The sequence below is a fragment of the Pedobacter sp. genome, assembly GCF_965227205.1.
Classification (GTDB): domain Bacteria; phylum Bacteroidota; class Bacteroidia; order Sphingobacteriales; family Sphingobacteriaceae; genus Pedobacter.
This window is the reverse complement of record NZ_OZ245727.1, coordinates 1,499,463-1,557,133: the sequence shown is the minus strand read 5'-3', so window position 1 is coordinate 1,557,133 and position 57,671 is coordinate 1,499,463. Positions and strand designations below refer to the sequence as shown.

Here is a 57,671-nt window from a genome sequence, read left to right as displayed (position 1 = left end):
ACAGATTTCGAATGGATGAAGTGGTTTCTAAAAGATAAAAACTGGCAACTTCTTAAAGCATTTATCTGCATTTTAATTGTTGCTTATTTTATTCATAGTGGTTATTTGGTGATTCCAGATTTAAATCAAGGTCTACTATCTGGAATTACAGTTATGCTAATTTTGTTTTTTGTTTTTGGGAATATTGTTCAATTAATTAAAAATCCGGCTCTTTTTAAAAGTAAAACACTGTTCCGATTATCAATGCTTTACCGCTCATTCAAGCTTTCCTTTTTTATATCTCTTGGGTCGATAGCCGTAATATTCCTACTAACAGTATTATTAGACATGGATTTTGATAAACTAGTTAATGTTGGCGGAATAATTTTATTGGTTTACAATGTTGTAATGGCTTTTAACGAGTATAAAATATTAAAAGCCTACGATTAATGATATTTTCTTAAAGCTCTTATTGCGATAAACAAACCAATTAAGGTTAAAAACGCACTAAGAATAAAAGGCGCACCCGGAAAATAAAAAGGTGTTCCACTTTGTATAAAATATACAAAAATGTGACTCGCTAAAAATGGGCCAATAATGGCTGCAAGGCTTTGCAAACTTGTAGTAATGCCTTGAATTTCTCCCTGTGCATTCTCTGGCACTTGATTGGAAATTATACTTTGCATTGCTGGACCGCCAATTCCTGCTAAGCAATATGGAACAATAAACAGCATCATCATTAATCCATTAGCTGCAAATGCAAAACAGATGAAGCCGATTACATATAACATTAAACCAAAGTAAATTGCTTTTCTATTCCCAATTTTCGGGATAATAATTCTGATAAGTCCACCCTGAACGATTGCAACCATAACCCCAACAACAGCCAAAGAATAACCAATCATGGTAGGTGTCCATTGAAACTTTTCAATAACATAATAAGACCAATTTGATTGTACAGAATGACTGGCAATATATAACAGGAGTAAAGTTGCTAACAAGCCTAAAATTGCGGGATATTTCGAAGCATTTATAAACGATCCGATTGGATTTGCACGTTTCCAAGAAAAATCTCTTCTCTTTGCTTTTGATAAAGATTCAGGCAATATAAAGTAACCGTACAACCAATTCAACAAAGACAAGCCAGCTGCAACCATAAAAGGTACACGCAATCCAAAATGACTTAACAAACCTCCGCCAACTGAGCCCAAAATAAACCCTAAGCCAAATGCTGCTCCAACTAAACCGAAATTCTGTGCTTTCTTTTCAGGTGTAGATATATCGGCTATATATGCCATACCAGTTGTAAAGCTGGCTCCTGTAACTCCTGCTATAATTCTTCCAATAAAAAACCAAAAAATGGATGGTGCGAATGAAAGAAAAAGATAATCTATTCCTAAACCAAATAATGAAAACAATAATATTGGCCGTCTACCATACTTATCACTTAAACCACCTAAAATTGGAGAAAATATAAATTGGGGTAAAGCAAACGCAACCATTAGATAACCGCCATAATCGGCAGCCACACTAGTATCTCCTCCTGTGAACTCCTTTATTAAATCTGGCAAAACAGGTATGATAATTCCAAATCCAGTACAATCAATTAACAACGTTATCATAATAAAAATCATTGCCGATTGTCTTTGCTTTGCCATTATTATATCTAGATTATATTGCAAAAATATAACTTTAATTAACTTTAAGATGTTTGAGATCAAATCAATAATATTTCATATTTGTTGCTGAGTTTTAGATCCAATAAACATTTTCAAAAAAAAGCTTGAATACATGTTTAAGGGCTTTAAAAAATACATACACCTAAAACCTTTTCCAAAGCCTTAAAACTTTTCCACAATGCCTTATTTCGGCATATTTTTGTTAAATTCGCAAGGTTATAACAATACCTTTTTGAAATATCGTTTTTGATAACGAGAATAATAATTTATGGCAGAAGATTTAGAAAATCAACAAAACGACAAAATCATCCAAATTAATATAGAGGAGCAGATGAAATCGGCCTACATTGACTATTCAATGTCGGTAATTGTATCAAGGGCTTTGCCTGATGTACGCGATGGATTGAAACCGGTACACCGCCGTGTTTTATATGGTATGCTCGATCTTGGTGTTACAAGTAATAAACCACATAAAAAATCTGCCCGTATTGTAGGGGAGGTTTTAGGTAAATATCACCCACATGGTGATGCATCTGTTTACTTTACTATGGTACGTATGGCTCAAGATTGGAGTTTACGTTACCCGATGGTAGATGGACAAGGAAACTTTGGTCACATTGATGGTGACTCTCCGGCAGCAATGCGTTATACTGAGGCACGTTTCTCTAAAATTGCAGAGGAAATGCTTGCTGATATCAATAAAGATACTGTAGATTTTCAGTTAAACTTTGATGATACTTTACAGGAGCCAACGGTTTTACCAGCTAAAATTCCTAACCTTTTAGTTAACGGATCTAGCGGTATTGCAGTAGGTATGGCGACTAATATGGCGCCCCACAATTTAACTGAGTGTATTGATGGTATCGTAAATTACATCGATAACAGAGATATTACCATTGAGGAATTAATGAAGTTTGTAAAAGCTCCGGATTTCCCTACAGGTGGTATTATTTATGGTTATACTGGTGTGAAAGAAGCTTTTGAAACTGGACGTGGACGTATTGTTATGCGTGCTAAAGCAGAAATTGAAAACCTTAAAGACCGCGAAGTTATCATTGTTACAGAAATTCCTTATCAGGTTAATAAAGCACAAATGATTGAGCGTACTGCTGAATTGGTTGGCGAGAAAAAACTTGAAGGTATTTCTAACATTAAAGATGAATCTAACAAGGATGGTATTCGTATCGTTTACGAAATTAAACGTGATGCCAATGCTTCAATCGTTTTAAACAACTTATATAAGTACACCGCTTTACAAACATCTTTCAGTGTAAATAATATTGCGCTGGTAAAAGGTCGTCCGCAAATGTTAAATCTAAAAGATTTAATTGTACATTTTGTAGATCACCGCCATGATGTTGTTATTCGTAGAACAAAATATGAATTAGCAGAAGCTGAAAAACGTGCACACATTTTAGAAGGTTATTTAATTGCTTTAGACCATTTAGATGAAGTAATTAAATTAATTCGTGCGTCAGAAACTCCGGAAGAAGCTCGCGTAGGTTTAATGGAAAAATTCGGCTTAAGCGATATTCAAGCCCGTGCTATCCTTGATATGACTTTACGTCGTTTAACAGGACTAGAACGCGATAAGATTAAAGAAGAATATGCTGAGTTAATGAAAACCATCGAATATTTGAAATCTATTTTAGCAGATGAAGGTTTGCGTATGCAGATTATCAAAGATGAGCTGGAAGAAATTAAACAGAAATTCGGCGATGATCGTAAAACAACCATTGTTCATTCTGCTGAAGATATGAGCATGGAAGATTTCATCGATGATGAAGAAGTTGTAATTACGATTTCTCACGAAGGTTATGTTAAACGTACACCAGCAACAGAATTTAGAGCGCAGGGTAGAGGTGGAAAAGGTTCTAAAGGCAGCACATCAAGAAATGAAGATTTTATTGAGCATATGCTTGTTGCAACCAACCACAATTACATGTTATTCTTTACCGAAGCCGGAAGATGTTTCTGGTTAAGGGTATATGAAATTCCGGAGGGCTCTCGTACAAGTAAAGGTAGAGCCATCCAAAACATCATCAATATTCCAAAAGAAGAAAAAATTAAGGCATATATTAAGGTTAAAAATCTTAAGGACCAAGAATACCTAGAGAACAACTTTATTATAATGTGTACTAAACAAGGTACAATTAAGAAAACTTCTTTAGAAGCATATTCTCGTCCGCGTGTTAACGGTATTAATGCAATTAATATTAATGAGGGTGATGTATTATTAGAAGCATGTTTAACTAACGGACAAAGCGAAATTGTAATGGCATTGCGTTCTGGTAGAGCTATTCGTTTCAATGAAAGTACCGTTCGTCCGATGGGTAGAACAGCTACTGGAGTACGTGGAGTTAGACTAGCGCATGATAAAGATGAGGTTGTTGGCATGATTGCTGTAAACAATCCAGACGTTACTGTGTTAGTAGTATCAGAAAAAGGATACGGAAAACGTACAGACATTGAAGATTACAGAGTTACAAACCGTGGCGGTAAAGGTGTAAAAACCATTAATGTTACAGAAAAAACCGGACAATTAGTTTCCATTAAAGACGTTACTGATAGCGAAGATTTAATGATTATCAATCGTTCTGGTATCGTAATTAGAATTCCGGTATCTGCATTGAGAGTTATGGGACGTGCAACTCAGGGTGTTCGTTTAATATCTTTGAAAGGAGATGATGAAATTGCATCAGTAACAAAAATTGATCACGAAGAAGACGAGGAAGAAGTAGATTTAGAAAATGTAGTTGTAGTTGATGGCGAAGAGCTGGAAGCAGATGCAACTTCAGAAGCTGAAGACACGGAAGATGAAGCAGACACGGACGCTGAAGATGAAACAGAAGAAAATTAATCTAATTAAATAAGAACAGAATAATAATTTTATGAAAAAAATAGTTCTAAGTACAATTTTAGCAGGTGTAGTTAGTTTTGCATTTGCTCAAAAAGGAGAAGTAAACGAAGCAAAAAAAGCCTGGAGTGTTTTTCAAATCACCGGACAAGCTGCCGCAACACCTCTGGCTAAAAAACTAGAAACAATTGCCGCAGGTTTAGCACATACAGATAAAGCTATTGCTGATGAAAAATCAAAAATAATGCCTGAAGCTTGGTCTTACCGTGCACTATTCGCATCATCTGCAGCTTTACTTGATACTACTAATGTACAAAATGCTGATGCTCAGCTTAAAATTGCAACTGATGCAGTTGCTCAAGCTAAAACATTAGATACTAAAGGTGCAGAAAAAGATAACATCGCAACTGCTGAAACTAATATTGCAAACGCAGTTAGAAATGCAGGCGTTTTAGCTTATAACAAGAAAGATTTCAAAACAGCTTACGATAAATTTGTGCAGGCAACTGTTATTAACCCTACTGATACTTCTATGTATTTAAATGCTGGGGTTGCTGCGAGAAATTTAAACGATTACCCAAATACAATTAAACAATTTAAAAAGGTAATTTCTTTAAATGCACCACAAGCTAAAGATTTATATTCTGAATTGATTTCAATGTCTTTAGCACAACAAAAAGACACAACTGCAGCATTAGCTTTAATTCAAGAAGCTTCTGCTAAATATCCTGATGATGCTAATTTCATTAAATCTGAAACGCAAATTTACATTGATAGAGGAGATGGTGCTAAATCTGAGCAAATGTTAAACACTTTAGCATCAAAAGAGCCAAATAATCCAACTTATCAAGTATTATTAGGTAACGTATATTTCTCTCAGGCATTAAAATTACAAGATGCTAGAAATAAAATTGATGCTAAAAAGGTTAAGGAATTTAATGATGTAACCACGAAAATGAATGGTTTGTTAGAGAAATCGTTACCATATTATAAAAAGGCATTAGATTTAGATGCCAAAAACGTTGGTGCTTTAGAAACTTTGAAAACTATTTATGCTTTCAAAAATGATACTAAAAACTACGAAGATATTAAGAAACGTTTGGATGCACTTCCAAAACAATAATATTTAACATTGTAAAAAAAGAGCTTCGAAATTTCGAGGCTCTTTTTTTTATGTTTATTTTTACGCTTTACCATTTTAATATTCTATGCAAAAAATTTCAGCTTTATTATTCGCAACGCTAATTACGCTATCATTTAATACATTCGCTCAGAAAAGCCAAATGCTTATTGCAAGAAATGCCGTAGGTAAATTACAGGCATCTTTTGCAGGTAAAGAAGATTCAAAAAAACAGCTTGGAATAATTACTGAAGGATTAAAATCAATAGAATCGGCTGAAAAAGATAATAAAACTAAAAACTGGCCAGAAACATTTGCAATTAAATCGTACTTAACATCTTACGCTGCAATTATCGAAACTGATGGCACTGCATCTGATAAATACTTTGATTCTGCTGTTGATGCAATTAAAAAAGCTAAAGCATTAGAAAAATACGAAGATCCTGCTGGTTTAATAAAAGCATCTGAACACAATATTTTAATTAAAAAGCAGGAGCGAGGCAACTTAGCCTATTTTAATAACGATTTTAAAGAAGCATTGGAAGATTTAAGGGAAGTTAGCGATAAGTTTCCTGCAGATTCTACATTAGCTTTAAATACGGCAATTTGCGCTCAAAATGTTCAGCTTTACGATGAATCATTGAAATATTTTAAAAGAGCGAAGGATGACAGTATAAAAAATCCGGCTGTGTTTCAAAAAATGTCTCAACTATATGTTGCTAAATACGATAATGAAGCTGCAATTAAAGTATTGGAAGATGGTTTAAGTGTAAATCCATATAACCATTCTTTAACTAATGATTACATAAATCTTTTGCTCGATAATGAAAACTACGCGAAAGCATCATCACTTATCGAAAACAATCTAAAAGTTGAAAAAGGAAATAAGCTTTTGTTTTTTCTCTACGGATATTTGCAACAGGTTGGCGGAAATAATCCTACAGCAATTTTAGCATACAATAAAGCATTATCTACTGACCAGAATTATTTTGATGCACTTTACCAATTAGGTGTGGCTTACGTTAATACAGCAAACGATGCATTGAAGAAAAATGATGCAGATAAAAAAAATCAATATAGTTCGTTAATCAATAAAGCTCAGTTTGCATTGTTAAGAGCGAACGAAATCAATCCGAATGATAAAAAAGCTGTTCAGCTGTTAATAGAAATCTATTCTAGAAAAAATGCACAAGATAAGGTGCAGGATTTAAAACGTCGTTTACAAGAACTTTAAAGAACAATTAATAAAGACTATAACAGTGTAGGAGTAAATGTTAGAAATACCAACTTAACATAATATTAATTATAAGACATAAATAGTAATAATTAAATTCACTTAGTTTAATTGTTTGGCGGCTGAAATTACCAACGGTGGATTATCAGCAGCGTTTCCTTTGTTTAGTTTTAAAATTCCTTTTACAGAAACTGGTAAATATGTAAACTTTATTGGTTCTGCCATTTCAACTAAAACCATTATCGGAATGCCATTTTTTCCGCAAAAGAAACATTGATTTATTGGTAAAGTTGAAAGCATAAATTTAGTCTGCTTCATACCATCTTTAATTGGAACAATATAACCTTCTAATTCAAAAGCTTTATTCTCATGCTTTTTTATTTCAGCGTTATAAACTGCATACATTTCGGTTGGCTTAATGGTTTTGAAAGTTACATCGCCAATAATATCCCAATTTGGAGAATCTATCTGGTCGCTAAAATCGTGCTGTTGCGCACTAGCCTTAGACCCTATAAAAATTAATGCAATTAGAAATATTTTCTTCATTTGATGATATGGTAAACTAACTAACTTTTTCTGAACACGAAGCGCAAATCCCTGATGCTATCAGGTTTAAATTTTCAACTTTAAAACCTTTTGGAACATTAAATGCAGGAATTTTGATGCTATCTAAACAATAAACCTTTTGGCAATTATTGCAATTAAAATGAACGTGTTCGTCATGGTGTTCGTGTGCAGAACAGCCTTCAGAACAAATTGCATAATTCGCAGTGCCGTGGTTATCTAAAACTTTATGAATAATTCCTTTTTCTTCAAATGCTTTCAAAACCCGGTACAAAGTTACCCGATCAACAACTTTGCCCATAACTTGTTCTAAATATGGTTGTGAGGTTGCCGAATCTCTACTGCTTAAAATATCCAAAACCTGCAATCTTGGTCCGGTGCGTTTAAGTCCGTTCTTTATTAGCAGGTTTTCAAATCTTTCCGTGTTCTTCATTATAACACAAAAATAAGCAATTATATTATGATTTTGGCATTTTGAGGGATATCGGAGCCGCATAACTTGCATCCCTCCTTTCGAGTTTTAGTATTCCTGAAATTTTAATTGGCTTAGTTGTGAAGGATATAAACTTATCCATTTCTACCATAATCATGGCCGGAATACCGTTTTGTCCGCAGAAATAACATTGATTTATTGGCAAAGTAGCTAATAGAAATTTCTGCTGATTTGTACCTGCCTTAATCGGTATAAGATAACCGGTCAAATCAAACTGTTTGTTTTCAAACCGCTTAATAGATTCAGAAAATATTGGGAAAAGTTCGTTTTTCTCTGTTAATTCAAATTTGACAGAGCCAATAATATCCCAATTTAATGAGTGTAATTGGTCGTTAGCGTTATGTTGTTTATTAGCCTGAGCGTAGCTATTAAATCCACTGAAAATCAATAAGATAAATAATATTAACCTCATAACTGTACTGCATCAAGTAGAAAAAATTCAGAACGTTTATCGCCAGAATCGTTAACGATAATTTTGCCTCTTAGTTTTATTGGTTTGCTGGTGTAAATTATCGGATTACTCATTTTAACTTCAACCATAGATGGTATATCACCTGAACCACAGAAAGGACAAGATTCTATGGGTACAACTGATAGCATAAATTCAGAAAACTTATTTCCAACTTTAGTAGGAATGATGTAACCAGGCAACTCAATTACTTTATTATTCAAAGCTTTAAGCTCTGTAGGAAAGAACACTTTCCATTCTAAAGGCTTAACCTGTTTTTCGTACCTCAACCCTATCAAATTCCAGTATTTGGTACGCATATCTGTATGAACCTGAACTTGCGCACTTAATCTTTCACTACCAAAAAAGAGAAATAAAATGATTAATGGAAGTTTTAGAATAGAGTTTTTCATTTTGAAACTAATACAGCACTTAACAGAAAAAATTCACTTTGGTCGTTTCCAGAATCGTTAATAACAAATTTGCCTTTCAACTTTATTGGTTTATCCGTTATCGGTATTGGAGTGCTTGTGCTTACCTGTAACATCGCAGGTATATCTCCGGTTCCGCAATATGGACAAGATTCTACAGGTACAATGGAGAACATAAATTCTGTAAATTTCCGCCCCACTTTAGTTGGAATCATGTAGCCAGGCAACTCTATTGTCTTGTTATTTAAAGCTTTAAGCGGAGCAGGATATACACTGCCCCATTTGCCTGGACTTAATTCCTTATCATATCTTAAGCCGATAATATTCCAGGTAGAAGTTCTTAAGTCTTTATGTACTTTAACTTGAGATTTAACCTCACTAAACCTTAAATATAAAGCACTTATCGCTATAAACAACACTGCCCTTTTCATCTATCTATCTTTTGAAAGTGTATTAGCAATATCAACACGGTAAGTTTGTAATGCTGGAATAATCGAGGCTACAATTCCGATTAGTAATCCGGCTAGAAGCAAATAAAGTTCTTCAGTTACAAAATAAAAACCTGTTAATTTAGCTTGAGATGATTCCTGATATTTACCAATAATTTCGAGTGCAAAATGGCCAATTAGTAACCCGATTACCGCACCAACAATAGTAATTAATAGTCCTTCCAACATCACCAAAAAGAATAATTTTAGTTTTGATGCACCAAGACAACGCATTATCGCCAAGTCGTATTTTTTTTCTTTCATAGAATTGTACAGACTTATAAATACGCTCAACGCAGAAATTGCCATGATTAATAAAGCAAACCATCTTAATGTATCAATTCCAACGCCAATTAGTGAAAACAATCTAGCGCTTTCCATTGCTGGAGAAGCGGCTTGCATATTTGTACTTTGGTTAACCATTCGTGGAAATATCACCACCGACATTGGCGAACGGTACTGAATTAAAATTGAAGTAATTTCTTTATTATCTATTTCATGTTCAGATTCTTCATGATGTTCCTCGTGTTCATCTTCTGTGGCATGCATTTTATATACGCTGCCAATGTTTGTTAGAATTAAATTATCTGTTACATTATTTTGTTGTTTCAGAATGCCTTTAACTACATAAGCATTGTTTTTATGGGTATCGCCGTTATCACTTAAACCATGAGCACCAAAAAACTTATCTCCAACTTTCAAATTCGCTTCTCTGGCTACAGAACTACCAATCGTAGCTTCTAAATCTTTAGTCCAAAAGCTTCCTTTGTCTATTTTTAAGCCATATAATCCTGTAAATGTAGTATCTGTACCAACAATTCTATAACCATCATAATTATCGCCCAAAGCCAAAGGAACTGCCCTTTTAACTAGTGGATTTTGCATAAGCTCTTGAGCATCTTTCGCCGGAATGTTACCCGTAGGAAAATCTATATGATAAATACTGCTTAGAATTAATTGCAAAGGACTCCCCTTTGCACCAACAACCAAATCTATATCTTTTGCGTTTTGCTCTAATTTATTGCCAATTTGAGTTGAGGCTAGAAATAAAATCGAAAGTATTCCAACACCAAAGGCAACTAATAATACATTTAAAATGGCTGTTAGCTTATTTCTGAAGATGTTTTTGCTACTTATTTTGAGGATGTTCATTACAGTAAATAAGCTTTTGAGATGTGGTTACGAACGCGTTGATCATGAGTAGCGATGATTAAAGCTGCATTATTATTTTTTGCCTGAGCAGTTAACATTTCTAATACCTGAACAGTATTTTCATCATCTAAACTGGATGTCGGCTCATCGGCAATTAAAAGAGTTGGCTTGTTCACTAAAGCCCTTGCCACAGAAACTCGTTGAAGTTGCCCCTGACTAAGTTCATCAGGATAACTATCTGTCTTTTCTGATAATCCTAAATCTTTCAAAATAGAATTGATATGTAATTTATCAAATTTACAACCAGCCATGGAAGCTGCAATTTCCAGATTCTCTAACACGGTTAAGGATCTTATTAAATGAGGTCTTTGAAAAACTATGCCTATTTTTTGACCTCTGAACTTGTCCATATTCCGGGTTGATAAATTATAAAGACTTACTTCATCAAACTTTACTAATCCTTCTGTTGGCTTTAATAAACCTGAAATAATATTAAGTAAAGTACTTTTTCCACTGCCCGAAGCACCTAAAAGCAACCATTGTTCTTTGTCTTCAATAGTCCAATCGGGAAATACTATTTTTTGCCCTTTAGGATATTGGTGTGAAATAGAATTCAGATTAATCATTCAACTTTTTTATTAAAATCGGCTTTGCCTGATTATTGATTAAATTTTTAATTGCATACCTTCTGTAAAGCTCTGTTGCATTATTAGTACCATGTTTACAAGATGGATTAAGCATTGCTATAAAAGCTAAAGAAAAAGCGAATAGCATTTTACTTTTGTTCTTCATGCGTTACAAATATATAGTTTAATTAAAAAGCAGCGTTGCTGTATTAAGATGGTTACCGTTAATGGTTGTGCTTTATGTTGCAGGATTTTAAAAGTTTCAGGTTAACAAAATGTGCTATCGAGATAACAATTCCACCGATTGGTATTAAAATTGGCTCTAAAAAATCGTTGCCTGAAAAATGACCGAAAGCAATCAATGCAAAACCAGCTATCAAAATGAATATGGGAGCTATTTTATGATGATTTTTCTTAAATGATGAGCCAAAAGACCAGATTCCTAAAAATAAAGAAAGTGAAATCATGCCAATTTCTACCCATTCGTTAGCTAAAAAGCTTAAGCCCCACAAAGGCAAAAATGTAATTAAAAGTGGTATCATAGCACAATGAATGGCACAAAGTACGGATGCGGTAATGCCTAAACTGTCTAAATTTACTGGAGATTTTAAAAGCTTCATACGAAATAAATTATAGTGCAAATATAAAAGCAATAATGTTGCATTTATAATTTAATTGAAAATAATATCATTCTGGTTATTTTACAGAATTTTTTGATTTTAATTTATTTTAATAATATGTATGATAATTATTCATTCGAAGAAGCCACAAAACTTCAAATTGAACTGGCAACCAGACTAAAATTTGAAAGTGTAAATGGCGTATCAACAATAGCAGGCGCTGATATTTCTTTTAATAAGGATAGCTCTACAATGTATGCTGCAATTGATATTTTATCTTTCCCTGATTTAATTTTGCAAGCTTATGCGCTAGAAACTTTCGAGACAACGTTCCCTTACAAAGCTGGCTTTTTAGGTTTTAAGGAAGTTCCGGCGTTATTAAAAGTTTGGGATTTAATTATTGAAAAACCTGATGTGGTTGTTTTAGACGGAAACGGAATTCTTCATCCACGCAGAATGGGTGTCGCTTCTCATTTTGGAATTTTAGCTAATCAATCTACAATCGGTTGCGCCAAAAGTTTGCTTTATGGCAAAAATCATTTACCAGAAAATTCAAAATACAGCACTGAAGAGATTAAGAATAATCAGGAATTTTTAGGTTACGCACTTAGAACCAAAGTAAACTGTGCTCCTGTTTACATATCAGCCGGGCACTTAATTACTCAACAGCAAAGCATCGATATAATGAAAAAGTGCATTGGAAATTATAGAATTCCGGAACCTACCCGAATTGCACATGAAATTGTCAATCAATTTAGGTTAGGGAAATTGGAAAAAGGCTTTCACAAGGTTCAATTACCATTAACTTTATTCTAAACCCAATTAATACCTTTCTTCAGAAACTGGATGGTTTTATATTCATCAGAACCAATTTCAGGCTGAACATTATATCCCCAATTTGCTTGCGGAGGCAAACTCATTAAGATAGATTCAATTCTTCCGTTAGTTTCTAAACCAAACTTAGTTCCAGAATCGTAAACCAGATTAAATTCAACGTACCTGCTTCTACGCTGATATTGCCACTCTTTCTGTAGTTCAGTAAATTCCTTTTCGCGGTTTCTATCAATAAGTTCTGTATAAATTGGCAGAAAGGTTTCACCAATGTTTACCGAGAAATCAAGAATTTCTTCCCAGGATAAAGAAGTGTTTTCAGGCTTTAAACGGTCGTAAAATATCCCACCAATGCCTCTGCTTTCTTCACGGTGTTTGATAAAGAAATAATCATCTGCATGGTTTTTAAACTTTGGATAAAAGTCTAAATTAAAATCATCGCAAGCCTGTTTTAGCTTATGGTGAAAAAACCTTGCATCGTTTTCAAAAACATAATGTGGCGTTAAATCTATACCTCCACCAAACCATCTGGTTTCTTCGTTTAATTCAAAATAACGAATATTCATGTGGATTATGGGAACCAATGGATGATTTGGGTGAATTACAATTGATACACCAGTGGCGAAAAAATCATCTTCGGTTACATTAAATGCTTTTTTTACCGCTTCCGGAAGTTTGCCATAAACAGCAGAAAAATTAACACCACCTTTTTCGATTATTGCACCATTTTGCATAATGCGAGTGCGTCCTCCCCCTCCTCCGTTGCGTTCCCAAAGTTCTTCCTGAAATTTGCCTTTTCCATCTGCTATTTCTAACCCACGGCAAATTTCATCCTGTATCAATTTATATCGCTCTGCTACCTCTTCTTTAAACATGGCTTCTTTATGTAATTCTATAGCAAATTTAAGGCTATTACATTAGTATCGCCTATTTATGTTTAGATAGTACATTTTATTGACAGTTGATATTTTTATTCTTCCAGATAGTTTAAATCCTTGTTAAAGCTTTCCTTTAAATATAGTACAGAGACCATTGCAATTACCGTTACAATACCCATAACAATAAAACCAGCAGTTACAATATTAAATTGGTGCACGAAATATTCGAAGGTATAAGTAATTGGAATTAATGCACCACGAACAAAATTTGGCGCTGTTGTAGTTACAGTAGAGCGAATGTTTGTACCGAATTGTTCTGCCGCAATTGTCACAAAAGTAGCCCAGTAACCAACTGCAAAACCCATAAATAAGCATATTAGAATAAAGCTACTTTCCGTTAATTGAGTATTTGTTAGATAGATAATAACCGTTACCACTGACAAACTTTGAAAAATTAAAACAGTTTTTCTTCTCGATTTAAGTACCTGAGCCAAAAAACCACAAACAACATCGCCAATGGCGATACCAAAATAAGTGTACATAATGCCAGTGCCGGCATTCAGAACTTCTTTAGCACCTAAAGCTTTTCCAATTTCAGGCGATTGCGTAACCAAAATTCCTACAATAAACCATAACGGTAAACCCAGACAAATACAAGCCAGGTATTTTAGAAACCTTTTCCTGTCAGAAAAAAGCATAAAAAAATTACCTTTTGAGACTTCAGTTGCCTCCTCAGCTTTTTTGAACATGCCAGATTCGAATGTACCCACTCTTAAAAGTAAAAGCAACAAACCCATTCCACCACCTACAAAATAAGAAGTTTGCCAGGTGAAATGTTTACCAACTGTTGCTGCCGCTGCTGCGCCAAGCAATCCAATTCCGGCAACAACCATTGTTCCGTAACCACGCTTTTCTTTATCCATGGTTTCGGTAACGAGTGTAATTCCGGCACCAAGTTCGCCTGCTAAACCAATACCTGCAATAAAGCGTATAATTGCATAACTGTGAACATCGGTAACAAAGCCGTTTGCAATGTTTGCCAAAGAATACATCAGGATAGAGCCGAAAAGAACTTTTATCCGGCCAAATTTATCTCCTATAATCCCCCATAACAAACCGCCTAAAAGCAAACCAAACATTTGCATATTAATAACATACTCGCCATCGGTACGCATATGTTCGGGCGAAACGCCGATATCAGCAAAGCTTTTTAAGCGGACTACAGAAAAAAGTACAAGATCGTAAATATCTACAAAGTAGCCTAGTGCAGCTACAATTACTAAGAAAATAACATTACGGTTATTGGATGGTTTAGGCTCCATTTGTTTTATTTGGTTTATTCGCTGAAAGTACAAATAAGCGCAAATAAAAAAAAGATGTAAACGAAAAAAGCCCCGAATATTCGGGGCTCTTAATCCTCTACATAGGAGGCATTGTCTTTGTCGTATCAGGCGGCGTCGTTTTTTTCATTGTATCCGGTGGAGTGGTTGTTGTTTTCGTTGTATCCATCGGTGCCGTTGTTGTTGTCGAATCCGTCATTGTACTGTCAGTTGAGCCAGCCATATTTTTCGACGAATTGCATGCTGATGTTGCTACCATTATTGTAGCTGCAAAAGCAAGACTTAAGATTAATTTTTTCATTAGGGTTGAGTTTTAATTTTCTTGTTGAATGAAGCGATCATTTAGCTGATAGTTTCACTGTTTAATTGTTAACTATAAACCTAACAAGCTTCTAATCATTTAGTTTTATTTTAAATCAAATTTTGTTTATTCAATCGAACATCAGCCGTGAGTATTAATTTATCCTTCAAATGATTTATTTTATTTTCTAATGCACCTCAATTGACTAAAATATTACCTAAACATCATCTTTAAAACTTTAAAACCTGATAAAACTTTCTGATATTAGTAAATATGATTATTTCTCAAAACACCCTTAAATGGGTAATGCGCCTTTATCCACCATTATTTTTTCAGCGCATTTGGGTTCAGAAATTTGATAATGATTTTAAAAGCTGTACAGTAAAACTGAGTAAGAGTTTTCTGAACAAAAATTACAATGGCTCTATTTTTGGAGGTACAATTTATGCTGCTACCGATCCTTTTTATGCATTACTTTTCGACCAGCTTATGCAACGCAGAGGAATGAAAGTTAGGGTTTGGCTTAAAAGCGCATCGATACAATACTTAAAACCAGGACGTTCTAATCTATATTTTACGATTAACGTTACCGAAGAAATGATTGCTGAAGCTGAACAGGCTTTAAAAACCGTTGGTAAGTTTGTAAAAGCTTATCCGATGGAAATTACAAATAAACAGGGCGAACTTTGCGCTACTGTAATGAACGAAGTTTACATCAGAAACCTGCATCAAGGCGAAGAGCCGAGAGTTGCTTATTAATCTATCCCATTATGCCGAGTATTAAAAGTTTGATTTTGCAGGGCGAAGGTGTTACACTTGATTTCAAAAAAACAATTACCAATACCGGAAAAATTGCTAAAAGCCTGGTTGCTTTTGCTAATAATAAGGGCGGGAAATTACTAATCGGCGTAGCCGATGATGGTACAATTAAAGGTGTAAAATCAGAAGAAGAAGAAAAATATATGATTTTAACTGCTGCACACCAATTTTGTAAACCTGCTATCGAACCGAATTTCGAAGAAATTTATGTTGATGATAAGCTGGTATTGGTTGCGAACATACCAGAAAGCGATACAAAACCTCATTACGCTTTAGATGATGATAAAAAATGGTGGGCTTATATTCGCATTGACGATAAAAGTGTATTAGCAAGCAAAATAATTGTAGACGTTTTAAAAAATGACCATAAAGATAGTGGTGTGCTTATTTCTTATTCTGATAACGAAAAGAAATTACTGGAGTTTTTAAGCGATAACGATAAAATCACTTTAAAGGAATACAGCAAATTGCTACGATGTTCTTATCGTAAAGCACAAAAAATAATTGTAAATCTCATCCTTGCAAATGTTATAAAATCAAACACTACCGAAAAGGAAGAGTTTTTTACAGCGGTTTAATCAAGTTAAAGTTAACTTTCAATTAACCGTCTTTTATGAGGTTTAAAAAACCGACCTTTGCAAACTTATGTTTTCAAAAATCTATACCAAATACAAACCTTACTACAAAGAAAATCTTCACCTGGCTTTGCCAATTGTTGGCTCTCAAGTTGGCCATACCCTAGTGCACATGGCAGATAGCGTGATTGTTGGCCATTTTACAGATACCACTCAGCTTGCAGCAGTATCATTAGTAAACAGCATTTTCATTTTAATTATGGTAATCGGTTTAGGTATATCTTATGGATTAACACCATTGATTGCACAAGAAAACGGTCGCCAGAATTATGAAGAATGTGGCAAGCTATTATCTAATAGTTTAATTATTAATATTCTGGTTGGTATTTTCCTTTACTGCCTGGTTCATTTTGGAGTTTTGTTGGTTATAGATAACTTGGGTCAAACTCCGGCGGTAGTGCAATATGCAAAGCCTTATCTTGGCTTGCTTTCTGTATCGATTATTCCGTTGCTAATTTTTCAAACCTTTAAGCAATTTGCCGAAGGATTGGGTTTTACAAAACAAGCCATGTTTGTATCGATTTGGGGTAATGCTTTAAACATAATTTTAGGAATCATTTTCGTAAAAGGAATGTTTGGAATCAAATCGATGGGTGTAAGTGGTGTTGGATTGAGTACGCTAATTGATAGACTTTTGATGGCAACCGTAATGGCAATTTACGTTTTAAGGTCGAAGCATTTCAAAAAGTATCTGGTTAGTTTTAAAGCCACTTTTATTGATAAACTTAGAGCAACTAAAATAATTAAAATTGGTGCACCTGTTGCTTTGCAATATTCTTTTGAAATCAGCGCATTTAGTGGTGCAGCTGTGCTAATTGGAACAATTGGAGCTGTTGAACAGGCTGCACATCAAATTGCCATAAGCTTAGCCGCAATGACTTATATGATTGCAAGTGGAATCGCATCAGCTGCAACAATTAAAACCGGCAATAATTTCGGTAAAAATAACTTTGATGATTTAAGAATGTCGGCCATTGCAAGTTACCATGTAATTTTATTGTTTATGAGCTGTACCGCAATTATATTCATCTTGGCAAATAGCGTAATGCCGTTTATCTATACTGAAGATTTAAGCGTGGTAAGTATTGCTGCTCAACTCTTAATTATTGCAGGCTTTTTTCAACTGTTTGATGGAACACAGGTTGTGGGTTTAGGTGTTTTAAGAGGAATTGGTGATGTAAACATCCCAACATTTATCACATTTTTAGCTTATTGGGTTGTTGGTATTCCGATTGGATATGTTTTAGGCTTTAAGTTTAACTTAGGTGTTTACGGAATATGGTACGGATTAACTTTTGGATTATTAACTGCTTCTATCCTACTGTTTTTTAGATTTCAAAATAAAACCAAAGCATTGAAATTAAAAACAGATACAGTTATCTAAATCAATTTTATTTACCGCCAACGTTAACAACAACGCCAATTGTAAATATCGAGTTTCCGGCCGACATGTATTTACGGTTTTTTAAGCCAATATTACTGCTTGTTGTGTACTGCAATTGAATGGTTTTGTTTAACGCCATTCTGGTAAAGAAAATAGGCTCAAAGAAAATGTTATCCTCCTTAGGTTGAACAACATTGTTGATAAAAAACCTATCCATAGTAATATGACTTATTCTCAATGCAGTTCCGTAATTTATTGGAAAGTTGGTACCAAATAATCTTAAATTATTTTTCTTTTTCGAACTGTAGTTAACCTGTAGAAAAGCTTTTCTATAGTCTACTTCCTGCACTTCGTTATTTACTAAAATATCGTTACTGTAATCTCTAAAGGTAATATCGCTCCAACCCTTCCCTACACCGGCATATACTTCGATAATTCTATTATTGTCTGGACCGAAAGTATCAAAGTAACCTCCGCCAATTTCAACTAGCTTATGGCCGAAATCTTTACTTTTCCTTTCATTATTCATTGTAGATGCGCTGAAAAGTACGCCAACATGATTAGAAACTGCGTAAGCACCATTTATGCTTGCGTTTCCTTTTAAAGAGATATGTCCGCCACCACTAAACTCACCTTGCTGACTAAGCATTGGTGTATTTGGAACGTTTGGCATGTAAACTGAAGAACAACTTGCTGCAAAAAGCGCTAAAACCGGAATCGTAAAACGTAAGTATTTAATCATAGATGTTTAATAAACAGAATTTCTTGACAAAAATTGTGCTAGAGTTTCATTTTCATAAAATCCATCACTCTTTTAAATTCATCATGTAAACCGGCTTTTAAATGAATTTGCTCTTTAGTAATTGGATGCGTAAAACTCAATTCTGATGCATGCAAAAGCATGGTAGTCATATTCCATTGCTCCAAAAAGAATTTATTCTGCTTATTACAACCGTGTGTTCTGTCACCAATAATTGGGTGTAATATATGACTGAAATGTCTTCTCAACTGATGCATTCTTCCTGTTTTTGGTGTAGCTTCAACTAAAGAATATCTTGAAGTTGCATGTTTACCAAAAGGTACATTAACTTCAGCTTTCTGTAAGGTGATAAATGATGTGAAAGCATCTTGCATCGTTCCGTTTTCTTTTGCCAAAGGATAATCAATATCCATTTTATCCGGAGCAAACCCACGTAGGATAGAAAGATATTTTTTAGTTGTCTCCGTATTCATAAATTGCTGATGCATAGCAATTTCAGATTCCTTATCAAAAGCAAAAAGTAAGATTCCACTTGTCTTTCTATCCAGCCTATGTACCGGACTAACATGTTTGCCAATTTGGTCGCGAAGCATTTGTAAAGCAAATTCGGTAGCATCTCTTGCAATAGATGATTGATGCACTAATAAGCCGTGTGGTTTGTTAATGGCAATTAAATTTTCATCCTGATAGATTATTTCCAGCATGCCGCGAAGATAAGGATATTGTTAGGTAAACAAATCAAAAGCTAAACGATAGGTATTACAATGCGCATCAACAATATCTTTAATATCGGCAGAGTAACCTCCTCCCATACTAATCTGTACAGGTAAATTTCTGTTCTTGCAAGCATGGAGCACTAAATTATCTCGTTCCTTACAAGCGGCTTTACTTAGGGAAAGCTTGCCAAGTTTATCTGTTGCAAGCACATCAACACCTGATAGATAAAAAACAAAATCTGGCTTTGACCTATCGAACGCTTTAATCAAATTGGCTTTTAGTAGAGATAAATATTCATCATCCTGAACACCATCATTCAAGGCAACATCTAAGTTTGATACTTCCTTTCTGAAAGGAAAATTTTTATCACCATGCATAGAAAATGTGAATACCCTTGATTCATTTTGGAAGATTTCTGCAGTTCCATTACCTTGATGCACATCTAAATCAATGATTAATATACGGTTAGCTAAATTATTATTTAGTAAATAGTTAGCTGAAATTGCTTGGTCGTTCAGCAAGCAAAAACCTTCACCCCAATTACTGCCCGAATGATGTGTACCACCGGCAACATTAAAAGCAACACCATTATTAATTGCGAATTGAGTGCCATCAATCGTACCCTGCGTAATCCTGAGTTCACGCTCTACTAATTGTGCATTTAAAGGAAAGCCTATCCTTCTTTGTTCTTTAGCGGGAAGCGTTAAATCTCTAAGTTGCTCCCAATAATGTTTATCATGGGTTAGTAATACATTTTCCTCTCTTACTAATTCCGGTTGAAAAATGTTTTCATTTGAAATTGTGCCCTCATGCAGTAATTGCTCAGGGATTAATTCATATTTAAGCATTGGAAAACGATGCCCTTCTGGTAAAGGATGCGCATAAAGCGGATGCCATGCAATCTTAATCATTAACCCAAAATTTCTTCAACATGTTTTTCAATGTTATTACAAATCTGGTCTACAGGCAAGTCATTTGCATCTTCTCCAAATGGGTCTTCTATTTCTTCAGCTATTAGCTCCAAACTTGCTAATACATAGAGGATAAAAGGAACAATTAACACTAAATAATAACCCAAACTAAAAACCCAACCAATAGGAATTGTAAGCACATAAACGAAAATAAATTTCTTTAAAAAGATACTATACGAAAATGGTATTGGAGTGTTTTTTATCCGTTCGCAGCCACCACAAATATCTGTGAATTGATTTACATCATTCGTTAACACAATTAATTGCTCTTGAGAAATTAATCCTTTCGCTAATAAATCATAGAGTCTGGAAATCATGCTGCTTGCGATTTGATTAGGTATATGTTTCGTATCCTCAACTTCTATCAAAAAGCTGTTCTTTCCAAAGTATTTTTTCTCGCGAAGATGCTCTTTTAGCGCAAAAGCATATTTCGGAATGCCATATTCAAAAAACCTTGTATCCTCATCCGGTAACCTTAAAGCTTTAATTTTCATTGCAAAATTCCTGCTTACGTTGGTTAAAGAACCTAAAAGCTTGCGTCCATCCCACCATCTATCGTACGATGTATTGGTGCGGAAAACCAGTAACATGGAGATAACAAAGCCTAGTAAGCTATGCATCATACCAATATTGCTAACATAATCGCTTTTCGACAGCTGAAAAACATTCAACTCAAGAAATGCTACTAATGCGGAAAAAATAGAAACGCTAATCATTAGTGGCCATAACTTCCGAAAAGTGTCAGCTTTATGAATATGAAAGATGAACGTAAACCAGTCTTTTGGATTGTAATTAATCATGTCGCCTATTTTAAAATGTTTTTTGTTACCTGTAACAATGCCTGACCAGTTAAATAAATATCCTCAAAAGAATTATAAAGCGGAATTGGACTTAACCGAATAACGTTAGGTTCTCGCCAGTCTCCAAGAATGCCATGCGCAACCAATCCGTCAAAAATTTCTTTTCCCTTCTCTAAAGCAATTATAGAAAGTTGCGCCCCTCTAGCTTTTGGGTATTTTGGAGTGATAATTTTAAATTGTTCAATATTAATTTCTTTATTAACTTGATTTATAATATATTCTAAATAACCAGTTAAACTAATACTTTTATTTCGTAATGGCTCAATGTAGCCTGCTTTATCGAAAATTTGAAGCGAGGCATGATAGATTGCCATTGGCATTACTTGCGTACAGCTAACTTGCCATCCGTCTGCGCCAGCCTCTGGAATAAATCCTTTTTCCATTTTAAAGCGTTTATTTTCCTGGTAACCCCACCATCCTGCGAAACGGTTTAATTCAGTATTGTTAAAATGTTTCTCATGAACAAATATTCCGCTAATCCCACCCGGACCAGAATTTTGATATTTGTAAGAACACCAGCATGCAAAATCTACATCCCAATCGTGCAGTTTTAGCGGCACATTACCTGCGGCATGAGCTAAATCCCAACCAACCATAACACCAACCTCATGCCCTGCTTTGGTGATGGCTTCCATGTCATACCATTGACCAGTGTAGTAATTTATACCGCCAAAAAGAACCAAAGCGATATCACTGCCGTTTTCTTTTATTTTAGCGATGATATCTTCCGTTCGTAAGATTTCTTCACCATCACGAGGAAAAACCTCTATAATCGCTTCTTTAGGGTCAAATCCATGAAACCTCACTTGACTCTCTATCGCATATTGATCTGAAGGAAAAGCGCCACCTTCCATTATAATTTTAAAACGTTTGCCTTTCGGTTGGTAGAAACTCACCATCAATAAATGAAGGTTGACTGTTAAGGTATTCATTGGGCAAACTTCTATCGGAGAAGCACCCACAATTGGAGCCATCAGTTTTTTTAATTCCTTATGGTAAAACATCCAAGGTTCATCACCATCAAACCAACCCTCTACAGCGTAATTAGACCAATTATCCAATTGATTATTTAAAACCTGTTTTACCGCTTTAGGTTGCAATCCTAAAGAGTTGCCGCACAGGTATATAAAATCATTTTCTTTATGCTTTGGGAATAAAAATTCAGACCTAAAATCTTTCAAGATATCTGCAGCATCCTGATGCCTTGCAAATGCTAAATTGTTTTCGAAATTCATTGCTTCAATAATACAAAAAAAGCAGGCATTGTTTCCAATCCTGCTTCCTTCGATTTTAAATATTTTCTAAAATTTAATTGTGTCGTGTTTTCCTAAATCCGGACTATCTCCCGTCACCACTGCTTTCAACATGCTAAAGAGCACAACAATCTTTGATGATGAAGCATCCCAATATTCTGCTTCCTCTGGTGTAACCTTAATCAAAATCAATCTTGGGTCTTCAATCCCATCAGGAAACCAGGCTTTAACAAATGGATTAAAATAAGCTTCTTTTCTAACTTTATCATCCACCAGTTCGGCTTTCCCTTTAACAGTTAAATAAGTATTTTTAGATGGGTCGCTATAAGCCAAAAGCACATTATTATCCTTTGAAACTTCTTTTGATTTTAAAGAATATTCATTTGTGAAGAACCAAATGCTACCATCCTCCTCAATCTTTGCTGTTCCCATCGGACGACTACCAAATTCGTTATCATCAGAAAATGTTGTAAACATGCAAGTTCTCACACTTTCTGCCATTTCTTTTAGTATCGCTATATTTTTTTCGTTTTTCATAACTTCTAGATATTTTTTTAATGAAAAACAGAATTTAGCTCAAAAGGTTTGTATTATACTTTATTTGGTTTGCTTACGTATTTATTGCCAGCCACAAAAAAGCGCCATGGTAATAGTGCATGCTCCTGAGCGTAGGCAATCCCAACTCTTGGAGAAGCAATAATTTCGGATTTTTTATAATTAATTTGATGATCTTCAATCCAGATTTCATCGCCAGTTAAATCTTTAGCATTAAAAGACCTGTCAATACCCAAAGCTTTTGCAGCAGAACCTGGTCCCGATGAAATTGCTGATTTAGAGCGCAACATATTTCTTCTTTCCTCTATTATTTCAATCCCGATTAAAGGTTCAATGGCCCTAATTAAAATAGCATGAGGCTCATCTTTTACAGAGCTTACCACATTAAACAGATTATGCATTCCGTAACATAGGTAAACATAAGCTACACCGCCCTCACTGTACATAGTTTCTGTTCGGTTTGTGCGCCTACCTTCGTAAGCATGCGATGCTTTATCTTTAACACCAAAATATGCTTCAGTTTCTACGATAACACCTGCTGTTATCTCATTATCAATTTTTGTATAAAGCACCTTACCAAGCAAATCCTGCGCTAATAAAACTGCATCTTGATTAAGAAAATATTCTTGCTTAAGCTTCAAATTATATAATGTTTTACTTTAATAATGATGATATAACTTGTTGTAAATAAATTTTATCCGTTTCATCAAAGTGATTTAAGTATTCACTATCAACATCTAAAACACCAATTACTTCACCATCTTTTATCAATGGCAATACAATTTCTGATTTTGAAGCTGATGCACAAGCAATATGTCCCGGAAACTCATCTACATCTGGTACAATTAATGTTTCAGCTTGTTCCCAGGATGCCCCACAAACACCTTTCCCCTTTTTGATTCTTGTACAAGCTACAGGACCTTGAAATGGACCTAACACCAACTCATCATTTTTTACCAGATAAAAACCTACCCAAAACCAGTTAAATTGCTCTTTTAACGCTGCTGCAGTATTTGCCATGTTGGCTACAAAATCAGTTTCACCAGAAAGCAATGCTTCAATCTGCGGTATTAATGATTTGTATTGCTCAGCTTTCGCAATGCTTCTATCAATTGTTAAATCTTCTGCCATAATTAAACAAAGTTAATCATGAATTAGCTGATTATTAGATTTCATTTTGATAATGACAAAAAATTGAAAAGATGATTAACGTAATTTGATTAGTTTTGACAGAATTACCCAATTAAAATGGTTGTAACCTTAACAATAACTAAGTTTCGAAAACGTACGATACCTTTTGCATTTTTAGGAATGGCTATTTTGCGCTTGCCATTGTGGTTAAATAAAAAGTGTCGGTTCTATAAACTCATGGGTAGCGGAAAGAATGCCCAAGTTGATTTAGCGCCAGATTTTAAACACTGGGCAATACTTACAACTTGGAATAATGAAACTGATTGTGATGAATTTTACAACAACTCTTTCCCTTTAAAGTGGTTTCGTATGTTTGGAATTGAAGAATTCACAATATTACTCAAACCATTATCATCACATGGCTTATGGTCGGGCAAACAACCATTTATAGTTGGTGATAAAACTGAAAACCCAAATACAAGAGTAGCTGTAATTACACGAGCAGCAATCCGTTTTAATAAATTAACAGAGTTTAGGAGCAACATTAAAAGAGCTGCTGAAGAAATGCGCAAAGCAGATGGCTTTATTCTTTCTGCTGGTGTTGGTGAAAATCCATTTTTTGACCAGGCTACATTTTCGGTTTGGGAGAGCTTAGAAAGCATGAAAAATTACGCCTACAAATCTGTAGACCATTCTGATGTTATTAAACTTACCAGAGAGCGCAAATGGTATTCTGAAGAGTTATTTGCTCGCTTTGAAATCATAAAATCTACTGGAAGCTTAAACGGACAATCCTTATAATAATAAATCAAAGAAAAATCATATAAATATCCATGAGAGTAATAGCAGAACTTCCACATCCTGAATGTAAAATATCCATCTTTTCTATGAATCAAAAATACATTGTAAAATTTGAACAAGGCACTTTTGAACAAAGCTATAAACTTGCTGAGTTAGACCTAAGTGGGGGCGGCGTTAATGATGTGTTTGAAATATTGGATGAAGAGTTTATTGCAACCGTAATTGAGCGTTTTAAAATCATGCGCAGCGATTTCGGATTAGCTTATAAAAGACATCAATATTAACTCATAACTAACTGATTTACAGTTGTAAAATTATCTAAACAAAATTTTATTTCGATTTTAAAGCTTATATTGATTTCAAAAATACATTATATCTAATAAAATTATTTAAATAAAAAAACTTAAGTAACTGATAAATAATAACATAAATACATTGAAAGAATTATATTCTGATAATTGATTTAGCCAAATAAATGATAAGTTTGGTATAATTTGTTGAATTTGAGAGGGGCAACTCCCACCCTTGTTTTAAAGGAGGGATTGGGGCAATGTAATTAACTTAAGAAAAGCAGTTGTCCTTTAGATTTGCAATGGTCTAAAATGATTGAATTGATTTATATTTAACAAGTTACCTAAATCGGTAGCGGCTCATTAAGCGTTGTCAAGGTTAGATACCTATAGACTGATATAATCCGCTACCGATTTTCCCTTAGTGACCAGATAACAATTAGGGCATTACCCATTATTAAGGACTTGGATCGATGGGGTAAAACTTAGGTAGTTGCTACAAATTTAAAGAATAAATAATATGATTAATACAAATTTCTTTATTGGGATTGATGTATCAAAGCCCTACTTTGATGCTTCTTTAATGACTGTTATCAGTCATGTAAAACAAGCTATCCAAAGCGCACGGTTTGAGAATACAGCTTCTGGGATAAAGACATTTGAGAAATGGCTTAAATTTCATAAGGTCACCTTTAATCCAGACACTCTGGTGGTGATTGAAAATACAGGGATCTATCACCGGCTAATCTGGTCATTCTGCAGTAACAAACACGTACCAATTCATATTGGTAATGCAGCCCATATTAAATGGAGTTTTGGGATAGCTAGAGGAAAGAATGATAAGATAGATAGTGTCCGTTTATGCAAGTATGCCTTTAAGGAATCTGATACATTAAAGGCCACAGAAGCCTTAGATCCACAGTTATTGCATTTAAAAGATTTCATATCTGCCAGAACAAAATTACTCAAGCAGGCTACAGGACTTAGCGTTTCAATTAAAGAGCTAGGTAATGTAAATGAAAAATCACATCAGAAACTAATTGAGAAAGCACTTAAATCTGCTATTGATGGAATAGCAAAATCGATTAAAAATATTGAAGAACAAATCCGCAAAATTATTAAAGAAAACAGCGCCTTTCAACGAAACTATAACCTGTTGACCGGTATACCAGGGATCGGACATGTCACCGCGGTTTACCTGATTGGTTGTACAGCGAATTTTGCCAGCAACCCAAGTGGAAAGCAATTGGCATGCTATGCAGGAGTCGCTCCGTTCGAGCACTCGAGCGGGATTAGTGTAAAAGGTAAAACCAGGGTACATAGGATGGCAAACAAAGACCTTAAAAAACTACTACATCTATGCGCATTATCAGTTATCCAACATAATATGGAATTCAAGAACTACTACCAAAGGAAAAAGGATGAAGGTAAGCATAGCATGAGTATACTTAATGCAGTGAGAAATAAAATAACGCTAAGAATAGCAGCTGTAATTAAAACACAACAACCTTATAAAAGCAATTATAATATAGCAGCCTAATTTGCAAAAGTCATAACAATCAGTCTGAGCCTGTCGAAGACCTTTTTTATAATCAAAAAAAACATTTGTCCTTCGATTAGTTGTCCCGAAACTTCGGGAAGCTCATGATGACAATATTTTTTATTTTCTCTTTGAGTTAATAACATGGGAGATTGGGGTGGTTTTTGCATTTAATACCTTGTTCAACCATTTTGCTAATTGGCACCTTTCCACAGAAAGAAAAAGCAAAGCAACCACATAGCCAATTCTGCTGCTTCGAATTAATAGAGATAGCTTAAATGGTTATCTTCATTAATGGTAACAATTTCAACATTTATAAAATCTAAAGCATAAACTCCTATCCTAGCATTCAAAAACCTTTTAAACGCAAAAAGGTCCTGATGTAAATCAGGACCTTTTTATTTTTACTCGCGAAATTATTATTTTCCAGAGTTTTTCTTGTCAGTTACTTCTGCACGGATTTCTTGTGCTAAAACTTTAAGATCTTGCATTGCTTTACGCACACGAGTACCAGCAGCTGCATTGCCAGCATTATAAAATTTTTCTACATCTGCTTCGATTGCAGCAACAGCAGCTTTAACTTTTGAGAATTTTTCCATCGCTAATTGATGTTTTTAAGGTTTAAAAAATTTATTTTGTCAATAATACATATTTACCTCGAATTAACAAGAGAATGCAAATATTAATTTGAAAGAAGTTTTGCACATTATGAAAAGCCCCAACATGCCCCTACTATATAATTAGGGTATATTTTTACTTTTTCCATCTAAAAATCATTCAAACTTTAGTTCATTTGTTTCGATAATTTTATCAAATTCTCAAAGGTTTCGTTGGCACTGTTTACGGTTTTTTCGTAGTCAGCTTCTTTAACTGTATTGTTTAATACAAAAACAAAGGTTTTCCAATTAGCACCCAATTCATCACCGTAAACACCGTAATAATTTAAACCTTCTTCCTTACCTGTAAAGTTGTTATTAGCCAGTATATGCTTCTTAATAACGTTTCCACCTAGTGTAGCACCTTCCAGTACATATAGTGCACCAAGAACTTCAGCATTATTTTTCTCTGGTACAAATAATTCAAAATTCAGTGCTGGTAAACTTAAAGCATCAATTTCCCAATAAGATAAATCCTTTTCAAGCGATTCAAGCTTTAAACGATTTTTCATTTGAAGCTGCTCTGCTATTTCGTTATCAAGCATATTGGCTAATTTATTCTCTAACTTTTGGTGAATAATGTAATTTATAGTAAGCAGCTTTTTATAATCATCAACGCTTAGCGTATTATTCATAATATCGTTAACAAACATTAACGATTCAAGCTGTTGGTGTTTCTCTGCGGTTTGAGTTCTCAATAAATTGGCAATCATAGAAATTATATAAAATTAAAAATGTGATTAAAAAGAAAAGATTCGGCAGTAAACCGAATCTTTAAAATATTGTGTGTAGAAATTAATTTAAGCGTAGATGCTGGTTAAACCAAAAATCATGCACAGAATGCACACATTGTACCAAATTATCGTACCCGTTTGGCTTTGTTAGATATGCATTAGCACCAAATTCTATTGATGCCTTCACGTCTTCCGGGTTATCAGAAGTTGAAAACAAAATAACCGGTACTGATTTTAAATAAGGAATATCGCGTATAAACTTAAGTAAATCCAAACCTGATAGTCCAGGCAGATTTAAATCCAATAATATTAATTTTGGTTTTGTTCTGGTATCGGCAAAGTTCTGAAGCTTTTGTAAAGCCTCTGTACCATCCTCTACAATTGTTAAATTTAAGGTGTCCTTTACCTCTTGAACGGCACTTTGCATAAAAAATGCATAGTCCATATCGTCTTCCACGTAAAATATATCGGGCGTTTTCATTTTCTTAGTTTTTAAAAGCTACGTAAAAAGTAGAACCTTCGTTCAGTTTACTATCAAACCAAACTCTTCCATTATGTTTTTCAACAACTCTCTTTACAATAGCTAACCCCACTCCTGTTCCATCTATTTCTTTAACATTGTCCATGCGCTTAAAAAGCTCAAAAACCCTGTCGTAATACCTGTTATCAATTCCTATACCATTATCTTTAATTGTATAGATTATTTCATCCGCATCCACATAAGAAGATACTTCTATTTTAGGCTTTTGTATCGTTGATGAATACTTAACGGCATTACTTATTAAATTAGTAAATACTTGAGCAATCATCGTCTTATCTCCTTTTAAATCTGCTAATTGCCCTAAAATTAGTTCGGCACTGTCTGCTTTATATGCAGCCCATACTTCAGTTGTTATCTCCCTTAACAAAGATTCCATATTAACTGTTTCAAAATTAATATCCGAACGACCAACTCTCGCTAAATTTAAAATTTCTTTTATTAGAAAATTCATCTTATCAGCGCCGCTTAAAATACGGTCAATCATCTTTCTGCCACTCTCGTCAATGCTTTTGTTTTTTAATAATAACTCGGCATATGTTTTTACTGAAGTTAATGGCGTTCTTAAATCATGAGAAACAGTATAACTAAAGGTATCCAACTCTTCGTATGCTGCCTGAAGCTTTTCATTTAACTGCCTGATTTCGTTAGCTTTTTTATTTACATCAGTGATAATAATTTCACGTATGCGAAGTACCGAAGCAATTTCTTCTGCAAGCCACTTTTCTGAAGTGTTGTTTACAACCTGCGACCACTTTTCAAAAGATTTTCTTGGTGATAAGCTAAGTATTCCATCTTCTGAAGGATTTACTGGCTTCTCCGGATTTCCGGCCCAATGCACTGTAGTAATTTGCTCTGGTTTAAACCAGATAATCAATTCATTTAGTTCCTTGCTTAAAGTACAAGCTAAAACTCCGGAACCTATATTTTTATATTTTTTTGCAGGATGAAAAATTTCTGATAACCGATGCGTATAGTAAACAGACTCTTCATTAACTTTTTGCAACCATTCAGAAAGTTCCCAGATGTCATCATCAGCCGGAACGTTACCTAAAGTTTTAAGCGTATTTTCAAAAATTATGGCTACTCCGGTTGCCTTTGTAACATCGAGAATGGTTCTTTTATGTCCGGTTACGGCCTCAATCAGATATTTATCTCTCGCTAGATGCTCAGTAAGTACAGACGCTGTATTCTTAAATTGTTCTATGATTTCAGAATCCTCTTCACCTTGGCGATATTCCAATGCAGAAGAAAGAATCTGACCAATTAATTTAGAACCTTCTCTCGCTTTATAATCAATAAACTTAGCACTATAGTTATGGCAGGCAATTAATCCCCAAAGTTCTCCTTTTGAAATTAATGAAATACTGAAACTCGAGTGCACACCCATATTTTTTAAGTATTGAATGTGAATTGGAGAAACTGCCCTCAAACCACCATTTGTTAAATCTAATGGCTTTTCTTCCTCAAAAGTAATGATTGGAGCATCCTCCGTATTTACATCGGCAATTAAGCGGGTTAAATTAAGCTTATATAATTCTCGGGCTTGTTTTGGTATATCTGATGCAGGATAATGTAAACCAAAAAAAGGTTCCAAATTAGGTTCCATCTCTTCAGCAACTACTTCACCATGTCCATCTTCCTGAAATTTATAAATCATTACCCTATCATAATTGATAAGCTTTTTAACTTCAATGGCAGCACCCTTTAATAAACTGGAAACCGTTTTACCTTGCAACATTGCAGAAGCCGAACGACCAATTAAACTTTGAATATCGTATTGTAAAGTAAGCGGTTCAAATTCTAATAACCAATCGTTTACAGATGATGAAATGATAAGATAATATGGTTTGCCATCAATTTCTGTAGGGTGCGGACTTATCGCATCAAAACTCTTTCTAATAATTCCGAGCTTTAGTAAATCTTCTACGTTAAACTCCGGGTCGTTTTGAGTAATGAAATTATTAAGCACATTAAGTGATTTATCGAGCAGGTTTTTAGCTGGTTCGCCTAAAAAACTTTCAGCGTTTTCACTTATGTATGATATTTTGAAATTTACCTTATTAACAGCAATAAGAAAGCCATGAGATTGGACCTTTCCAGGAATGTGAATTGGCTCTTTATCACAGTTGGTTAAATCTACAGAGAATTTATTCATATAAGGATTTGTATTGCAAAAGTATTAGATTTTCTGAATTATCAAATTCTTTACACTTAATTACAGCGAAATTATTCAATTCAGTTTTGCGGTTTATTTTTTATTATATATTTGTTGAAATTTAAAAATTCATCCCGTTGGCAAAAAAAAACATTCTGGTTGTTGAAGATAACCATGCTATTTTAGATGTTATTACTCTTATTCTCGAAAGTGAAGCTTTTAATGTTGATGGCTTAAACAAAGGCGCCGACTTTATCGATCATGTAACAGAATTTAAACCTGATGTAATTATCATGGATATTATGCTTCCGGATATTGATGGAAGGGTTTTGCTTAAAGAACTTAAAGAAACTGCCAATACAAGTCATATTCCTGTGTTAATGATTTCTGCCAGATATAATTCTGGAAATTATATGTTGGATGATATCGCGGCTGATGATTTTATGGCTAAACCATTTAATATTGATGAGCTTATGGATAAAATCTATGCTTTGCTTAAAAAAGCAGACGCTTGAGCCCTTATTCAATCATTCAAAATTCAATCACTCAATAATTCAATCATTTAATAATTAGATATCCTAGTCCGTCATTCCAGGTAATTTTAAACCACCACTTTTTAAGTTTTGCATCAGTTCCTTTTGGAAAGATAATTTCGTATCTGTAAATCCGTGAGCTTTTACCCAAACATTCAAAGCCACTTTATATCCTCCATCCTCCAGAGTGGAAACACCAATTCTTCGTTTAGGTGTATCTAAGCATTCTGTAAATTCATCAACAGTTTTGTTAAAAATTTCTTCAACTTTGTTGAAGTCTATTCCGTAGTTAAACTTCATTTCAATATCTAAACGCCTGCTGCCTTGTCTGCTGATATTAATAATAACTTCGTTAGATAGTTTCCCATTTGGAATAACGACCGAGCGATTATCAAAAGTCGTTACGATTGTATAAAAAATCTGAATTGAAGTTACAGTGCCTTCCTGCCCCTGCGCCAAAATATTATCACCAACAACAAATGGCTTTAATAACAAAATAAGCACACCACTAGCAAAATTTTGTAACGTTCCGGATAAAGCTAAACCTGCGGCCACACCAATACCACCAATCAACACCGTTAAAAATGTTAACTGCAAACCAATAATCTGCATTACAGTTAGTATCAGTAATATTCTTAAGGCAATGAGTATTAAGCTGGTAAGAAAAGGTCTTAACGAGGGATTTACACCTTTTTTGGTCATGCCACTTCTTAACCATCTGCCTAAAAGTTTAATAAGCCATAAGCCTAATAGTAAAATGGCTATACCTAGTAGAACTTCGGGGCCTTTATCAATTACCCAGTTTGTTGCTTTATTATAAAACTTATCTATGGTACCAGCATCTAAATTCATAAAATTCGTGATTGCGCTTTTTTAACTACGGTTTTTTATGTTTTGTTGAAGACTCTTTCTCCACATTTACTTTCTTAGCATCTTTAGCTGATGTTACCTTTTCATCAGCACCTTTTGCTTTTGAGGTTTTTGGCGCAGTAGCCTTGCTGCTTTCGGCCGAGGTTTTAGAATTTTTCATAAAAATATTTTTATAATAGAATTAAACTTTTAACCAGGCTATTGCCTCATCAACTTCATCAGGTTTAAATCCTTTCGAACTTCCGGGTGTAGCAACGGTAAATATATCTGTAAACCATTCCACTCCTTTTTCGTGACTAACAACAGCAATTTTCTTCCACTTTGTGAAATTTACCAAGCCTGCTTTAGCATCCTGAACCCAAGCGCCGGCTGTAAAATTTTTAACATCGGTTTCTAAAACCAATAAATAACGTATTTCATCAAACTTTTCTGCCGTTCTTTCTAATCCAGGTAGTAGGACGTTCTTTAAATCGTTACTATCAACCTCGCCTGTGGCTCTAACACCAAAAATATTGTCGGGTAAGCCAGTAATTTCTGTTAACATAAATTTCGCTTTCTATTAAGAACAACCTTTTAAAGAAGATGTTTGAAGATTGCACAAATTCTAAAAAGTTGTGAAACAGATAAAACACTTATCTGATTGATACTGTTATAGATTCAAATTTCGAAACAATTAAAATTAACCCTATGAAAAACAATGTATTAAAATGGCCGACAGCTATTGTTGCGCTAGCCATCACAATATCAGCGTGTAGTAATGATGCAAAAAATTCTAACACTGCCGATTCTACTCTGTCAGATTCTTCTACCACATCTACACTTAAGCCTGCCGGTCCACCACCAGAATGGGGAAAAACGATAAAACCAGAAATACAGGCCGTTATCGAGAAATTGGTAAGTTATGGTGATAAACCTCTTGAGACTTTAAGTGCTGTTGATGCCCGTAAAAACCATACACCAACTGATGCAGTTATGGATTTGGTTGCTGCCAATAAAATTGAAGTACCTGCGCCAAAAGTAGATACTGTTGGAAAAGACATTGATGCAAACGGTGCAAAAATCCATGTAAGAATATATACACCTAAAGAAGCAAAAGGACCTTATCCGGTTATTGTTTACTACCATGGCGGAGGTTTTGTAATTGCAAATTTAGATGTTTACAATGCTTCGGCTCAGGGTTTGGCAGAACAGGTTAATGCTGTTGTTGTTTCTGTTGCTTATAGATTAGCTCCTGAAAATAAGTTCCCAACTGCACATAATGATGCATTTGCTGCTTACGAATGGGTAGTTAAAAATGCCGCAAGTTTAAAAGGAGACCCGGCTAAAATTGCTGTAGTTGGTGAAAGCGCTGGTGGTAATCTGGCTGCAAACGTTTCTATAATGGCTCGCGATAAAAAAATCATGGTTCCGGTTCATCAGGTTTTGGTTTACCCAATTGCACAAGCAAACATGGAAACTGAATCGTACAAAATGTATGCAGAAGCTAAACCTTTAAATAAGGCAATGATGACCTGGTTTACCGAGAAGTATCTCAATACTATGGTTGAAGCACAAAATCCTAAAATTTCATTAGTTAATGCAAAACTGCAAGGTTTACCTCCAACTACAATCATCACTGCAGAAATTGATCCGCTTCATGATGACGGTACAATGCTAGCTAATAAATTATCCGCCGCAGGCGTTAAAGTAAATAGTAGAAATTATGAGGGCGTTACCCATGAGTTTTTCGGAATGGCATTGGTTGTTCCCGAAGCTAAAGAAGCCCAGGCTTATGCTGCTGAACAATTAAAAGCAGCGTTTAAATAAGAAAAAAGGGTTTAGCATTTGAATTGCTAAACCCTTTTTTGATTATCTTAATTTAAGCTCCCTTTTTCGAACTCAAACTTTGCATTAACTGATCGTACAAATCATCGCTGCTTGATTTTTGAGGTTTCATCTTCTTAACCGTAGCACGTTTTCCTTTAGCTTTAGCCTTTATAATTTTTAAAAGTTCGTTATGGTATTCATCTTTAAATGAGCTTAAATCAAACTTGCTTGAGTATTGTTTAATTAAAGCTAAGCCAACATCCATTTCTTTCTTGGTGATTTTCACATCATCTACCTTAGTTACTTCAGATAAACTTCTGATTTCTTGCTCAAACCGAATTTTTGTAATTACAATAACACCATCCATCGGATGGATTACACAGAGATTTTCATTATTTCGCAGTACAAATCTTGCAACGCCGGCCTTACCCGATTTTTCTAACGCTTTCAGCAATAAAGCATAAGCTTTCTTGCCTTGTTTTTCCGGTTCGGTATAATACGATGTTTCGTAATAAATAGGATTTATTTCTTTTATATCAACAAAATTCTCCAGTTCAATAATTTTCGTTTTCTCTGGAGCAGCCTCTTCAAAATCGTGCTTTTCTAGGATGATATATTTATCTTTTAGGAAATGTCCTTTCACAATTTTCTCGAATGGAACTTCTTTGTGCGTATTTTCATTAACACGCATATATTTAATTTTAGCATGATCTCGTTCATCAAGCATATCTAAATCCAGGTTACTGCTTTGTACACCCGAAAATAACTTTACTGGAATGTTTACCAATCCAAAGCCAATTGAACCTTTCCAAATCGATCTCATATCTTTTTCTTTTAGCTATTAACAAGACATTATTTCATATTGTTTTTATATAGAAATGTCAAATTACTCACAAAGCAAACTATTTCAGATTACTCATGTTATCAGAGTATCTATTCCTTTGAAATATGAAAATTGCGTATATATCAACCTATCCACCACGCGAATGCGGACTTGCTACATTTAACCAGAATTTGGTTAATGCACTAACTCTAAATTCTACTTACGAAGCCGACAAAAGTTTTATAGTTGCCATGAACGAATCTGATGATTTAAATGAACATCAGTATCCAGATGAAGTAAAGTTTGTAATTCGCCAGCAAAATCAACAAGATTATTTAGAAGCTGCAGCATTTATTAATAACAGCGAAGTTGATGCTTGTATAATAGAACATGAATTTGGCATTTTCGGTGGTAATAGTGGAGTATTCTTATTATCTCTGATAAACAATTTAAAGAAACCATTTATTACAGTTCTGCATACGGTTTTAAAAGAACCAAATTTTATGCAGCAAACCATAATTAAAGAAATTGCTGTTAAATCTTCTAAAATTGTGGTGATGAGCAAAAAAGCAGTTCTGTTTTTAACCAGTATTTATCAAATTCCATCTGCACAAATTCAGTTAATAGAACACGGTGTGCCAGATTTGGAACCATCTGAAGATAATGAATTATTGCAAAGCGATTTATTCAAAAACAGAAAGGTACTTTTCACTTTTGGTTTGATAAGCAGAAATAAAGGTTTAGAAACTGTTATCAAGGCTTTACCATCGATTGTAAAAAAACATCCTGAAGTCTTGTATGTAATACTTGGAAATACACATCCTGGTGTGGTTAAACATAACGGAGAAGAGTATCGCGATAGCTTAAAGGCATTAGCAAAAAAGTTGGGCGTAGAAAACAATATTGCATTTGTAAACAAATTTGTATCAGAAACCGAACTTCATCAATACTTAACCGCTTGTTACTTATACATCACACCATATCTTAACGAAGCGCAGATTACTAGCGGAACGCTTTCTTACGCAGTTGGGGCTGGTGCAGCCGTAATTTCTACACCTTACTGGCATGCACAAGAATTGCTTGCCGAAAATAGAGGAAAATTATTCGACTTTAAAAATGATGAACAACTTGCTGAGATTGCAAATTCGCTTTTAGAAGACAAGGGCAAACATAAACAACTGAAAGATAATGCATATCAGTACGGCTTAAAATTAAGATGGCCGGAAATCGGAAATGTCTACATCAGCACTTTAGATGAAGCGATTAAAATGGTTAAAAAGCCTAAAAGAGCTATTCCTCCTATTATTGATGTTGACAGTATGCCTGCTTTAAACCTTAACCACGTTGCTTTGCTGACTGATGATACAGGTATTATTCAGCATGCGAAATTTGGTATTCCCAACTTAAAGGAAGGTTACTGTATTGATGATAACGCCAGAGCATTGATATTATCACTACTTGCATACGAGCAAGATAAAAATCAGAAAGCACTGAAGTTAATGCCAGTGTATTTAAGTTTCATTCAATACATGCAACGCGAAGATGGTAATTTTAGAAATTTCTTAAGCTTCAATAGAAATTATCTTGATGATGTGGGCTCTGAAGATTCTTTCGGACGAACCATTTGGTCGTTAGGTTATTTAATTTGTTCAGCACCCAACAACTCTTACCAGGAATTTGGCCGTGAGCTTTTCTCAAATTCTGTAAAACACTTTAAAGATTTAAAATACATCCGTTCAATTGCCAATACGATAATTGGAATTGGATATTATTTAAAAGCACATGATGGTGATGAATTATTGGTTAATGAAATCAATCGTTTATCTGCCACATTAATTAAAGCTTATCGTGCCAATAAAGATGGAGACTGGCATTGGTTTGAAGATATATTAACTTACGATAATGCAATTTTACCGCTAGCTTTATTAAGTCATTACGAGGTTACCGGAGATTTAGAATCTTTTGAAATCGCGATGGAATCAATTGAGTTTTTAAATAGCTTTTCTTTTGAGAATGGTTATCTAAATCCTGTTGGTAATGCAGGCTGGATGAAAAAACATGGTAAAAACCCAGTTTACGACCAGCAAGCGCTCGAAACAATGGCAATGGTGTTATTATATTACAAAGCCTTCGAGGTAACAAAGGATGATAAATACTTGAATTTAATGCACATCAGTTACGAATGGTTCTTAGGTAGAAACAGTTTGCATATTCCATTGTACGATTTTGAAACACATGGTTGTGCCGATGGATTGCAATTCAACAGCGTAAACAGAAATCAGGGAGCAGAAAGCACTTTAGCATATTTTGTATCACACTTAACAGTTTTAAAAGCTGCAGAAATCGAATTTCAAAGCCTATCCTCACCTTTGGTAAATACAGAGAAAATCTGTTAAAATATTTAATGTGGATGCAAAAAGCCGGATTCTAAAAAAATCCGGCTTTTTGTTTTTTTTAAAGTTTTTAATTCTACAAATATGCTCAAAGCTACTTATTTTAATGAGCCATGTCATCCTGAGCTTCCCTAAGTTTCGGGACAAGTAGTCGAAGGATAATATATTTTAAATTTACAAGGTCTTCGAAAAGCTCAGACTGACAGTAATTTAAAATTCTTTGATAGTATAATTGATTCTTAACGATGTCTGTAATCTGATTCTTTACGCTGTCATCCTGAGCTTGTCGAAGGACATTTTCTTTTGTATAGCGGTCTTCGACAAACTAAGACTGACAGTAATTTAAAATTCTTTGATAGTATAATTAATTATTAACGATATCTGTAATCTGATTATTTACGATGTCATCCTGAGCTTGTCGAAGGACAATATATTTTAAATTTACAAGGTCTTCGACAAGCTCAGACTGACAGTAATTTAAAATTCTTTGATAGTATAATTAATTATTAACGATATCTGTAATCTGATTATTTACGATGTCATCCTGAGCTTGTCGAAGGACAATATATTTTAAATTTACAAGGTCTTCGACAGGCTCAGACTGACAGCAACTTAAAATTCTAATCCTTAATATTTATCCTTCAGAATGATTGTCCATCAATTTATTCAAAAGCAACTCTAAATTAACAGTTGCAAATGATGAACTATAATCTGATAACCCGTAAGGAATAATCAATTCTCCATTGCTGATAATTGAACCACAAGAATAAACCACATTAGGTACGTAACCTTCACGCTCATCTCCATTTGGAATAATTAATGGCTCTTTTAAATGACCAATTTCTTTGCTTGGATCTTCCAAATCCAATAAACTTACACCTATGCAATACCTACGCATCGGACCAACACCATGTGTCATCAATATCCAGCCTTTATCAGTTTCAATCGGTGAACCACAGTTACCAATCTGCACCAAATCCCAATCGTACCTTGGTTGTTTTAATAAAATTGGATTTTCCCACACATTAATTTTATCCGAAAACATCAGATAATTATTCCAACCATCTATCCTACTCATCATTACATATTTTCCATTTATCTTTCTCGGAAACAATGCTAAATTCTTATTCTGAGCACCATCGCCATATAATGGAATTACTTTAAACTCATAAAAATCTTCGGTTTGCACCAGTTTAGGTATAATAAGTGAGCCATCAAACGCAGTATAAGTAGCATAATAACTTACTTTTCCATCATCTTTGATAAATTTAACAAACCTGGCATCTTCAATACCTTTGCGTTCAAATTCCGAAATCGGAAAAATAACCCTGTCCGATAAGTCGGTATCTTTAGAAAAACTGATGGTATGATAAGTATCAGAAAGCCATAAAACCTTATCATATTCTATTAAACGAGATGGATTTTCCTTGTGTAACGTTTTAGAATCTTTAATGATATTACTTAAACTTGTGTATTCAAATTTATCATCAAGCTTAGATTCCATTTCCTCTAATACTAATGGATCAATTTGTGCATACGCCGCCTTTTTAAGGAACATTTTTTTAACATAAATGGCATTCCTGATTACTTCAGCTTCATCAACATAATTACCTACTGGTAAAACAGATATGTTATTTTTAGCGTCAATTAAAGCTCTTCTAAAAACGATAGACGAAATGTGACCTTCGCCAACAGCTCTGAAACTAATAATAACACGTTTTTCACCTTCAACCAAATCGGTTTGATCTGGATCATCAATAATACTCGGATTAAAAAAGGCAGCAGACTCGATAGAATACTCATGTGTAAAGTAAGCACCGATGAGTAATTTGGTGTAAGGATGTAAATCTTCCAAATCAACATTTAATATGGTAAGCTGCTTTTTAAGCTTTTTACAATGCCTGTTTAAAATTTTAGTGATATTTCTATGTCGTTTTGAATATTCCTGCAAAATCGGTGAAACAAGAGAAAAGATTTTTTCATCAGAAAATTGCAAAACCTTTTTTATTACTTCCAATGCTCGTTCTTCTCCATTAAAGAAAAACCGGGCAATAACTCTTTTTGTATCAGGATTTACTTTTACTGATTTCCGTTCTATGTGTAATCTCATTTTGTATGTTTTTTGGAGATAAATGGTCTCTGTTTCCTCACCTTTTCTTTAACTTATTAGTAACTAATTTATGAGAAAATTGTTTCATTTCTTTTAGTTAGGGATATACTTTTGTCATCCGAACTTGTAGAAAGATTAATCCACATTGTGATAATAATAATTAACTTTAAATCTGTAAAATATTCTCCCGATATGCCTGAAATTGAAATTTTAGAATCTAACCTAACCAATAAGGAAAACAATCGCCTGAAGAAATTGGATCGTTACGAAATTTTACAGACACAACAAGAATTAGCTTTTAATACGCTTGCAAAACTCACTGCAAATATTTTTAACGTTAATTATGCTGCAATTTCCTTTGTTAGTGATGATGCTGTTTTTCATAAAGCCGTTATAGGCAAACAATTAATAAATATTGATGAGCTTTGCCAAAAAGCCATTAGCAATCCGGAAATTACAGTGATTGAAAACATTGGCAACAATCAGGTTTTTATTGCTGCACCACTTATTACACCAGAAAGTTTCATTGTAGGTACAATCCATGTTTTGGTTGCTTCTGATATAAAACCATCTGAACAACAAACTGAAATGCTTAAGAATTTAAGCGCATTAGTTATTGATAAGCTAGAAACCAGGTTAGCAATGCGCCAAACCATGCTAGCTCAAGACCATCGCGTGAATATGCTTGTGCATGATTTAAAAAACCCAATGACTACAATTTCGCTTCAATCTGAATTGGTAGGTAAAATGCCTGGAATTGATGAACGAACAAAAATGATTGCAGGAAAAATTAATTCGCAATCAAAAAATATTGTAGAGCGCTTAAACCATATTGTAAGCACTGCCAGAAGCGAAAATGCCTCAGTAAAACTTCAAAAAGCTAAGGTTAACATCAAAATACTTTTGGATAAAATGGTTTCTGATTTTGATATAAGACTTAAAAAAAATGAATTAACACTTTTAGTCGATGTTTCAGAAAGCGCAGAAATTTACGGCGATGAAGAAAAGCTATACCAGATTTTCGAAGAGCTGCTAAATAATGCGATCAAATTTTCATCGAAGAATAAAGAAATCCAAATCAAATCTTCACAAAGTGATAATTTGCTAATCGTCTCTATTAAAGATAACGGTGTTGGAATAACGAAAAGCGATTTAGAAAGACTCTTTGTAAAGTTTGCTAATCTTAAGAATACCACCACTAAATCAGAAAGTGGCGAAGGATTAGGCTTATTACTAGCCAGAACTTTAGTTGATTTACATAAGGGCAAACTTTGGGCAGAAAGTGAGGGAGAAGACAAAGGCGCCACATTTTATGTAGAATTTCCCTTAAAATAATCAGGTTAAACTGATTAAGGATTCTAATTTCATTTCTTCTAAAATATATCTCTTAGGCTCTTTTGTGTTTTTGTACGACCATTTTATCAACCGGATAAAGCCATTTTCAATTTCAATACCTGTGATGTCGCCATCGTTAAAACAACAACAACCAGAATTAAAATAAGCAGATTTGTATTTCTTTAGCGGCGGCATCTCCTCACCTTTCCCGATTAACTTATTAAGCTCTGCTTTTAATTTTTCAATTTCTGCAACATCATTTTGCTCTTCAGCCAATTGTATTTTAAGATACAACCGCTCTAAATGTGTTAAAGAAGCGAAAACGGGTTGATGCGTATGACCTGTTATTAACGCAATGTTTTCTTCCTTTTCAACCCAATTATACATTAGCGCATTGTGAACGGTTTTCAGTTGATTATCATAAGCCGGCGTATTCGGATTAATCTTTAAATATGATTGTAAAGGCGCCCAGATTGTACTTACAAACCATTTGCTAAACCAATTACCATCGCTTTGCAAATCGCCTTGATGGCCATGTGTTAAAAAAATATCAAGTTTTTTGCCCGAAATATTAAAGCATAAAATCGCACCTTCATAAATCCTAATGCTTTTGCCATAAATTCTGTTTAGGTTGAAGGAAGATAACGGATCGTTATCCCAATACAAATCATGATTGCCGAAAATTTTGGTAAAAGCATCGCGTTCAATAAATTTCTTTTCTGCATCAAATGTTTTTTGATTGTGTTTGATAACCGATTCCAACAGATTCTCCCAAAGTTCTTCACTATCACCTAAATTCAGATAATGAAAACCTTCCCGATTATAGAAATCTAAAGCTTCGAGGTAATTTTTTTCAGCCAAGGAAAAATCATCTGCAAAATCCCTCGCTCCTTTATGCTGATCAGAAAGTATGATATATTTTTGGTTGATATCAGCATTAAAAATTAATCCTCTTTTACCGTCATTGCTATCAATTTTTTTATAGAGTTTAGATAAGGCTTCATTTATGCGTGTTGCATTAGGTCTTGAGCCGAATTTGTTCGACATTCTGATTACCCAATTACTTAATAAACGCTGAAGCAACCTTCTCATAAAACCTCTTTAGTAAATCACGAATTAGCAAGATAAAAAAAAGGCTGCAATTTTGTTGCAGCCTTAATGGTTTGAATTATTTAGGTTAAAATTATGCGTAAGCTACAGCATCTCTCGATGCTAATTTGGTTTTACCCATCAGATATTCATCAACCTTACGGGCAGCTTCTCTACCTTCGGAGATTGCCCAAACCACTAAAGATTGTCCACGGCGAACATCACCAGCAGCAAATATTTTAGCAATATTGGTTTGATAATTTTGTTCAGAAGCTTTTACATTACCTCTGTTATCCAGTTCGATACCTAATTTCTCTATTAAACCTTCCTTTTGTGGATGTAAGAAACCCATAGCCAGTAAAACAAGTTCGCAAGGCAAATCCCTTTCAGTGCCAGCAACCTCTTTAAAGCTTACTGGTCTGCCGTTTGCATCAATTTCCCATTCTACATCAACAACTTTTAAAGCTTTAAGATTTCCATCTTCATCGGCAATAAAGTTTTTTGTATTTACAGACCATGCTCTTTGTGCTCCTTCTTCGTGTGATGAAGTATGTTTTAGTAACATTGGATAATTTGGCCAAGGCATATGCTCCGTTCTGGTTTGAGGCGGCATTGGCATAATTTCGAACTGCGTTACCGATTTAGCACCATGACGGTTAGATGTTCCGATACAATCCGAACCTGTATCGCCACCACCAATAACAATTACATTTTTACCGGTTGCCATAATGTTCTCTGAAAGCACATATCTGTTTGCAACTCGTTTGTTTTGCTGCTTTAAGAAATCCATTGCATAATGAACGCCTTTAGCTTCTCTTCCGGGAATTGCCAAATCTCTTGGGATGGTTGAACCTCCGGCTAAAACAATTGCATTAAAATCTCTTAACAAAGTGCTGATTTCTACATTTTCACCAACATTTGCATTGCATTTGAAAATGATTCCTTCTTCTTTCATTAAATCAATACGTCTGTCGACGATATTTTTTTGAAGTTTAAAATCTGGAATACCATAACGCAATAAACCTCCTGGTGCATCATCACGCTCAAAAACCGTTACTTCATGTCCGGCTTTATTTAATTGAGCTGCTGCGGCCATACCAGCCGGACCAGATCCAATAACTGCAACCTTTTTCCCGGTTCTGATTAATGGTGCTTTTGCTTTGATAAAACCTTTTTCAAAAGCAATCTCGATAATGTGTTTCTCAATTTCCTCGATAGAAACCGGAGGACGATTAATGCCTAAAACACATGCCGATTCACACGGAGCTGGACAAATCCTTCCTGTAAATTCAGGGAAGTTATTTGTGCTTAATAAAATATTTGCAGCTTGCTCCCATTTGCCTTGATAAACGGCATCGTTAAATTCCGGAATCACATTACCCAACGGACAACCCGATTGACAGAACGGAACTCCGCAATCCATACAACGGGCAGCTTGTCTGTTTAATTCTGATGATGGCAATTCATTTAAAAATTCACCATAATGTTTAACACGAGTTGTAGCCTCTTCTCTATTGGGCGCAACTCTATCGTATTCTTGAAATCCTGTTACTTTTCCCATGACTAGTGTGTTTTTACTTGTTGACTACGTTTTGCTAATACTGCTTTGTATTCTTTAGGGAATACTTTCACAAAGTGACTTGACTGAGTTTTCCAATCGCTTAAAATAAACTCTGCAACCTTACTATCAGTCAGCCTGATATGAGTTTTTAATAAAGCCAATATTCTCTCTTCATCTTCAGCCTGTAATGGATCTAGATCTACCATTTCCTTATTGCATTTTCTTGCAAAAGTTTTGTTAGCATCGTATATCCATGCAACACCACCACTCATTCCGGCAGCAAAATTACTTCCTGTATCTCCAAGGATTAAAACTTCTCCTCCCGTCATGTACTCACAACCATGGTCGCCTACACCTTCAACAACTGCAGTTGCTCCAGAGTTACGAACAGCGAAACGTTCACCGGCTTTACCTCTTGCAAATAACTCACCTGATGTTGCACCATAAAGTGCAACGTTACCAATAATGATGTTTTGCTCTGGTACAAATGTTGAGTTTGAGAATGGATAAATTGCTAAACGAGCACCTGATAAGCCTTTACCAACGTAATCATTTGCCTCACCTTCTAATGATAAGGTTACACCTTTGGTATTGAACGCACCGAAACTTTGTCCGGCAGACCCCACAAACTTGAAGTTAATGGTATCCGGCGGTAAACCTGCGCTTAAATGTACTTTTGAAATTTCATTAGATAACATTGTACCTAAAGAACGGTCGGTATTTTTAACATTGAAACTTGCAAAAACCGGCTCGTTGTTTTGTATTGCAGGTTGCGCTGCAGCAATTAACTGATGGTCTAAAACGTGTTCTAAACCATGATCTTGCTGCGCTGTATTAAATAATGGAAGTCCGTTATCTTCTGCTTTGAAAAGAATTGCCGATAAATCTAAATATTTAAGTTTCCAGTCTTCTTCTGGTAATTCACGTACCTTTAAAATATCAGCCTGTCCAATCATTTCATGTATGGTTCTGAAACCTAATTCAGCCATAATTTCACGTAATTCTTCAGCCAAGAAGTGGAATAAATTTACAACATGGTCTGCATCACCGCTAAACAATTTTCTTAATTCAGGATCTTGTGTAGCTACACCAACCGGACAAGTATTTAAATGGCACTTACGCATCATAATACAACCAGCAGTTACTAAAGCTGCGGTTGCAACGCCCCATTCTTCTGCTCCTAATAAAGCTGCAATCGCAATATCTCTACCAGTTTTTAATTGTCCATCGGTTTGTAAAACGATTCTATTACGTAATCTATTTTTAACTAAAGTTTGATGTGCTTCTGCCAATCCTAATTCCCATGGTAAACCTGCATGTTGAATAGAAGTTAATGGCGATGCACCTGTTCCACCGTCAAAGCCTGAAACCAGAATTACATCGGCATGTGCTTTTGCCACACCTGCTGCAATTGTACCAACACCCGCTTTAGAAACCAATTTAACATTGATTCTGGCTGCACGGTTAGCATTTTTTAAATCGTAAATCAGCTGTGCTAAATCTTCGATTGAATAAATATCATGGTGTGGTGGTGGTGAAATTAAACCAACTCCCGGTGTAGAGTGACGAACTTTTGCAATCCAGTCATCAACTTTATCGCCCGGTAATTGTCCACCTTCTCCGGGTTTAGCACCTTGAGCCATCTTAATTTGAAGCTCATCAGCATTTGTTAAATAATAACTTGTTACACCAAAACGTGCTGATGCAACTTGTTTAATAGCCGAACGCATACTATCACCGTTAGGTAATTTGGTATAACGCATTTCATCTTCACCACCTTCTCCTGTATTACTTTTTCCGCCAATGCGATTCATCGCGATAGCTAAAGTAGAGTGTGCTTCGTGTGAAATTGAGCCGAAAGACATCGCTCCGGTTGCAAATCTTTTCAAAATTGCTTCGGTTGATTCAACCTCACTTAAAGAAACCGGAGTTCTGCTATAATTAAATTCAAATAATCCACGAATGGTATAAGCTTGTTGTGTTTGCTCATTTACCAGTTTAGAATACTGCTTGAAGATATTATAATCGTTCTTACGCGTTGCGTTTTGTAACAAGTGAATGGTTTGCGGATTAAACAAATGCGCTTCACCTTTCCTGCGGAATTTATACGTTCCACCAGCAGGCAATAAGTTTTCGGTTTGTGTTGCCGGACCAAAACTACGGTGATGTTTAATTAAGGTTTCTTTCGCAATTTCATCTAAACCTAAACCACCAACACGAGAAACAGCTCCGGTAAAGTATGTATTTACAACTTGTTTATTTAAACCAAGAATTTCGAAAATCTGCGCACCTTGATAAGATTGTAAAGTCGAAATGCCCATCTTCGAGAAGATTTTAAGCAAGCCGGCGTTTACAGCGTAAATATAGTTTTTAGTTAGTTTTTCTGTTGATAAACCAGATTCTTCTTGAAAACCGCTTATGGTTTCTAAAGCCAAATATGGATTGATAGCCGTAACACCAAAGCCAAGCAAAGTTGCGAAGTGATGAACTTCCCAGATATCACCCGCTTCAATTACAATACCAACTGCACCACGATAACCTTTACGAATTAAATGGTGATGAACTGCAGAAACAGCCAATAAAGATGGCATTGCAGCATGTTCAGAATCAATGGCTCTATCTGTTAAAACAATAACCTGGAAACCATCCTCAACAGCATCAACCGCATAACGACAAAGTCTGTCTAGAGCTTTTGCCATTGCACCTGGCTTTCCATCAGCTCTAAAATAAGTTTGTAAAGTTTTAGCCTGAAAAACACCTGTGTCAATACTTCTAAGTTTTTCTAACTCCTGATTAGTTAAAATCGGATGCTTTATAGCTACACAGTGCGCTTGTTTAGGATTTTCATCTAACAAGTTTCCATTACTACCCATAAAACTAGCTAAACTCATCACCACTTTCTCCCTGATTGGATCGATTGGTGGATTGGTAACCTGAGCAAATAACTGCTTAAAGTAATTAGATAAATGTTGTGGACGCTTCGATAAAATTGCAAGCGGTGTATCAGTACCCATCGAACCAATCGGTTCTTTGGCATCGATAGCCATTGGTTTTAATAGCAAATCGACATCCTCTCTGCTATAACCAAAAACCTGCTGATATTTAAAAATAGATTCTTCTGAAAGTCCGGTGAACATTACACGCGGTTCTGGCAATTCTTCTAAGCGGATTTGATATTGATTAATCCAATCAGCATAAGGACTTTTAGTACAAACCTGTGTTTTAATTTCTTCATCGCTGATGATTCTACCCTGCTCCATATCCACAACGAACATTTTACCAGGCGTTAAACGTCCTTTTTCGATAATTGTACTTTGATCTATCGCCAATGCACCAGCTTCCGAACCCATAATTACTCTATCATCTGAAGTAATTGCATAACGAGATGGACGTAAACCGTTTCTATCTAATGTTGCACCAATTAATTTACCATCAGTAAAAGCAATTGCCGCCGGACCATCCCAAGGCTCCATCAAAGTTGCGTGAAACTCGTAGAAAGCTTTTTTCATAGGATCCATATCCTCGTTGCCATCCCAGGCTTCTGGTACAAGCATCATTAAAACATGAGGCAAAGTTCTGCCTGCATGCAATAATAATTCGATAACGTTATCTAAACAACCAGAATCTGAGTTTGTCTCATCGATAACAGGTAAAAGCATATCCAGTTCTTCAGGGGTAAAATATGCCGAAGCAAATGATTTTACACCAGCTCTGAACCAGTTTAAGTTACCTTGTAAAGTGTTAATCTCGCCATTGTGCGCAATAAAGCGGAAAGGTTGAGCCAGTCTCCACGATGGAAAAGTATTTGTTGCAAAACGTGAGTGAACTAAGCCTAGGGCAGAAACCACACGTTTATCAGTTAAATCTTTAAAATAGGCACGAACTTGTAGGGATGTAAGCTGTCCTTTGTAAATAATGGTTTGAGCAGAAAGAGAAACTATGTAAAAATCTTTACCACCATGAACAGTATTGGTAATTAACTTTATCAGGTAGTTTTTAAAAATGTAAAGCTTGCGCTCAAAATCAGCTCCAGGATTAACCGCATAAGGACGAGCGATAAAAACCTGCTCAATTTCTGGTTCTACAGATAATGCCATACTACCAATATCGGTTGTATCAACATCAACTTTTCTAAAACCTAAAATTTCAAGCCCCAGCTTTTCCGCGGCACGGTAAATAAGTTCTCTACATTCTTCTCTTGAACGAATATCTTTTGGCATAAATAACATACCCACACCGTAGTTATTGGTTTCAGGTAGGCTAAAGCCAGCTTTTAAACATTCATCATAAAAAAATTCGTGAGGAATCTGAATCATGATTCCGGCTCCATCGCCCGTATTTGGTTCTGCTCCACTTGCCCCTCTATGATCTAGATTTTCTAAAATAGTAAGCGCATCGGAGATGATTTGATGCGATTTTCGCCCTTTCACATGTGCAACGAACCCAATACCGCAGGCATCGTGTTCAAATTGCGCATTATACAATCCACTGTTTGGTTCCATTCTTTGCTCGTTAGTTGTTAGTGTATAGGAAACACTAAGTTAAAAAAAATGAGCCGCAAATTATAGAGTTGATACACTTTTTAAGATTATTTTAGTTCTTATGTAATTTTTAAATATTAAAATAAAATATCATCAACAAAAAAGCACTATAATTACAATATTCATAATTGAATTTTTTAAGAATATTAACTAAGTTTTAAGTAGTAATTTTTAGTAAAACGATTAAATAATTGATTTATATATAAATATAATATTCATAAATGAAATACTATAATCTTTTAATAATACCTTAAGCTATATTACTAGAGATTTCAAATACGTAGTTTAGATTGATTTGCAGTAGTAAATTTTCAACACAGAGTTTCTTTTAAAACAAAGCATATCAAAAACTAATTTAAAAGATTTAGCTTCGCTAAGCACTTATTGGTCTCCACTGCGGTCGAAGTGACGATGTTACGATTACTCCAATTCATTAAGAATAATGGATTTCTCTATTTAAAACCAACAAAATTATCAGCGATTTAAACTTTATTAAATTACTAATCAGCGGAATAGCCTGATAGTTTAAAAAATTAGGAAAATGGGTTTTGCAAAACAACATCTTTTTCTACCTTTGTGCCGGGCAAGTCTTTTACGACCAGCTCCCTTTGAACTCCCCCAGGATGGGAACATAGCAAGGGTAGAAGGTTGTAGCGGTGCGATAGAAGGTGCTTGCCCTTTTTTCTTTTCCCTTAATCCCCTGAAGGGGGAATTAAATTCTTCAGGGTTTAATCAATTAAAACTCAAATATTTAAGAATTTATAACCATGAAATTTTTTATCGACACAGCAAATCTTGACCAGATTAAAGAAGCTCAGGATTTAGGCATTTTAGATGGCGTAACCACTAACCCAAGCTTAATGGCTAAGGAAGGTATTACAGGCGATCAAAACGTAATTAACCATTATAAAGCGATTTGCGATATCGTTGATGACAACGTTAGTGCAGAAGTTATCTCTACAACTTACGACGAAATTATTAAAGAAGGTGAAGCTTTAGCAGCACTTAACCCGAAAATCGTTGTTAAAGTTCCGATGATTAAAGATGGCGTAAAAGCAATTAAATATTTCTCTTCAAAAGGTATTAAAACCAACTGTACTTTAATCTTCTCTGCCGGACAAGCATTATTAGCAGCTAAAGCTGGTGCAACTTATGTTTCACCATTCTTAGGTCGTTTAGATGATATTTCTAGCGATGGCTTGGTTTTAATCGAAGACATCAGAACAATTTTTGATAACTACGGATACGAAACTCAAATTCTTGCAGCTTCAATTCGTGGTCCATTACACATTGTTAACTGTGCAAAATTAGGTGCTGATGTAATTACAGCTCCATTAGCAGCAATTGTTGGTTTGTTAAAGCATCCATTAACAGATTCAGGTTTAGCAACTTTCTTAGCAGACCACGCTAAAGCAGCGGGTAAATAAGTTAGAAGCTTAAAGATAAAAGCTCAAAACAGAAAGTGTACTTTCAAGAAAAAGTCCTAAGTAAAGAATCACATCGATTCGAAACTTAGGACTTTTTTATACCTATTATCTATTTTCCATTTCCCATCCACCCTTTTCCATCATCCATCTACCCTTTTCCATCTCACATTGCAAGTACTTCCTTAACCTTTTCATAAATAATCTGCTCATCAGGCTCGATTAAAATCCCCTTCACTCCTGCTCCATTTGCAGCTTCAACATCTCTGGGCTTATCGCCAATCATTACAGATAATGCAGGATCGATATCATACATATCAATGGCATCTAAAAGCATTCCAGATTTAGGTTTACGACATTTACACTCGCCACCAACTGTTGGATGGTGCGGACAATAATAAAACCCTGCAATATCAGCTCCCTTAGCAACGAAAGCATTTCTAAGCATTTGATGCATAATCGCCAGTTCCTGTTCAGAATATCTTTTAAGGGCAATGCCGCCCTGATTAGTAATTACAATTAACAAATAACCTTCATCGAAAAATTTCTTTAAAACAGGTATTTGGTAATCAAGAATTTTGAAATCTTCTACACGGCAGATATAATCGTATATTTCATGGTTTAAAACACCATCACGATCTAAAAAAATAGCTTTATTCATTCGGAATTGATTTGCAGGTTCACACTAAAAACCTATTATTTATATTTCGGCAAAATAAGCGAAAATTACTTGTATAAGAAAGAAATCCCAAAATGTCGTTCTGAGCGTAGTTGAAGAACTATTTTATATTCAATCCAACCTTATGTCCTTTTACAGCAAAGTAAAAAATGTACAGATAACATGGCATAACTGTTACGAAATACGCAAGCTGAAAATCTAATCCTAATTCATCTTTGATAAAGGCATATAACAATGGCCAGATTGCGCCTCCGGCAATACCCATTACCATAATTGCCGAACCTGTTTTTGTAAATTTACCTAAATGACTTATGCCTAATGGAAAAATCGCTGGCCACATTAACGAATTAGCTAAACCTAATAGAGCAATAAAAATAACTGAAACGTAACCTGAGGTTAAGTATGCAATAATGGTGAATACTAAACCTAAAATTGCACAGATTCTTAAGGCAAACTGTTGCGAGATAAATTTAGGTATAGCAATTATACCAACAATATAACCAAGCAACATGCCACCTAGGGTTAGTGATGTAAAGTATTTACTTATATCCGCACTTATACCTAAAGCTTTACCGTAAACGCCAATAATATCTCCGGCCATAACCTCTGCCGCAACGTAAACAAAAATACAAAAGGCACCTAAAAACAAATGCGGAAACTGAAATATACTGCTATGCTTAACTACTTTTCCGGCTTCTTCATCAACCACATCTTCCTCAACTTGCACTTCCGGCAAATCGGTAAACTTTATAACTAAAGCGAAAATTGAGAACACAATTGCTAGCACAATGTATGGCGTATTTACTCTACCTAAAACGTCATTCAGCAATTGTTCCTTTGCTAAACCTGTTACCAATTGAATCTTTTTTTCAATATCACCAGCATTCTTAAGAAATAGCGTTCCCATGATAAACGGAACAATAATGCCGGCAAACTTATTGCAAATGCCCGCAATACTGATTCGTTTCGCTGCACTTTCTATCGGACCAATAATAGTTAAATATGGGTTGGAAGCTGTTTGTAACAATGCTAACGCAGCACCCTGAACAAAAATTCCGGTTAAGAAAAGGCCAAATGTTCTACTTTGTGCAGCAGGGATAAAAAGCAGCGAACCTAGTGCCAGAATAAATAATCCTAAAATGATTCCGTTCTTAAACCCTGCTTTCTTTAAAATCCATGATGAAGGCAAGGCTAAAAAGAAATAGGCCATGTAAGAAGCAAAAGTTACAAGAAAAGCTTGTATATCAGATAAGCCAAATGATAACTTAAAGAAAGGAATCAGTGTTCCGTTTGCCCAGGTTACAAAGCCGAATATAAAAAAGAGCGCACAAATAACAACAAGAGGTTTCGGCCCTTTATTTTGGGATTGGTTTAGCGTATTAGCCATAAAAAATAGTTTGGTTTGGTTGATTCTGCCAAACTAAACAATAATTTTATAATTTTTCTCATCAAACGTTTGTGTAATTTTTAAAACCATCAACAAAAAGATTCAACATTAAGCCCAAAAGCGGTAAAAATTCTGCAAATGATATAAATCATGTTCCTAAAATCACTCCTTCTCACCTATTATGTTTGTAGAATATTATTTATCTAACCCATTCCATCTTAATAATAATTGCAACATAATTTATTCATGCATCACAATCTGAACCCTCTAAAATCCCTTTTCAAACGTAAAAATATTGGTTTAGCAATTAATCGTTCTATAAATCAATACAGTTAGGATATTTCAAACATTTTTATTTGCATGAAATAGTGAAGAACCCTATATTTGCACCACTTTAAAACAAACGACTAACGTTGTTCAAAATTAAAGTAGATTCCGTAGCTCAGCTGGTAGAGCATTACACTTTTAATGTAGTGGTCCTGGGTTCGAATCCCAGCGGGATCACACCAAAGACTATCAAAATGTATAAAACCCTGCAATCGCACGATTAGCAGGGTTTTTGCTTTTAGGAAGTTGCCAAAATTCGCACGAATTCACAAAACTTTGGTGAGTGATTCGGTGAGTAAGGCAAAATGGTTAAAATTTACTCACCGAATAGTACATAATCAATTAATGTACAGGTTGTTATAAACTGTACATCTTGTATGTTTTTAGTCGCAAAGCTACATTTGTTTAACTAAAATCGAGAGATTATGAAGACCAATTTTAGCCTGCTTTTCTATCTGAAAAAGCAAAAGAACTATGTGAGTGGAAATGTACCCATCTACATGAGGATTACAGTTGAGGGAAACCGTGCAGAGTTAGCCGCCAACCGGGACTGCGATCCCAAGCGATGGAACGCCAAGGGCGGGCGGGCCATCGGCACTAAGGAAGAGACCAAGGTATTAAACACCCACCTCGACCAGTTGCAAAATGCCGTTTACTACGCCCATCAATGCGTATTTGATATGGGATTGCCCATCACAGCTGATGCGATCAAGTCGTGTTATTTGGGTACGCTTTCCAATTCCCACACCTTATTGGAAGCTATTGCTGACCACAACTTAAAAATGGAGCAGCTTGTAGGCAAAGACTACGTGCGTGGCACCCTGAACCGGTACAAGGTCATGGAAAGACATCTAAAGGTTTTCATCCGCTTGAAATATGGCCTTGCGGATATGAACATCAAAAGCATCGACCAAGCTTTCCTCAACGGATTTGACCACTACCTGAGATCTGATAAATACTGTGCGAATAATTATGTGGTAAAGAACATTAAGAACCTTGGAAAAATCCTTCGAATCTGTATGGAGAACGAATGGATAGATAAATCGCCTTTTAACGCTTACAAAGGCAAAACAAAGAACGTCGACCGATTTTACTTGAATAAAGAGGAATTGGCTCATATCACAGGAAAAGAGTTTTTATCGGAAAGATTAAAACAGGTAAGAGATGTATTTATCTTCTGCTGTTTTACGGGACTAGCGTATGTAGATGTTTTCAAACTGAAGCAGGAAAATATCAGAACGGGATTTGATGGCGAACGTTGGATTTTTACCAACCGGCAGAAAACCAAGATAAGATCATCGGTTCCCCTATTGCCTACAGCGGTTGAAATTATTGATAGGTATGCTACCAATAAAGTTTGCCTGAATAAAGGCTCACTCCTCCCCGTTCCGAGCAACCAAAAGATGAACGAATATTTGAAAGAAATTGCTGACCTGTGCGAAATTGAGAAAAAATTGACTTCGCACATAGCCCGCCATACTTTTGCAACTACGGTGACGCTTTTAAATGGTGTGCCAATTGAAAGTGTGTCAAAGATGCTCGGCCATACGAACATCAGAACTACGCAGCATTATGCGAAGATTTTGGATATCAAGGTAAGTGAGGATATGGCAGTATTAAAGAAGAAGTTAGCCATCGTATAATTTCAGCTATTAGATAAATAATTTAATGATAACCTTAAATTGACAAATATTTGCAAATATTAGGCATTAATTCCTATTTTGGTTAGATTTGTATGATGTTAAAGGAATTGAACAAAAGAGTAATTGTTGTGCACTGGAAAAGATTTGCCGGTACAGATATAGATGTGTTTTCAAGTCTGAAAGGATTTTGCGACAGCTACCCTATCTATAATTACAATACATTGAACAATTATCTTTCGAAAAAGAAGATTCCCTTCGAAAACGATGAAATCAAAATCGAAAGACAGCCACTCATACAGAAGGTTAGAAGACCAGACCTTCCAAAGGTACTATTCTGGGACTTTGATTTTGATAAACTGGATTGGAGCAGGAGTTACAAAACCGTTATCGAACGGGTGCTTGATAAGGGCAGTCACAGTGAGTGGGAAGAGATGATTAGGTTTTATGGTGAAGATAACGTAATCCGAGCCCTCAAAGAAGACATCACCTATCTTTCTGATATGACCATGGAAGCCGTTTGCAAATATTTTCAGTTGAGCAAAGAAAAACTCAAATGTTACACAAAGAAACAGTTACACCAGGGACACTGGATCTGATCCAGAGGCTGATGCGAGACGATCAGCTTAACTCCTTTTATCTTGTGGGTGGTACCGCACTATCTTTAAGAATAGGCCACAGGGAATCCATAGATATCGACCTTTTCAGCTCGACGGACTTTGACGGTGATGGACTCGCCGTACACTTACAGAACAGTTATGGCGCAGATGTAAAACGCCACAAGGGCAATTATGTAAGCGGAAGCATTGGCGGAGTTGATTTTGATTTAATCTCCCACAAATATCCATCAATCAGACCAATAGAAACCATTGAAGGAATAAGGATGATGTCCAATCAGGATATATCAGCCATGAAGATAAACGCAATCGTCAATAGCGGACAACGAATCAAGGATTTTATCGATATGCATTACCTGTTAATAAAAATGCCTTTAGATGAAATTTTGGATTACTACTGCCGGAAATATCCGAATGTCGACCCAAACACCGCTAAGTCATCCCTGATGTACCATAATGATATCGACTTTAATGTCCCCGTAAAACTTATCGATGGAAAGCTCAAATGGCAGGATGTGCAGAAAAGCATTTCAAAGGCGGTAGTTGAATATACTAATCTTTTAGAAAGCAGGGAATTTTACAGAAAGCTTCAGGAGGCGAAAAATAGCCATAAAAATGATACTAGCAGGGGAATGGGTCACTAGATTTTCACAAATAACAGGGATAGGTTATCACGAATTGTGATAACCTATCATATCTTAACGCACCAAATTAGTGCCTGGAAACAGGATTTTTTATGTCTAAAAATGTTAAGAATTCATTTAGCAGCATTTAAATTGACATTTATTTTATAACAATAAATATCTTTTCATTAATTTACTCACTTCATGCATTCAAGATCTTATGGGGCTATTCGATTTTCTTAAAAAAGCTGTTCAGCAAACTAATAATGATGTCATTCCAACGCCTCAAAAATTTAAAAAAGAAGAGGTCAATGATTTGGTGCTAACTGCATTAAACATATTATGCGATGATGTAAGCACTATCGAAACTGTTATGACAATGCTTAAATCAAAAGGTTATGACGATAGACAAGCATCAATTATTGCTGAAAGGGCGGAAAGTCTTTACCAAAAGCATTTTGCCTCCAAAGTTGTGAAAACAACTGGCGTAAAAGGAAAGAGTTTAAATGAAATTTACGCGGATAAGAGGGCGAAAAATGATGGCGTACTTCCACTAAGTGGTGTGGCAGAGAATCTTTTCAACTCAAAGCAATTTCAATTGGAAATTTTGTCCTTTGCGCAAGCAGAGTATTTAAATAACGATCATAACGTTGAAATTGTAAAAAGCTTACTTTTGAAAAAGGGACTCAGCATATCGCAATCTGACCAAGTTATTAGCAAATTCAATCAAATAAAAAAAAACGTGGTTGATGATTTTAGTAACAAACTTGCCAGTGGAGAAATCACAGTCGCAGAAATTACACCCAATCCAGAACACCAGCCATATAATGTAGATCCAGGACAGATCGACAAACATATAGCCTACGGAATTTTTCAATTCCAAAACAAAAATTACAAAAATGCAGATGAGCTTTTTAATAAAGCTATAGAATTAGGTGATAAAACAGGTTTGGCCTATGCTAATCTTGGCACTCTTAAAACTGAGCTTGGTCAATATGAAGAGGCAATCAAAAATTTTGACCAGGCCATAAATCTGAACCATAATAATGTAAGTTTATACGTAAATCGCGCACTAGCCCTTGAAGATTTAAATGAATTAAAGCGAGCAAAGCTGGATTATGAAAAAGCACTGGAAATTGACGATAGTCATATTGATGCACTTAATAATTTAGGCGTTTTATCTATCAGACTTGGCGAATATTCCAAAGCTGTTGAATATTTTAATCAAATAATCAAGATCATTCCAGAGGATTATGATGCACTTTATAATAAGGCTACTGCGTTAATTCAATTCGACATAAACGAAGCTTTGAAGTTTTACGTTTCGATAAATAAAAAAGTCGATTTACCAGAGATAGAAACAATACTTATTAATGCTCTGTTAGCAAAAGATACTGAAAATGTTGTAATTAATCTTTTGCAAGGCTTATATCAAACTACTAGAAAGCCAAAATATCTAAGACTTAAATCGCTGGTTTTATACAGAAACGACAAATTAGTCGCATTCGAATCCTTAAAAAGCTATTTATTAATAAACCCAACTGATAAACAGGCAGTAGATTTTACAGTTAATCTGGCTTTTGAGCTAATAGAGAAAATTGGCGAAGCCAAATTTATTGAAACCGTAGATGAATGTTTGATTTTGGATGTTCAAAATCCGACTGTAATTGGCTACAAAATCCAGATTTTGATTAAACAACGCAATATTCAAGAAGCTATAGACCGGGTAGAGCAGTTATTTATCTCATATTACCACCAACAATATGTGTTAAATCTTTTCACCGGGGTTTTTAATTTATTAGAAAAAAATGAAGCACTGGCGAGATTTGAAAGTTTTGCTGAAAAGCTTGATAATGATGGCAAATATCAGTTAACGTATCTGAAGGGAATTTATTTAAAGGGTTTAAATGATTATGACGACGCCATTAATTTGTTCAACGATCTCAATGCTGAACGTAAGTTTAGCTGGAATTACTATCAGATAGCTATTATGGAGAATCTTAAAGGCAACATGGAAAAATGCTTGTTAAATCTTAAAAAAACATTTGAACTGGAGCCTGAATTAAAAGAGGATGCCCGCAGCTATCATGAATTAAAAAACCTGCATGATAACCTTCACTTTCTTTCCCTTTTAAAATAATTGTAAAAGAGAATAGACTTAGCAATCCCAATCGTAACTGGCGAAGATGTGGCAATATATATAAATGAAAAAGCGAAAGGTTGGGTTTCCGTGATTGTGAGACTTTAGAGTTTATAAACCAATAAGATTTTCCCGTATCAATTATTAGGTTACAAATTCAAATTACTATGATCTCCATCTTACTACCAACCGGCATTTCACCCCTTTCCCAGCAAGTTGCTTATATATCAATAATAATTATTTTATCCGCTTTTAACATCTCTTTAAAATTTAGGTATAACTTGAGGGACAATATAATAATCGGCGAGTTGCTGAGAAATGCCGGTTAGTTGACGCAATTTTGAAATATCGGAAGGGCTGTCATCAAAAACATCAGAATCTTGCCCACTCGGTTCAGTATGAAAGCTGTTATAATAAATTTCGAAAAGTGCTCCGTCTGGAGATTTCGCTGAAATTGACCACCCCGTTTCGGTTTAAACTGACCACCTGTTCCGCGGGAAACTGACCACCGGATTTCGGACCAAATTGACCAGTCCGAACGATCGGCAAATGCTATAGATACAAGTCTATTTTTGGGATATACATAATTCCCGAAGATGGCAAATACCACTATTAGCATGAGCAAGATAAGACAGATTCTCAGAATGTACAGCCAGGGGCGAAGCAAGCTTTCCATAGCGACCCAGGTCGGTGTTTCCCGCAATACAGCAAAAAGATACTTCAGTGCGTTTGATTCCGGTGGGTGTACATTTGAACAGATAAATGCACTTAATGACAAGGAGCTTGAGGATTTTTTTGGAAAGAGCCGGGAACGGGCACCCGATAGCCGTCTTTTAACTTTACAACGTTGTTTTCCTGGTATTGACAAAGAACTTAAACGCACTGGGGTAACCCGTGTGATGCTCTGGGAAGCTTATCTAAAGGAATTTC

At 35.1% G+C, this 57,671-nt stretch carries 56 protein-coding genes, 1 tRNA gene and 1 other RNA gene (2 of these 58 cut by a window edge); 23 read left to right on the top strand and 35 right to left on the bottom strand.

Annotation, left to right across the window (positions count from 1 at the left end; all coding sequences use genetic code 11):
- A protein-coding gene (locus tag ACO05K_RS06725; RefSeq protein WP_421943679.1) for a hypothetical protein crosses the window boundary here: on the top strand, nucleotides 1-429 show its 3' portion. Its footprint begins 336 nt before the window's first position; 429 of the gene's 765 nt are visible here — the last part of the coding sequence; its start codon lies off the left edge, out of view; it ends in the stop codon at nucleotides 427-429.
- Here the strand turns inward: ACO05K_RS06725 and ACO05K_RS06720 are convergent.
- Nucleotides 426-1,637, bottom strand: coding sequence for a TCR/Tet family MFS transporter (locus ACO05K_RS06720; protein ID WP_421943678.1), 1,212 nt, complete (start codon nucleotides 1,635-1,637; stop codon nucleotides 426-428). The two genes, ACO05K_RS06725 and ACO05K_RS06720, sit on opposite strands and share 4 nt — an antisense overlap.
- 289 nt (nucleotides 1,638-1,926) lie before the next feature.
- Between ACO05K_RS06720 and gyrA the strand changes: the two genes are divergently transcribed.
- The 3 genes from gyrA (at nucleotide 1,927) to ACO05K_RS06705 (ending at nucleotide 6,869) form a co-directional block, all read left to right on the top strand.
- Nucleotides 1,927-4,518 carry a DNA gyrase subunit A gene (gene gyrA, locus ACO05K_RS06715; RefSeq protein ID WP_421943677.1) on the top strand — a complete coding sequence of 864 codons (2,592 nt, stop codon included), beginning with the start codon at nucleotides 1,927-1,929 and terminating at the stop codon, nucleotides 4,516-4,518.
- A gap of 31 nt (nucleotides 4,519-4,549) precedes the next feature.
- Nucleotides 4,550-5,638, top strand: a complete 1,089-nt coding sequence (locus ACO05K_RS06710; protein ID WP_421943676.1) for a tetratricopeptide repeat protein — start codon at nucleotides 4,550-4,552, stop codon at nucleotides 5,636-5,638.
- Nucleotides 5,639-5,723: 85 nt separating this feature from the next.
- On the top strand, nucleotides 5,724-6,869 hold the full coding sequence (locus ACO05K_RS06705; RefSeq protein ID WP_421943675.1) for a tetratricopeptide repeat protein: 1,146 nt from the start codon (nucleotides 5,724-5,726) through the stop codon (nucleotides 6,867-6,869).
- Between the two features lie 102 nt (nucleotides 6,870-6,971).
- On the opposite strand, the gene ACO05K_RS06700 is transcribed toward ACO05K_RS06705, so the two are convergent.
- The 9 genes from ACO05K_RS06700 to ACO05K_RS06660 are packed head-to-tail and all read right to left on the bottom strand — an operon-like array spanning nucleotide 6,972 to nucleotide 11,691.
- Complete coding sequence (locus ACO05K_RS06700) at nucleotides 6,972-7,415, bottom strand: hypothetical protein (RefSeq protein ID WP_421943674.1); 444 nt, start codon at nucleotides 7,413-7,415, stop codon at nucleotides 6,972-6,974.
- 16 nt (nucleotides 7,416-7,431) lie between these two features.
- A complete protein-coding gene (locus tag ACO05K_RS06695; protein WP_421943673.1) occupies nucleotides 7,432-7,866 on the bottom strand; it encodes a Fur family transcriptional regulator in 435 nt (144 codons plus the stop codon).
- A gap of 25 nt (nucleotides 7,867-7,891) precedes the next feature.
- On the bottom strand, nucleotides 7,892-8,338 hold the full coding sequence (locus tag ACO05K_RS06690) for a hypothetical protein (protein ID WP_421943672.1): 447 nt from the start codon (nucleotides 8,336-8,338) through the stop codon (nucleotides 7,892-7,894).
- Entirely contained in the window at nucleotides 8,335-8,787 is a 453-nt protein-coding gene (locus ACO05K_RS06685; RefSeq protein WP_421943671.1) for a hypothetical protein, read from the bottom strand. Before ACO05K_RS06685 ends, ACO05K_RS06690 begins: the two co-directional genes overlap by 4 nt.
- Nucleotides 8,784-9,236, bottom strand: coding sequence for a hypothetical protein (locus ACO05K_RS06680; protein ID WP_421943670.1), 453 nt, complete (start codon nucleotides 9,234-9,236; stop codon nucleotides 8,784-8,786). Before ACO05K_RS06680 ends, ACO05K_RS06685 begins: the two co-directional genes overlap by 4 nt.
- The gene (locus tag ACO05K_RS06675; RefSeq protein ID WP_421943669.1) at nucleotides 9,237-10,445 is read right to left on the bottom strand and encodes an ABC transporter permease; all 1,209 of its coding nucleotides are present in this window, start codon (nucleotides 10,443-10,445) and stop codon (nucleotides 9,237-9,239) included. It lies immediately after the preceding gene.
- The gene (locus ACO05K_RS06670) at nucleotides 10,445-11,071 is read right to left on the bottom strand and encodes an ABC transporter ATP-binding protein (RefSeq protein WP_421943668.1); all 627 of its coding nucleotides are present in this window, start codon (nucleotides 11,069-11,071) and stop codon (nucleotides 10,445-10,447) included. Before ACO05K_RS06670 ends, ACO05K_RS06675 begins: the two co-directional genes overlap by 1 nt.
- Nucleotides 11,064-11,237, bottom strand: a complete 174-nt coding sequence (locus ACO05K_RS06665) for a hypothetical protein (protein ID WP_421943667.1) — start codon at nucleotides 11,235-11,237, stop codon at nucleotides 11,064-11,066. The genes ACO05K_RS06670 and ACO05K_RS06665 overlap by 8 nt, the downstream gene beginning before the upstream one ends.
- Nucleotides 11,238-11,295: 58 nt before the next feature.
- Complete coding sequence (locus tag ACO05K_RS06660; RefSeq protein WP_421943666.1) at nucleotides 11,296-11,691, bottom strand: MerC domain-containing protein; 396 nt, start codon at nucleotides 11,689-11,691, stop codon at nucleotides 11,296-11,298.
- A 117-nt stretch (nucleotides 11,692-11,808) separates the two neighbouring features.
- Between ACO05K_RS06660 and ACO05K_RS06655 the strand changes: the two genes are divergently transcribed.
- On the top strand, nucleotides 11,809-12,507 hold the full coding sequence (locus tag ACO05K_RS06655; protein WP_421943665.1) for an endonuclease V: 699 nt from the start codon (nucleotides 11,809-11,811) through the stop codon (nucleotides 12,505-12,507).
- On the opposite strand, the gene hemF is transcribed toward ACO05K_RS06655, so the two are convergent.
- The 3 genes from hemF to ACO05K_RS06640 form a co-directional block, all read right to left on the bottom strand.
- Complete coding sequence (gene hemF / locus ACO05K_RS06650) at nucleotides 12,504-13,397, bottom strand: oxygen-dependent coproporphyrinogen oxidase (protein WP_421943664.1); 894 nt, start codon at nucleotides 13,395-13,397, stop codon at nucleotides 12,504-12,506. The genes ACO05K_RS06655 and hemF overlap by 4 nt on opposite strands.
- A 95-nt stretch (nucleotides 13,398-13,492) precedes the next feature.
- Complete coding sequence (locus tag ACO05K_RS06645; RefSeq protein WP_421943663.1) at nucleotides 13,493-14,722, bottom strand: MFS transporter; 1,230 nt, start codon at nucleotides 14,720-14,722, stop codon at nucleotides 13,493-13,495.
- Between the two features lie 97 nt (nucleotides 14,723-14,819).
- Nucleotides 14,820-15,041 (bottom strand): coproporphyrinogen III oxidase, encoded by a 222-nt coding sequence (locus ACO05K_RS06640; protein ID WP_421943662.1) that lies wholly within the window; start codon nucleotides 15,039-15,041, stop codon nucleotides 14,820-14,822.
- 273 nt (nucleotides 15,042-15,314) lie between these two features.
- Between ACO05K_RS06640 and ACO05K_RS06635 the strand changes: the two genes are divergently transcribed.
- The 3 genes from ACO05K_RS06635 (at nucleotide 15,315) to ACO05K_RS06625 (ending at nucleotide 17,879) form a co-directional block, all read left to right on the top strand.
- A complete protein-coding gene (locus tag ACO05K_RS06635; protein ID WP_421943661.1) occupies nucleotides 15,315-15,800 on the top strand; it encodes a PaaI family thioesterase in 486 nt (161 codons plus the stop codon).
- 11 nt (nucleotides 15,801-15,811) lie between these two features.
- Entirely contained in the window at nucleotides 15,812-16,438 is a 627-nt protein-coding gene (locus ACO05K_RS06630) for a helix-turn-helix domain-containing protein (RefSeq protein ID WP_421943660.1), read from the top strand.
- 67 nt (nucleotides 16,439-16,505) lie between these two features.
- On the top strand, nucleotides 16,506-17,879 hold the full coding sequence (locus tag ACO05K_RS06625; RefSeq protein WP_421943659.1) for an MATE family efflux transporter: 1,374 nt from the start codon (nucleotides 16,506-16,508) through the stop codon (nucleotides 17,877-17,879).
- Nucleotides 17,880-17,886: 7 nt separating this feature from the next.
- Here the strand turns inward: ACO05K_RS06625 and ACO05K_RS06620 are convergent, their stop codons facing one another.
- The 8 genes from ACO05K_RS06620 to ACO05K_RS06585 all read right to left on the bottom strand — a co-directional run bounded on the left by ACO05K_RS06620 (nucleotide 17,887) and on the right by ACO05K_RS06585 (nucleotide 24,126).
- Nucleotides 17,887-18,621 (bottom strand): hypothetical protein, encoded by a 735-nt coding sequence (locus ACO05K_RS06620; protein ID WP_421943658.1) that lies wholly within the window; start codon nucleotides 18,619-18,621, stop codon nucleotides 17,887-17,889.
- Between the two features lie 38 nt (nucleotides 18,622-18,659).
- Entirely contained in the window at nucleotides 18,660-19,343 is a 684-nt protein-coding gene (locus ACO05K_RS06615; RefSeq protein ID WP_421943657.1) for a pseudouridine synthase, read from the bottom strand.
- Nucleotides 19,344-19,364: 21 nt separating this feature from the next.
- On the bottom strand, nucleotides 19,365-20,267 hold the full coding sequence (locus tag ACO05K_RS06610) for a histone deacetylase (protein ID WP_421943656.1): 903 nt from the start codon (nucleotides 20,265-20,267) through the stop codon (nucleotides 19,365-19,367).
- The gene (locus ACO05K_RS06605) at nucleotides 20,267-21,127 is read right to left on the bottom strand and encodes a bestrophin family protein (RefSeq protein WP_421943655.1); all 861 of its coding nucleotides are present in this window, start codon (nucleotides 21,125-21,127) and stop codon (nucleotides 20,267-20,269) included. Before ACO05K_RS06605 ends, ACO05K_RS06610 begins: the two co-directional genes overlap by 1 nt.
- A gap of 5 nt (nucleotides 21,128-21,132) precedes the next feature.
- Nucleotides 21,133-22,422 carry a kynureninase gene (gene kynU, locus ACO05K_RS06600; protein WP_421943654.1) on the bottom strand — a complete coding sequence of 430 codons (1,290 nt, stop codon included), beginning with the start codon at nucleotides 22,420-22,422 and terminating at the stop codon, nucleotides 21,133-21,135.
- 66 nt (nucleotides 22,423-22,488) lie between these two features.
- Nucleotides 22,489-22,977, bottom strand: coding sequence for a pyridoxamine 5'-phosphate oxidase family protein (locus ACO05K_RS06595; RefSeq protein ID WP_421943653.1), 489 nt, complete (start codon nucleotides 22,975-22,977; stop codon nucleotides 22,489-22,491).
- A gap of 53 nt (nucleotides 22,978-23,030) precedes the next feature.
- On the bottom strand, nucleotides 23,031-23,636 hold the full coding sequence (locus ACO05K_RS06590) for a DNA-3-methyladenine glycosylase (RefSeq protein ID WP_421943652.1): 606 nt from the start codon (nucleotides 23,634-23,636) through the stop codon (nucleotides 23,031-23,033).
- A 13-nt stretch (nucleotides 23,637-23,649) separates the two neighbouring features.
- The gene (locus tag ACO05K_RS06585) at nucleotides 23,650-24,126 is read right to left on the bottom strand and encodes a GAF domain-containing protein (RefSeq protein ID WP_421943651.1); all 477 of its coding nucleotides are present in this window, start codon (nucleotides 24,124-24,126) and stop codon (nucleotides 23,650-23,652) included.
- 237 nt (nucleotides 24,127-24,363) lie between these two features.
- Between ACO05K_RS06585 and ACO05K_RS06580 the strand changes: the two genes are divergently transcribed.
- The 3 genes from ACO05K_RS06580 (at nucleotide 24,364) to ACO05K_RS06570 (ending at nucleotide 26,757) form a co-directional block, all read left to right on the top strand.
- Complete coding sequence (locus ACO05K_RS06580; protein ID WP_421943650.1) at nucleotides 24,364-24,927, top strand: DUF3291 domain-containing protein; 564 nt, start codon at nucleotides 24,364-24,366, stop codon at nucleotides 24,925-24,927.
- A 32-nt stretch (nucleotides 24,928-24,959) separates the two neighbouring features.
- Nucleotides 24,960-25,211, top strand: coding sequence for a hypothetical protein (locus ACO05K_RS06575; protein ID WP_421943649.1), 252 nt, complete (start codon nucleotides 24,960-24,962; stop codon nucleotides 25,209-25,211).
- Nucleotides 25,212-25,737: 526 nt separating this feature from the next.
- On the top strand, nucleotides 25,738-26,757 hold the full coding sequence (locus ACO05K_RS06570) for an IS110 family transposase (protein ID WP_421942443.1): 1,020 nt from the start codon (nucleotides 25,738-25,740) through the stop codon (nucleotides 26,755-26,757).
- 419 nt (nucleotides 26,758-27,176) lie between these two features.
- On the opposite strand, the gene ACO05K_RS06565 is transcribed toward ACO05K_RS06570, so the two are convergent.
- From ACO05K_RS06565 to ACO05K_RS06550, 4 genes are all read right to left on the bottom strand, one after another.
- Nucleotides 27,177-27,356, bottom strand: a complete 180-nt coding sequence (locus tag ACO05K_RS06565; RefSeq protein WP_010602585.1) for a hypothetical protein — start codon at nucleotides 27,354-27,356, stop codon at nucleotides 27,177-27,179.
- Between the two features lie 185 nt (nucleotides 27,357-27,541).
- A complete protein-coding gene (locus ACO05K_RS06560; protein WP_421943648.1) occupies nucleotides 27,542-28,126 on the bottom strand; it encodes a biliverdin-producing heme oxygenase in 585 nt (194 codons plus the stop codon).
- A gap of 82 nt (nucleotides 28,127-28,208) precedes the next feature.
- On the bottom strand, nucleotides 28,209-28,628 hold the full coding sequence (locus tag ACO05K_RS06555; protein WP_421943647.1) for a response regulator: 420 nt from the start codon (nucleotides 28,626-28,628) through the stop codon (nucleotides 28,209-28,211).
- Between the two features lie 4 nt (nucleotides 28,629-28,632).
- Nucleotides 28,633-30,843 carry an ATP-binding protein gene (locus ACO05K_RS06550; RefSeq protein ID WP_421943646.1) on the bottom strand — a complete coding sequence of 737 codons (2,211 nt, stop codon included), beginning with the start codon at nucleotides 30,841-30,843 and terminating at the stop codon, nucleotides 28,633-28,635.
- 137 nt (nucleotides 30,844-30,980) lie between these two features.
- On the opposite strand from ACO05K_RS06550, the gene ACO05K_RS06545 reads away from it, so the two are divergent.
- Entirely contained in the window at nucleotides 30,981-31,358 is a 378-nt protein-coding gene (locus ACO05K_RS06545) for a response regulator transcription factor (RefSeq protein ID WP_421943645.1), read from the top strand.
- 63 nt (nucleotides 31,359-31,421) lie between these two features.
- Here ACO05K_RS06545 and ACO05K_RS06540 read toward each other — a convergent pair whose 3' ends face one another.
- From ACO05K_RS06540 to ACO05K_RS06530, 3 genes are read right to left on the bottom strand one after another with little or no spacing between them, the layout of a single operon-like run.
- A complete protein-coding gene (locus ACO05K_RS06540) occupies nucleotides 31,422-32,228 on the bottom strand; it encodes a mechanosensitive ion channel family protein (RefSeq protein WP_421943644.1) in 807 nt (268 codons plus the stop codon).
- A 25-nt stretch (nucleotides 32,229-32,253) separates the two neighbouring features.
- Nucleotides 32,254-32,406, bottom strand: a complete 153-nt coding sequence (locus ACO05K_RS06535; RefSeq protein WP_421943643.1) for a hypothetical protein — start codon at nucleotides 32,404-32,406, stop codon at nucleotides 32,254-32,256.
- 21 nt (nucleotides 32,407-32,427) lie between these two features.
- Nucleotides 32,428-32,790: an STAS/SEC14 domain-containing protein gene (locus tag ACO05K_RS06530; protein ID WP_421943642.1), complete on the bottom strand. Its 363-nt coding sequence runs from the start codon at nucleotides 32,788-32,790 to the stop codon at nucleotides 32,428-32,430.
- A gap of 143 nt (nucleotides 32,791-32,933) precedes the next feature.
- On the opposite strand from ACO05K_RS06530, the gene ACO05K_RS06525 reads away from it, so the two are divergent.
- Nucleotides 32,934-34,052: an alpha/beta hydrolase gene (locus tag ACO05K_RS06525; RefSeq protein WP_421943641.1), complete on the top strand. Its 1,119-nt coding sequence runs from the start codon at nucleotides 32,934-32,936 to the stop codon at nucleotides 34,050-34,052.
- A 52-nt stretch (nucleotides 34,053-34,104) separates the two neighbouring features.
- On the opposite strand, the gene ACO05K_RS06520 is transcribed toward ACO05K_RS06525, so the two are convergent.
- On the bottom strand, nucleotides 34,105-34,875 hold the full coding sequence (locus ACO05K_RS06520) for a Ku protein (RefSeq protein WP_421943640.1): 771 nt from the start codon (nucleotides 34,873-34,875) through the stop codon (nucleotides 34,105-34,107).
- A 125-nt stretch (nucleotides 34,876-35,000) separates the two neighbouring features.
- Here ACO05K_RS06520 and ACO05K_RS06515 point away from each other — a divergent pair, with 125 nt between their 5' ends.
- Complete coding sequence (locus ACO05K_RS06515) at nucleotides 35,001-37,271, top strand: glycosyltransferase (protein WP_421943639.1); 2,271 nt, start codon at nucleotides 35,001-35,003, stop codon at nucleotides 37,269-37,271.
- 631 nt (nucleotides 37,272-37,902) lie between these two features.
- Here the strand turns inward: ACO05K_RS06515 and ACO05K_RS06510 are convergent.
- Nucleotides 37,903-39,378, bottom strand: a complete 1,476-nt coding sequence (locus ACO05K_RS06510; protein WP_421943638.1) for a glycoside hydrolase family 130 protein — start codon at nucleotides 39,376-39,378, stop codon at nucleotides 37,903-37,905.
- Nucleotides 39,379-39,570: 192 nt separating this feature from the next.
- On the opposite strand from ACO05K_RS06510, the gene ACO05K_RS06505 reads away from it, so the two are divergent.
- A complete protein-coding gene (locus tag ACO05K_RS06505) occupies nucleotides 39,571-40,713 on the top strand; it encodes a sensor histidine kinase (protein ID WP_421943637.1) in 1,143 nt (380 codons plus the stop codon).
- Here ACO05K_RS06505 and ACO05K_RS06500 read toward each other — a convergent pair whose 3' ends face one another.
- The 3 genes from ACO05K_RS06500 to gltB all read right to left on the bottom strand — a co-directional run bounded on the left by ACO05K_RS06500 (nucleotide 40,714) and on the right by gltB (nucleotide 47,865).
- Nucleotides 40,714-41,805, bottom strand: coding sequence for a metallophosphoesterase (locus ACO05K_RS06500; RefSeq protein WP_421943636.1), 1,092 nt, complete (start codon nucleotides 41,803-41,805; stop codon nucleotides 40,714-40,716).
- Between the two features lie 91 nt (nucleotides 41,806-41,896).
- Nucleotides 41,897-43,363 (bottom strand): glutamate synthase subunit beta, encoded by a 1,467-nt coding sequence (locus tag ACO05K_RS06495; RefSeq protein ID WP_421943635.1) that lies wholly within the window; start codon nucleotides 43,361-43,363, stop codon nucleotides 41,897-41,899.
- Nucleotides 43,364-43,365: 2 nt separating this feature from the next.
- Nucleotides 43,366-47,865 carry a glutamate synthase large subunit gene (gene gltB, locus ACO05K_RS06490; protein ID WP_421943634.1) on the bottom strand — a complete coding sequence of 1,500 codons (4,500 nt, stop codon included), beginning with the start codon at nucleotides 47,863-47,865 and terminating at the stop codon, nucleotides 43,366-43,368.
- Nucleotides 47,866-48,485: 620 nt separating this feature from the next.
- On the opposite strand from gltB, the gene ffs reads away from it, so the two are divergent.
- Both ffs and fsa read left to right on the top strand, forming a co-directional pair.
- Nucleotides 48,486-48,585, top strand: an RNA gene (gene ffs, locus ACO05K_RS06485) — signal recognition particle sRNA small type.
- An 86-nt stretch (nucleotides 48,586-48,671) separates the two neighbouring features.
- Entirely contained in the window at nucleotides 48,672-49,331 is a 660-nt protein-coding gene (gene fsa, locus ACO05K_RS06480) for a fructose-6-phosphate aldolase (protein WP_316737150.1), read from the top strand.
- 163 nt (nucleotides 49,332-49,494) lie between these two features.
- Here the strand turns inward: fsa and ACO05K_RS06475 are convergent, their stop codons facing one another.
- Nucleotides 49,495-49,989, bottom strand: coding sequence for a D-glycero-alpha-D-manno-heptose-1,7-bisphosphate 7-phosphatase (locus ACO05K_RS06475; RefSeq protein ID WP_421943633.1), 495 nt, complete (start codon nucleotides 49,987-49,989; stop codon nucleotides 49,495-49,497).
- A 118-nt stretch (nucleotides 49,990-50,107) separates the two neighbouring features.
- The gene (locus tag ACO05K_RS06470) at nucleotides 50,108-51,394 is read right to left on the bottom strand and encodes a sugar MFS transporter (RefSeq protein ID WP_421943632.1); all 1,287 of its coding nucleotides are present in this window, start codon (nucleotides 51,392-51,394) and stop codon (nucleotides 50,108-50,110) included.
- Between the two features lie 431 nt (nucleotides 51,395-51,825).
- Between ACO05K_RS06470 and ACO05K_RS06465 the strand changes: the two genes are divergently transcribed.
- From ACO05K_RS06465 to istA, 6 genes are all read left to right on the top strand, one after another.
- Nucleotides 51,826-51,898: transfer RNA gene (locus tag ACO05K_RS06465), tRNA-Lys, on the top strand.
- Between the two features lie 248 nt (nucleotides 51,899-52,146).
- Complete coding sequence (locus tag ACO05K_RS06460; RefSeq protein ID WP_421943631.1) at nucleotides 52,147-53,364, top strand: site-specific integrase; 1,218 nt, start codon at nucleotides 52,147-52,149, stop codon at nucleotides 53,362-53,364.
- Nucleotides 53,365-53,471: 107 nt separating this feature from the next.
- Nucleotides 53,472-53,960 carry a DUF6922 domain-containing protein gene (locus tag ACO05K_RS06455; protein ID WP_421943630.1) on the top strand — a complete coding sequence of 163 codons (489 nt, stop codon included), beginning with the start codon at nucleotides 53,472-53,474 and terminating at the stop codon, nucleotides 53,958-53,960.
- Nucleotides 53,961-53,971: 11 nt separating this feature from the next.
- Complete coding sequence (locus tag ACO05K_RS06450) at nucleotides 53,972-54,622, top strand: nucleotidyl transferase AbiEii/AbiGii toxin family protein (protein WP_421943629.1); 651 nt, start codon at nucleotides 53,972-53,974, stop codon at nucleotides 54,620-54,622.
- A 199-nt stretch (nucleotides 54,623-54,821) separates the two neighbouring features.
- Complete coding sequence (locus ACO05K_RS06445; protein WP_421943628.1) at nucleotides 54,822-56,741, top strand: tetratricopeptide repeat protein; 1,920 nt, start codon at nucleotides 54,822-54,824, stop codon at nucleotides 56,739-56,741.
- A 617-nt stretch (nucleotides 56,742-57,358) separates the two neighbouring features.
- A protein-coding gene (gene istA / locus ACO05K_RS06440; protein WP_238414701.1) for an IS21 family transposase crosses the window boundary here: on the top strand, nucleotides 57,359-57,671 show its 5' portion. 1,217 nt of this gene lie beyond the right edge of the window; 313 of the gene's 1,530 nt are visible here — the first part of the coding sequence; its start codon is at nucleotides 57,359-57,361; the stop codon falls past the right edge of the window.

Coding starts and splice junctions, on each gene's coding strand:
- ACO05K_RS06565 (WP_010602585.1), bottom strand. CDS start 27,356: ATGGAAAAATTCTCAAAAGTTAAAGCTGCTGTTGCTGCAATCGAAGCA.
- ACO05K_RS06700 (WP_421943674.1), bottom strand. CDS start 7,415: ATGAAGAAAATATTTCTAATTGCATTAATTTTTATAGGGTCTAAGGCT.
- ACO05K_RS06535 (WP_421943643.1), bottom strand. CDS start 32,406: ATGAAAAATTCTAAAACCTCGGCCGAAAGCAGCAAGGCTACTGCGCCA.
- ACO05K_RS06510 (WP_421943638.1), bottom strand. CDS start 39,378: ATGAGATTACACATAGAACGGAAATCAGTAAAAGTAAATCCTGATACA.
- ACO05K_RS06580 (WP_421943650.1), top strand. CDS start 24,364: ATGGGTAGCGGAAAGAATGCCCAAGTTGATTTAGCGCCAGATTTTAAA.
- ACO05K_RS06635 (WP_421943661.1), top strand. CDS start 15,315: ATGATTATTTCTCAAAACACCCTTAAATGGGTAATGCGCCTTTATCCA.
- ACO05K_RS06640 (WP_421943662.1), bottom strand. CDS start 15,041: ATGAAAAAATTAATCTTAAGTCTTGCTTTTGCAGCTACAATAATGGTA.
- ACO05K_RS06645 (WP_421943663.1), bottom strand. CDS start 14,722: ATGGAGCCTAAACCATCCAATAACCGTAATGTTATTTTCTTAGTAATT.
- ACO05K_RS06575 (WP_421943649.1), top strand. CDS start 24,960: ATGAGAGTAATAGCAGAACTTCCACATCCTGAATGTAAAATATCCATC.
- ACO05K_RS06515 (WP_421943639.1), top strand. CDS start 35,001: ATGAAAATTGCGTATATATCAACCTATCCACCACGCGAATGCGGACTT.
- ACO05K_RS06520 (WP_421943640.1), bottom strand. CDS start 34,875: ATGAGATCGATTTGGAAAGGTTCAATTGGCTTTGGATTGGTAAACATT.
- ACO05K_RS06555 (WP_421943647.1), bottom strand. CDS start 28,628: ATGAAAACGCCCGATATATTTTACGTGGAAGACGATATGGACTATGCA.
- ACO05K_RS06475 (WP_421943633.1), bottom strand. CDS start 49,989: ATGAATAAAGCTATTTTTTTAGATCGTGATGGTGTTTTAAACCATGAA.
- ACO05K_RS06500 (WP_421943636.1), bottom strand. CDS start 41,805: ATGAGAAGGTTGCTTCAGCGTTTATTAAGTAATTGGGTAATCAGAATG.
- ACO05K_RS06445 (WP_421943628.1), top strand. CDS start 54,822: ATGGGGCTATTCGATTTTCTTAAAAAAGCTGTTCAGCAAACTAATAAT.
- ACO05K_RS06460 (WP_421943631.1), top strand. CDS start 52,147: ATGAAGACCAATTTTAGCCTGCTTTTCTATCTGAAAAAGCAAAAGAAC.
- gyrA (WP_421943677.1), top strand. CDS start 1,927: ATGGCAGAAGATTTAGAAAATCAACAAAACGACAAAATCATCCAAATT.
- ACO05K_RS06675 (WP_421943669.1), bottom strand. CDS start 10,445: ATGAACATCCTCAAAATAAGTAGCAAAAACATCTTCAGAAATAAGCTA.
- ACO05K_RS06540 (WP_421943644.1), bottom strand. CDS start 32,228: ATGAATTTAGATGCTGGTACCATAGATAAGTTTTATAATAAAGCAACA.
- gltB (WP_421943634.1), bottom strand. CDS start 47,865: ATGGAACCAAACAGTGGATTGTATAATGCGCAATTTGAACACGATGCC.
- fsa (WP_316737150.1), top strand. CDS start 48,672: ATGAAATTTTTTATCGACACAGCAAATCTTGACCAGATTAAAGAAGCT.
- ACO05K_RS06585 (WP_421943651.1), bottom strand. CDS start 24,126: ATGGCAGAAGATTTAACAATTGATAGAAGCATTGCGAAAGCTGAGCAA.
- ACO05K_RS06720 (WP_421943678.1), bottom strand. CDS start 1,637: ATGGCAAAGCAAAGACAATCGGCAATGATTTTTATTATGATAACGTTG.
- ACO05K_RS06610 (WP_421943656.1), bottom strand. CDS start 20,267: ATGATTAAGATTGCATGGCATCCGCTTTATGCGCATCCTTTACCAGAA.
- ACO05K_RS06630 (WP_421943660.1), top strand. CDS start 15,812: ATGCCGAGTATTAAAAGTTTGATTTTGCAGGGCGAAGGTGTTACACTT.
- ACO05K_RS06710 (WP_421943676.1), top strand. CDS start 4,550: ATGAAAAAAATAGTTCTAAGTACAATTTTAGCAGGTGTAGTTAGTTTT.
- ACO05K_RS06670 (WP_421943668.1), bottom strand. CDS start 11,071: ATGATTAATCTGAATTCTATTTCACACCAATATCCTAAAGGGCAAAAA.
- ACO05K_RS06530 (WP_421943642.1), bottom strand. CDS start 32,790: ATGTTAACAGAAATTACTGGCTTACCCGACAATATTTTTGGTGTTAGA.
- ACO05K_RS06495 (WP_421943635.1), bottom strand. CDS start 43,363: ATGGGAAAAGTAACAGGATTTCAAGAATACGATAGAGTTGCGCCCAAT.
- ACO05K_RS06665 (WP_421943667.1), bottom strand. CDS start 11,237: ATGAAGAACAAAAGTAAAATGCTATTCGCTTTTTCTTTAGCTTTTATA.
- kynU (WP_421943654.1), bottom strand. CDS start 22,422: ATGAATTTCGAAAACAATTTAGCATTTGCAAGGCATCAGGATGCTGCA.
- ACO05K_RS06705 (WP_421943675.1), top strand. CDS start 5,724: ATGCAAAAAATTTCAGCTTTATTATTCGCAACGCTAATTACGCTATCA.
- ACO05K_RS06655 (WP_421943665.1), top strand. CDS start 11,809: ATGTATGATAATTATTCATTCGAAGAAGCCACAAAACTTCAAATTGAA.
- ACO05K_RS06595 (WP_421943653.1), bottom strand. CDS start 22,977: ATGAAAAACGAAAAAAATATAGCGATACTAAAAGAAATGGCAGAAAGT.
- ACO05K_RS06660 (WP_421943666.1), bottom strand. CDS start 11,691: ATGAAGCTTTTAAAATCTCCAGTAAATTTAGACAGTTTAGGCATTACC.
- ACO05K_RS06505 (WP_421943637.1), top strand. CDS start 39,571: ATGCCTGAAATTGAAATTTTAGAATCTAACCTAACCAATAAGGAAAAC.
- ACO05K_RS06605 (WP_421943655.1), bottom strand. CDS start 21,127: ATGATTAATTACAATCCAAAAGACTGGTTTACGTTCATCTTTCATATT.
- ACO05K_RS06680 (WP_421943670.1), bottom strand. CDS start 9,236: ATGAAAAGGGCAGTGTTGTTTATAGCGATAAGTGCTTTATATTTAAGG.
- ACO05K_RS06625 (WP_421943659.1), top strand. CDS start 16,506: ATGTTTTCAAAAATCTATACCAAATACAAACCTTACTACAAAGAAAAT.
- ACO05K_RS06620 (WP_421943658.1), bottom strand. CDS start 18,621: ATGATTAAATACTTACGTTTTACGATTCCGGTTTTAGCGCTTTTTGCA.
- ACO05K_RS06470 (WP_421943632.1), bottom strand. CDS start 51,394: ATGGCTAATACGCTAAACCAATCCCAAAATAAAGGGCCGAAACCTCTT.
- ACO05K_RS06450 (WP_421943629.1), top strand. CDS start 53,972: ATGCGAGACGATCAGCTTAACTCCTTTTATCTTGTGGGTGGTACCGCA.
- ACO05K_RS06560 (WP_421943648.1), bottom strand. CDS start 28,126: ATGATTGCCAATTTATTGAGAACTCAAACCGCAGAGAAACACCAACAG.
- ACO05K_RS06525 (WP_421943641.1), top strand. CDS start 32,934: ATGAAAAACAATGTATTAAAATGGCCGACAGCTATTGTTGCGCTAGCC.
- ACO05K_RS06690 (WP_421943672.1), bottom strand. CDS start 8,338: ATGAGGTTAATATTATTTATCTTATTGATTTTCAGTGGATTTAATAGC.
- ACO05K_RS06685 (WP_421943671.1), bottom strand. CDS start 8,787: ATGAAAAACTCTATTCTAAAACTTCCATTAATCATTTTATTTCTCTTT.
- ACO05K_RS06615 (WP_421943657.1), bottom strand. CDS start 19,343: ATGCTGGAAATAATCTATCAGGATGAAAATTTAATTGCCATTAACAAA.
- ACO05K_RS06570 (WP_421942443.1), top strand. CDS start 25,738: ATGATTAATACAAATTTCTTTATTGGGATTGATGTATCAAAGCCCTAC.
- ACO05K_RS06550 (WP_421943646.1), bottom strand. CDS start 30,843: ATGAATAAATTCTCTGTAGATTTAACCAACTGTGATAAAGAGCCAATT.
- hemF (WP_421943664.1), bottom strand. CDS start 13,397: ATGTTTAAAGAAGAGGTAGCAGAGCGATATAAATTGATACAGGATGAA.
- ACO05K_RS06695 (WP_421943673.1), bottom strand. CDS start 7,866: ATGAAGAACACGGAAAGATTTGAAAACCTGCTAATAAAGAACGGACTT.